61 protein-coding genes, 1 tRNA gene and 1 pseudogene (1 of these 63 only partly in view) are annotated in these 54,161 nt (G+C 64.6%); 26 read left to right on the plus strand and 37 right to left on the minus strand.

All coding sequences use genetic code 11. From position 1 onward, the window contains the following. Positions 1-71: 71 nt before the first annotated feature. Complete coding sequence (locus QRQ56_RS31190) at positions 72-1,805, minus strand: methyl-accepting chemotaxis protein (protein WP_438745159.1); 1,734 nt, start codon at positions 1,803-1,805, stop codon at positions 72-74. Positions 1,806-2,586: 781 nt separating this feature from the next. On the opposite strand from QRQ56_RS31190, the gene QRQ56_RS31195 reads away from it, so the two are divergent. Continuing rightward, on the plus strand, positions 2,587-2,808 hold the full coding sequence (locus tag QRQ56_RS31195) for a hypothetical protein (RefSeq protein ID WP_438745160.1): 222 nt from the start codon (positions 2,587-2,589) through the stop codon (positions 2,806-2,808). Between the two features lie 224 nt (positions 2,809-3,032). On the opposite strand, the gene QRQ56_RS31200 is transcribed toward QRQ56_RS31195, so the two are convergent. Beyond that, complete coding sequence (locus QRQ56_RS31200) at positions 3,033-3,308, minus strand: c-type cytochrome (RefSeq protein ID WP_438745402.1); 276 nt, start codon at positions 3,306-3,308, stop codon at positions 3,033-3,035. Positions 3,309-4,074: 766 nt separating this feature from the next. Between QRQ56_RS31200 and QRQ56_RS31205 the strand changes: the two genes are divergently transcribed. Continuing rightward, positions 4,075-4,248, plus strand: a complete 174-nt coding sequence (locus tag QRQ56_RS31205) for a hypothetical protein (protein ID WP_438745162.1) — start codon at positions 4,075-4,077, stop codon at positions 4,246-4,248. Between the two features lie 189 nt (positions 4,249-4,437). On the opposite strand, the gene QRQ56_RS31210 is transcribed toward QRQ56_RS31205, so the two are convergent. The 6 genes and pseudogenes from QRQ56_RS31210 to QRQ56_RS31235 form a co-directional block, all read right to left on the minus strand. Next, a complete protein-coding gene (locus tag QRQ56_RS31210; RefSeq protein ID WP_438745164.1) occupies positions 4,438-4,836 on the minus strand; it encodes a hypothetical protein in 399 nt (132 codons plus the stop codon). Between the two features lie 26 nt (positions 4,837-4,862). After that, a complete protein-coding gene (locus tag QRQ56_RS31215; RefSeq protein WP_438745165.1) occupies positions 4,863-5,105 on the minus strand; it encodes a hypothetical protein in 243 nt (80 codons plus the stop codon). 332 nt (positions 5,106-5,437) lie between these two features. Then, positions 5,438-5,677, minus strand: a complete 240-nt coding sequence (locus QRQ56_RS31220; RefSeq protein WP_438745166.1) for a hypothetical protein — start codon at positions 5,675-5,677, stop codon at positions 5,438-5,440. A gap of 386 nt (positions 5,678-6,063) precedes the next feature. Continuing rightward, positions 6,064-6,270, minus strand: coding sequence for a hypothetical protein (locus tag QRQ56_RS31225; protein WP_438745167.1), 207 nt, complete (start codon positions 6,268-6,270; stop codon positions 6,064-6,066). Continuing rightward, positions 6,267-6,505, minus strand: a pseudogene (locus QRQ56_RS31230) (hypothetical protein). Before QRQ56_RS31230 ends, QRQ56_RS31225 begins: the two are co-directional and overlap by 4 nt. Continuing rightward, positions 6,498-6,629, minus strand: a complete 132-nt coding sequence (locus QRQ56_RS31235; protein ID WP_438745169.1) for a hypothetical protein — start codon at positions 6,627-6,629, stop codon at positions 6,498-6,500. The pseudogene QRQ56_RS31230 and the gene QRQ56_RS31235 overlap by 8 nt, the downstream one beginning before the upstream one ends. A gap of 264 nt (positions 6,630-6,893) precedes the next feature. On the opposite strand from QRQ56_RS31235, the gene QRQ56_RS31240 reads away from it, so the two are divergent. The 4 genes from QRQ56_RS31240 to QRQ56_RS31255 all read left to right on the plus strand — a co-directional run bounded on the left by QRQ56_RS31240 (position 6,894) and on the right by QRQ56_RS31255 (position 9,635). Then, a complete protein-coding gene (locus tag QRQ56_RS31240) occupies positions 6,894-7,820 on the plus strand; it encodes a Ku protein (protein WP_438745171.1) in 927 nt (308 codons plus the stop codon). After that, entirely contained in the window at positions 7,817-8,152 is a 336-nt protein-coding gene (locus QRQ56_RS31245) for a hypothetical protein (RefSeq protein ID WP_438745173.1), read from the plus strand. Before QRQ56_RS31240 ends, QRQ56_RS31245 begins: the two co-directional genes overlap by 4 nt. Continuing rightward, the gene (locus QRQ56_RS31250; protein ID WP_438745403.1) at positions 8,152-8,814 is read left to right on the plus strand and encodes an HAD family hydrolase; all 663 of its coding nucleotides are present in this window, start codon (positions 8,152-8,154) and stop codon (positions 8,812-8,814) included. Before QRQ56_RS31245 ends, QRQ56_RS31250 begins: the two co-directional genes overlap by 1 nt. Before the next feature lie 119 nt (positions 8,815-8,933). Beyond that, positions 8,934-9,635: a GrlR family regulatory protein gene (locus QRQ56_RS31255; RefSeq protein ID WP_438745174.1), complete on the plus strand. Its 702-nt coding sequence runs from the start codon at positions 8,934-8,936 to the stop codon at positions 9,633-9,635. 68 nt (positions 9,636-9,703) lie between these two features. Here the strand turns inward: QRQ56_RS31255 and QRQ56_RS31260 are convergent, their stop codons facing one another. After that, complete coding sequence (locus QRQ56_RS31260) at positions 9,704-9,967, minus strand: hypothetical protein (RefSeq protein ID WP_438745175.1); 264 nt, start codon at positions 9,965-9,967, stop codon at positions 9,704-9,706. A 203-nt stretch (positions 9,968-10,170) separates the two neighbouring features. Between QRQ56_RS31260 and QRQ56_RS31265 the strand changes: the two genes are divergently transcribed. Continuing rightward, complete coding sequence (locus QRQ56_RS31265) at positions 10,171-10,824, plus strand: AMP-binding enzyme (RefSeq protein ID WP_438745176.1); 654 nt, start codon at positions 10,171-10,173, stop codon at positions 10,822-10,824. Between the two features lie 1,243 nt (positions 10,825-12,067). Here QRQ56_RS31265 and QRQ56_RS31270 read toward each other — a convergent pair. The 4 genes from QRQ56_RS31270 to QRQ56_RS31285 all read right to left on the minus strand — a co-directional run bounded on the left by QRQ56_RS31270 (position 12,068) and on the right by QRQ56_RS31285 (position 15,884). Next, positions 12,068-14,377 carry an AAA family ATPase gene (locus QRQ56_RS31270; protein ID WP_438745178.1) on the minus strand — a complete coding sequence of 770 codons (2,310 nt, stop codon included), beginning with the start codon at positions 14,375-14,377 and terminating at the stop codon, positions 12,068-12,070. Next, complete coding sequence (locus QRQ56_RS31275) at positions 14,374-14,817, minus strand: hypothetical protein (protein WP_438745179.1); 444 nt, start codon at positions 14,815-14,817, stop codon at positions 14,374-14,376. The genes QRQ56_RS31270 and QRQ56_RS31275 overlap by 4 nt, the downstream gene beginning before the upstream one ends. 177 nt (positions 14,818-14,994) lie before the next feature. Continuing rightward, entirely contained in the window at positions 14,995-15,570 is a 576-nt protein-coding gene (locus QRQ56_RS31280) for a hypothetical protein (protein WP_438745180.1), read from the minus strand. Between the two features lie 2 nt (positions 15,571-15,572). Beyond that, positions 15,573-15,884: an HNH endonuclease gene (locus tag QRQ56_RS31285; protein ID WP_438745181.1), complete on the minus strand. Its 312-nt coding sequence runs from the start codon at positions 15,882-15,884 to the stop codon at positions 15,573-15,575. Positions 15,885-16,097: 213 nt separating this feature from the next. On the opposite strand from QRQ56_RS31285, the gene QRQ56_RS31290 reads away from it, so the two are divergent. Both QRQ56_RS31290 and QRQ56_RS31295 read left to right on the plus strand, forming a co-directional pair. Continuing rightward, positions 16,098-16,367 (plus strand): helix-turn-helix domain-containing protein, encoded by a 270-nt coding sequence (locus QRQ56_RS31290; RefSeq protein WP_438745182.1) that lies wholly within the window; start codon positions 16,098-16,100, stop codon positions 16,365-16,367. 371 nt (positions 16,368-16,738) lie between these two features. Then, positions 16,739-17,284 (plus strand): hypothetical protein, encoded by a 546-nt coding sequence (locus QRQ56_RS31295; RefSeq protein ID WP_438745183.1) that lies wholly within the window; start codon positions 16,739-16,741, stop codon positions 17,282-17,284. Between the two features lie 274 nt (positions 17,285-17,558). On the opposite strand, the gene QRQ56_RS31300 is transcribed toward QRQ56_RS31295, so the two are convergent. The 4 genes from QRQ56_RS31300 to mnmA all read right to left on the minus strand — a co-directional run bounded on the left by QRQ56_RS31300 (position 17,559) and on the right by mnmA (position 20,376). Then, positions 17,559-17,635: transfer RNA gene (locus tag QRQ56_RS31300), tRNA-Met, on the minus strand. 295 nt (positions 17,636-17,930) lie between these two features. Beyond that, positions 17,931-18,287 carry a hypothetical protein gene (locus tag QRQ56_RS31305; protein ID WP_438745185.1) on the minus strand — a complete coding sequence of 119 codons (357 nt, stop codon included), beginning with the start codon at positions 18,285-18,287 and terminating at the stop codon, positions 17,931-17,933. A gap of 219 nt (positions 18,288-18,506) precedes the next feature. Beyond that, entirely contained in the window at positions 18,507-19,145 is a 639-nt protein-coding gene (locus QRQ56_RS31310) for a class I SAM-dependent methyltransferase (RefSeq protein WP_438745186.1), read from the minus strand. Positions 19,146-19,194: 49 nt separating this feature from the next. Then, entirely contained in the window at positions 19,195-20,376 is a 1,182-nt protein-coding gene (gene mnmA, locus QRQ56_RS31315) for a tRNA 2-thiouridine(34) synthase MnmA (RefSeq protein WP_438745188.1), read from the minus strand. 348 nt (positions 20,377-20,724) lie between these two features. Between mnmA and QRQ56_RS31320 the strand changes: the two genes are divergently transcribed. From QRQ56_RS31320 to QRQ56_RS31360, 9 genes are all read left to right on the plus strand, one after another. Then, entirely contained in the window at positions 20,725-22,356 is a 1,632-nt protein-coding gene (locus QRQ56_RS31320) for a flagellar hook-length control protein FliK (protein ID WP_438745189.1), read from the plus strand. Positions 22,357-22,369: 13 nt separating this feature from the next. Beyond that, positions 22,370-23,074 carry a flagellar hook assembly protein FlgD gene (locus tag QRQ56_RS31325; protein ID WP_438745190.1) on the plus strand — a complete coding sequence of 235 codons (705 nt, stop codon included), beginning with the start codon at positions 22,370-22,372 and terminating at the stop codon, positions 23,072-23,074. 344 nt (positions 23,075-23,418) lie between these two features. Next, complete coding sequence (sciP, locus tag QRQ56_RS31330; protein WP_002714638.1) at positions 23,419-23,694, plus strand: CtrA inhibitor SciP; 276 nt, start codon at positions 23,419-23,421, stop codon at positions 23,692-23,694. A 184-nt stretch (positions 23,695-23,878) separates the two neighbouring features. Then, positions 23,879-25,492, plus strand: a complete 1,614-nt coding sequence (fliF, locus tag QRQ56_RS31335) for a flagellar basal-body MS-ring/collar protein FliF (protein ID WP_438745191.1) — start codon at positions 23,879-23,881, stop codon at positions 25,490-25,492. A 33-nt stretch (positions 25,493-25,525) separates the two neighbouring features. After that, a complete protein-coding gene (fliG, locus tag QRQ56_RS31340; RefSeq protein WP_438745192.1) occupies positions 25,526-26,617 on the plus strand; it encodes a flagellar motor switch protein FliG in 1,092 nt (363 codons plus the stop codon). Further along, positions 26,617-27,240: a FliH/SctL family protein gene (locus tag QRQ56_RS31345; RefSeq protein WP_438745193.1), complete on the plus strand. Its 624-nt coding sequence runs from the start codon at positions 26,617-26,619 to the stop codon at positions 27,238-27,240. Before fliG ends, QRQ56_RS31345 begins: the two co-directional genes overlap by 1 nt. A gap of 3 nt (positions 27,241-27,243) precedes the next feature. Next, positions 27,244-27,594 carry a flagellar motor switch protein FliN gene (gene fliN, locus QRQ56_RS31350; protein ID WP_438745194.1) on the plus strand — a complete coding sequence of 117 codons (351 nt, stop codon included), beginning with the start codon at positions 27,244-27,246 and terminating at the stop codon, positions 27,592-27,594. A gap of 49 nt (positions 27,595-27,643) precedes the next feature. Further along, positions 27,644-29,029 (plus strand): sigma-54-dependent transcriptional regulator FlbD, encoded by a 1,386-nt coding sequence (flbD, locus tag QRQ56_RS31355; protein ID WP_438745195.1) that lies wholly within the window; start codon positions 27,644-27,646, stop codon positions 29,027-29,029. Between the two features lie 312 nt (positions 29,030-29,341). Next, positions 29,342-30,490 carry a M20 family metallopeptidase gene (locus QRQ56_RS31360; RefSeq protein ID WP_438745197.1) on the plus strand — a complete coding sequence of 383 codons (1,149 nt, stop codon included), beginning with the start codon at positions 29,342-29,344 and terminating at the stop codon, positions 30,488-30,490. A 94-nt stretch (positions 30,491-30,584) separates the two neighbouring features. On the opposite strand, the gene QRQ56_RS31365 is transcribed toward QRQ56_RS31360, so the two are convergent. The 10 genes from QRQ56_RS31365 to QRQ56_RS31410 all read right to left on the minus strand — a co-directional run bounded on the left by QRQ56_RS31365 (position 30,585) and on the right by QRQ56_RS31410 (position 39,794). Continuing rightward, positions 30,585-30,743 carry a hypothetical protein gene (locus tag QRQ56_RS31365; RefSeq protein ID WP_438745198.1) on the minus strand — a complete coding sequence of 53 codons (159 nt, stop codon included), beginning with the start codon at positions 30,741-30,743 and terminating at the stop codon, positions 30,585-30,587. 86 nt (positions 30,744-30,829) lie between these two features. After that, entirely contained in the window at positions 30,830-31,411 is a 582-nt protein-coding gene (locus QRQ56_RS31370) for a flavin reductase family protein (protein WP_438745199.1), read from the minus strand. A 32-nt stretch (positions 31,412-31,443) separates the two neighbouring features. Beyond that, the gene (locus QRQ56_RS31375) at positions 31,444-32,280 is read right to left on the minus strand and encodes an ATP-binding cassette domain-containing protein (protein WP_438745200.1); all 837 of its coding nucleotides are present in this window, start codon (positions 32,278-32,280) and stop codon (positions 31,444-31,446) included. A 7-nt stretch (positions 32,281-32,287) separates the two neighbouring features. Then, complete coding sequence (ssuC, locus tag QRQ56_RS31380) at positions 32,288-33,094, minus strand: aliphatic sulfonate ABC transporter permease SsuC (protein ID WP_438745201.1); 807 nt, start codon at positions 33,092-33,094, stop codon at positions 32,288-32,290. Beyond that, entirely contained in the window at positions 33,091-34,257 is a 1,167-nt protein-coding gene (gene ssuD, locus QRQ56_RS31385) for an FMNH2-dependent alkanesulfonate monooxygenase (RefSeq protein ID WP_438745202.1), read from the minus strand. Before ssuD ends, ssuC begins: the two co-directional genes overlap by 4 nt. Positions 34,258-34,277: 20 nt before the next feature. After that, positions 34,278-35,231: a sulfonate ABC transporter substrate-binding protein gene (locus tag QRQ56_RS31390; RefSeq protein ID WP_438745203.1), complete on the minus strand. Its 954-nt coding sequence runs from the start codon at positions 35,229-35,231 to the stop codon at positions 34,278-34,280. A 38-nt stretch (positions 35,232-35,269) separates the two neighbouring features. Then, entirely contained in the window at positions 35,270-36,220 is a 951-nt protein-coding gene (locus QRQ56_RS31395; protein WP_438745204.1) for an aliphatic sulfonate ABC transporter substrate-binding protein, read from the minus strand. Between the two features lie 396 nt (positions 36,221-36,616). Continuing rightward, entirely contained in the window at positions 36,617-37,783 is a 1,167-nt protein-coding gene (locus tag QRQ56_RS31400) for a cytochrome P450 (RefSeq protein ID WP_438745205.1), read from the minus strand. Between the two features lie 195 nt (positions 37,784-37,978). Next, the gene (locus tag QRQ56_RS31405; RefSeq protein WP_438745206.1) at positions 37,979-38,575 is read right to left on the minus strand and encodes a hypothetical protein; all 597 of its coding nucleotides are present in this window, start codon (positions 38,573-38,575) and stop codon (positions 37,979-37,981) included. A 340-nt stretch (positions 38,576-38,915) separates the two neighbouring features. Further along, positions 38,916-39,794 carry a L,D-transpeptidase gene (locus QRQ56_RS31410; RefSeq protein WP_438745207.1) on the minus strand — a complete coding sequence of 293 codons (879 nt, stop codon included), beginning with the start codon at positions 39,792-39,794 and terminating at the stop codon, positions 38,916-38,918. Between the two features lie 180 nt (positions 39,795-39,974). Here QRQ56_RS31410 and QRQ56_RS31415 point away from each other — a divergent pair, with 180 nt between their 5' ends. From QRQ56_RS31415 to QRQ56_RS31425, 3 genes are all read left to right on the plus strand, one after another. After that, positions 39,975-40,322: a response regulator gene (locus tag QRQ56_RS31415; RefSeq protein ID WP_438745208.1), complete on the plus strand. Its 348-nt coding sequence runs from the start codon at positions 39,975-39,977 to the stop codon at positions 40,320-40,322. Positions 40,323-40,442: 120 nt separating this feature from the next. Further along, on the plus strand, positions 40,443-40,610 hold the full coding sequence (locus tag QRQ56_RS31420; RefSeq protein WP_438745209.1) for an RNA-binding protein: 168 nt from the start codon (positions 40,443-40,445) through the stop codon (positions 40,608-40,610). A gap of 17 nt (positions 40,611-40,627) precedes the next feature. After that, positions 40,628-40,876 (plus strand): hypothetical protein, encoded by a 249-nt coding sequence (locus QRQ56_RS31425; protein ID WP_438745210.1) that lies wholly within the window; start codon positions 40,628-40,630, stop codon positions 40,874-40,876. Between the two features lie 243 nt (positions 40,877-41,119). On the opposite strand, the gene QRQ56_RS31430 is transcribed toward QRQ56_RS31425, so the two are convergent. The 8 genes from QRQ56_RS31430 to QRQ56_RS31465 all read right to left on the minus strand — a co-directional run bounded on the left by QRQ56_RS31430 (position 41,120) and on the right by QRQ56_RS31465 (position 48,492). Then, a complete protein-coding gene (locus QRQ56_RS31430; protein WP_438745211.1) occupies positions 41,120-42,133 on the minus strand; it encodes an alpha/beta fold hydrolase in 1,014 nt (337 codons plus the stop codon). Further along, positions 42,130-42,423: a hypothetical protein gene (locus QRQ56_RS31435; RefSeq protein ID WP_438745212.1), complete on the minus strand. Its 294-nt coding sequence runs from the start codon at positions 42,421-42,423 to the stop codon at positions 42,130-42,132. Before QRQ56_RS31435 ends, QRQ56_RS31430 begins: the two co-directional genes overlap by 4 nt. Beyond that, a complete protein-coding gene (locus QRQ56_RS31440; protein WP_438745213.1) occupies positions 42,407-43,501 on the minus strand; it encodes a hypothetical protein in 1,095 nt (364 codons plus the stop codon). The genes QRQ56_RS31435 and QRQ56_RS31440 overlap by 17 nt, the downstream gene beginning before the upstream one ends. Then, complete coding sequence (locus tag QRQ56_RS31445) at positions 43,498-43,905, minus strand: DUF4383 domain-containing protein (protein ID WP_438745214.1); 408 nt, start codon at positions 43,903-43,905, stop codon at positions 43,498-43,500. Before QRQ56_RS31445 ends, QRQ56_RS31440 begins: the two co-directional genes overlap by 4 nt. 13 nt (positions 43,906-43,918) lie before the next feature. Continuing rightward, entirely contained in the window at positions 43,919-45,361 is a 1,443-nt protein-coding gene (locus QRQ56_RS31450) for an FAD-binding oxidoreductase (RefSeq protein ID WP_438745215.1), read from the minus strand. A gap of 44 nt (positions 45,362-45,405) precedes the next feature. Next, complete coding sequence (locus QRQ56_RS31455; RefSeq protein ID WP_438745216.1) at positions 45,406-46,086, minus strand: hypothetical protein; 681 nt, start codon at positions 46,084-46,086, stop codon at positions 45,406-45,408. Between the two features lie 194 nt (positions 46,087-46,280). Beyond that, on the minus strand, positions 46,281-47,066 hold the full coding sequence (locus tag QRQ56_RS31460) for a helix-turn-helix transcriptional regulator (RefSeq protein WP_438745217.1): 786 nt from the start codon (positions 47,064-47,066) through the stop codon (positions 46,281-46,283). A 226-nt stretch (positions 47,067-47,292) separates the two neighbouring features. After that, positions 47,293-48,492, minus strand: a complete 1,200-nt coding sequence (locus QRQ56_RS31465) for an LLM class flavin-dependent oxidoreductase (RefSeq protein WP_438745218.1) — start codon at positions 48,490-48,492, stop codon at positions 47,293-47,295. Between the two features lie 263 nt (positions 48,493-48,755). On the opposite strand from QRQ56_RS31465, the gene napE reads away from it, so the two are divergent. The 5 genes from napE to QRQ56_RS31490 are packed head-to-tail and all read left to right on the plus strand — an operon-like array spanning position 48,756 to position 52,906. Continuing rightward, on the plus strand, positions 48,756-48,944 hold the full coding sequence (napE, locus tag QRQ56_RS31470; RefSeq protein WP_438745219.1) for a periplasmic nitrate reductase, NapE protein: 189 nt from the start codon (positions 48,756-48,758) through the stop codon (positions 48,942-48,944). Between the two features lie 19 nt (positions 48,945-48,963). Further along, positions 48,964-49,275: a chaperone NapD gene (locus tag QRQ56_RS31475; RefSeq protein WP_438745220.1), complete on the plus strand. Its 312-nt coding sequence runs from the start codon at positions 48,964-48,966 to the stop codon at positions 49,273-49,275. 14 nt (positions 49,276-49,289) lie between these two features. Next, entirely contained in the window at positions 49,290-51,794 is a 2,505-nt protein-coding gene (gene napA, locus QRQ56_RS31480) for a nitrate reductase catalytic subunit NapA (RefSeq protein ID WP_438745221.1), read from the plus strand. Between the two features lie 3 nt (positions 51,795-51,797). Further along, positions 51,798-52,268: a nitrate reductase cytochrome c-type subunit gene (locus tag QRQ56_RS31485; RefSeq protein WP_438745223.1), complete on the plus strand. Its 471-nt coding sequence runs from the start codon at positions 51,798-51,800 to the stop codon at positions 52,266-52,268. Continuing rightward, positions 52,265-52,906, plus strand: coding sequence for a NapC/NirT family cytochrome c (locus tag QRQ56_RS31490; protein WP_438745225.1), 642 nt, complete (start codon positions 52,265-52,267; stop codon positions 52,904-52,906). The genes QRQ56_RS31485 and QRQ56_RS31490 overlap by 4 nt, the downstream gene beginning before the upstream one ends. A 46-nt stretch (positions 52,907-52,952) precedes the next feature. On the opposite strand, the gene QRQ56_RS31495 is transcribed toward QRQ56_RS31490, so the two are convergent. Together QRQ56_RS31495 and QRQ56_RS31500 are read right to left on the minus strand one after the other, a co-directional pair. Further along, positions 52,953-53,549, minus strand: a complete 597-nt coding sequence (locus tag QRQ56_RS31495) for a DUF2478 domain-containing protein (protein ID WP_438745226.1) — start codon at positions 53,547-53,549, stop codon at positions 52,953-52,955. Between the two features lie 5 nt (positions 53,550-53,554). Continuing rightward, positions 53,555-54,161, minus strand: the 3' portion of a protein-coding gene (locus QRQ56_RS31500) for a NapC/NirT family cytochrome c (protein ID WP_438745228.1). The gene runs 110 nt beyond the window's last position; the window shows 607 of its 717 coding nt (coding positions 111-717); its start codon lies beyond the right edge, outside the window — the gene reads right to left on this strand; it ends in the stop codon at positions 53,555-53,557.

Below are 54,161 nucleotides of genomic sequence, written 5' to 3' on the forward strand. Positions count from 1 at the left end.
ACGCGACGAAAAATACCCGGCCTAGCTTAATCACGCGCGAATTAGTCTATCGGAAAATCGCAACCGTGCGATCATGCCGCCCGCACCTTCGCGAGGAAGCCGTCGACTTCCTGCTTGAGCTGCTGACCGTCGGTTGACAACGACTTGGCGGAAGCGAGCACCTGCGCGGAGGCGGCGCCGGTTTCGGTCGCCCCGGACTGGACCTCGACGATGCCGGACGAGACCTGCGTCGCGCCGACGGCGGCCTGCTGAACGTTCCGAGAGATCTCCCGCGTGGCGTTGCCCTGCTCTTCGGCCGCGGCGGCGATGGCGCCGGTGATCTCCGACATGTTGTCGATCGTGGCCATGATGCCCTTGATCGCGACGACGGCGCCGGACGCTGTGGACTGGATCTCCGAGACGTGCCCCGAGATCTCTTTGGTGGCGTTGGCGGTCTGGGCGGCAAGCTCCTTGACCTCGGATGCCACGACCGCGAACCCCCGCCCGGCTTCGCCGGCGCGTGCGGCTTCAATGGTGGCGTTGAGCGCCAGCAGATTGGTCTGCTCGGCAATGGCAGTGATCATGCCGACGATGTCGCCGACCTTGTCCGCCGCAGCCGAAAGCTTCACCATCGACTGGTCGGTTGTGCTTGCCTTGGAAACGGCCTCACGCGTTATTCTGGACGATTCTTCGATCTGCCGGCCGATTTCGGCAGCTGTCGCCGCCATCTCTTCCGTCGCCGCCGCCACGGATTGAACGCTGGCCGACGCCTCCTCCGACGCGGAGGCGACCGTCGTCGACAGTTCGCGGGTCGAGGATGCCGTATTCGACAGCGCGGACGCCGCCTGCTCGAGGCTTGCGGAATTGGAGGACACGCGCGAGATGATGCCGCCGACGGTATCTTCGAAGGACGTGGTGAACTGTTCCATGTCGCGCTTGCGCTGGGCGATGGACCTGGCTTCTGCTTCCGCCTGTTCTGCCCGCAGACGCTGCGTCTCGATCAGATTTTCCTTGAAGACCTGGGTCACGCGCGCCATGTCACCGACCTCGTCGCCGCGATCCAGACCGGTGATGGAGACCGACAATATTCCGCCTGCGAGCTCCTTCATGGCCGCGACCATCGACGCGATCGGACGGGAGACCGCGAAGACGCTCATTAGTCCCGCTCCGATCAGAACCAGTATCGCGGCTCCGCCGACCAGCGCGGAAGTCCTTCCAGAGGACGTTATGACTGAAATCACGTCGGCTTTATCCGCTTCCGCCCGCGCAGATGCGAACTCGACGATTTTATCCGTTACTTCGTCGATCTTGGCCGACACCGGGAGGGTGCCGTTGCGCGCGAGGTCGGCTACCTCCTCTTCGAGTGCACCGACTTCGGACATGCGTGCCGAGGCTTGTGCGGTGATCATCTTGTGACGGTTGACGGCCACGCGTCCTCCGACCGCGGCATACGCGTCGATTTGCCTCTGAAGTTCCTGGATCCTGCCTTTGTTTTCGGCGGATGCAGAACGTCTGTACATGTCTGCTGCGAGCTTCGAGGCAGCCTCGCGCGCGGCGGCCAATCGGTCCTCGCCCGCTTTGGTGTCGGCCTCGCTCTTGGCAAGGCGAAGGTCTCGGACGAACACCTGCATGCGGCGGGCCTCGCCTTTGGTCTCGAATGCAAGTCTGGCGATCTCCTGTTGGTCGATGGCATTTGAGATGCCTCGTTCGACGGTCGCGTTGCCGACGGTCTGATTGACGATCATCGCCGCGACGAAGAGTATCCCCAGGATGGAAGCGCCGACAAGTTTGGTGGAGATGCGGAGTCGGGAGAGGAAACGCGACATGGTTAGGTCCGATCGGTGCAGTTGACGATTTCCGTCAGCCTTTCACCGAGACGCGCTCCAGTCGTTGACTTGGCGCAACCTGGTGACTGTAAAGCGATGCAATACTACTTCTGATTTTAACGATTTCTTCACGATCGGTCGGACGGTCGCGAACCAAGTTTCGATTGAGCTATCTCAAAGCGAAGCAGTGTCGGAAGTCATACGCAGCAAGTCCAGTCGGATCGGCCTCCATGAGCGCATTCGTCTTCACCTGCCCAGTCGCCCGCACACCCGTCCAGCACTGGAATGCCCCCGGAAGCGGAATCCGGTCGCGGTGACGCGTACGTCGCCGTGCAGTGCCAAGTCTGCGCGAGGCTGCCCTCCTCAACACGACGACCGGAAAACTACTGGGCGGGAAGTGAGATGTCGGCCGATGCTTTCGGCGAGGATCCGCTTCCAGCAAAAGGCGGTCTGCCTATCCTTCAACCTCGCCCACGTCGGCACCCATCTCCATGGCGACATCGCCGGCGAAAGCGCGCCCGAAGACAAGTTGCCTCTTGGAACGATCCCGATTATTACCGGTACATCGATCCCTCCGGGTACCGCACCGAGGAACCGAAATAGGCGCGAAAGTTCCAGAAGCGGACGGCCTCGGCAACCTGTCCGATGACACCGCTTCGCTTGCTCAACGCGGCGGGGGCGTCATCTGTCCGACAACCCCGTGGGATCTGTAGTCCCGCGAGCTCAAGGATTCGCGCATTCTGGCGGCCGATGATACGCGGTAGGCTCGGGGGAGCCAGCGATGGCCATCTATCGCCTGTTGCAAGATCTGCCGCTTGGACCCGAGGAGACCGCCAATCTCGTTTGGGCCTATGAACACGCGTTGAAGATGCACGGTCTGGTCGACCGCAACGACCCCGTTACTGAGCTCGTCGCCATGAAGATCATCGAGATCGGCCGGCGCGGCGTGCGAGATCCGCAGCAAATTTCGGATGCTGCGATCATAGAGCTCGGTCCGAACTAATCGGCTCACGGCTGATCGCTGCTCGGGGAGCATCACCTTCCTCCGCTTCGCCCATCCTTCGATAGTCCCGCGCGATCTCCTCCAGCGCCCTGCGAGTCTCCGCATTGGACGCCAGCGCCGCTTGCGTTTCCACAAGCCTTTGTAGGCGGCGGTATTCGCTCATTGGTGTCCAACGAGACGCTCTTGCCGTCGTTCCTGCCTCCGGACAAAGCCGCCGTCCGGATTCACCTCAGGGAACGGATATAGTTGGCAAGGTCTGCGACTTCCGCGCGATTGAGCGCGACGGTCGGCATGTTGGGGTGGGGCATGAGCAGCAGAAACGCCAGCTTGTTCTGATTGAAGTCGGGCGTCCTCGCGATTTGGCCGAACGGCGGCGCCTGATAGGTCGCGCTCGTTTGGTTGCGATCGACAAGATGACAGCTTGCGCACCAGCGTGTGGCGATGTCCTTGCCGTTCTGAGGTTCGGCAGCCGCTGCAGGTGCGGCGCTCGCGAAAACCAGGCTCGCGACGGCCCCAAGTCTAAATGCTTTTCGGCATTCTAGGTCTCCATCGCTTCAGAGGGGGAGCGATCGGTCCTCCGCGGACCGAGCTCAGGAGGGGAAATCGGCCGGATCCACCTTCAGGCGGTCAGCATGAAGGGACCAGTCGTCCGTGCCGTGAATCTCGCAGAATCGGTCCTTGGCTTTTTGCTCCGCCTAGCGCTTGTCCCGCGTCCAGTTCGACGGAGGTCTGGCAGACTTCCTCGTTCTGCCCTTTTTCTCCGAGGACCTGCTTGATGAAGCGAAGGATGAAGCGGGACATTTCATCTCCAGAGAAAACCGTTTGCCGCGTCAGCTTCATCCAGCATCGTCGCTGCCCGTGCTCGAATGCAAATCAGCCCCGGCTTCCGAAAGGGAGCGCCGAGGCCGATGTTCGCTGCGTCTATCCTTTGTCTCTGGCCGTCAAACCCGCGGTGCTGGCTTTCGTTCCATCAAACGAATCGGCGGAGCCGCTCTCGAAGCCGACTCTTCGGTAGCGGTCGCTTGGCGCAGCAGCGGCCAAGAGGCGAAGCCGGAGTGCCTAGGAGTCCGGGCTTCGCCTCGTCGCGCAATCGGCGCCGTAGCGCCCGATGCGATTCAATCCTAGTTCCGGCCGTGCGGTTCGCCTTGACCCAGCTCAACTTCCGGCGAGGACCATAAGTAAACCTCCGCAATTTCGCGAAGCTCTGGGCGGGGGCATGTTGAGGCCATGCAGCGCCAGATCCTATTCAAATGCCCGCGCACGGAAATGAACGTTCAGGTCCGGCTGGACGAAGAGTATCTGGAAGCTCGCAAGCCCGAGGACACCCACGTCTCGGTGCCGTGCCCGGCCTGCACCTCGCTGCACTTCGTCAACACCACGACCGGCAAGGTTCTCGGCGCTCGGAACGGACGGCCGCTCGGCGATCAAGACCCCACCTGATCCGTCACGTCTTCGACATGGTGCAGCAGAAAGGCCAACCGCCCATCGTCATCGTGGATCGGCGAGTTGATCGGCTGCAATGACGCTCGACAAACGATCCGTCCGGATCGCGGATGTCGTAGCGCTGCACGGCCATGGCGTGGGCCCGACCGGTCTGCGCGACCCTGCGTAGGGAGACGAAGAGGTTGCTCACTCCGTCCGCGAGGGGCTCTCCGGGTTGTCGGGGAAGACCTCGAAGAGCGAACGACCAACCAAGCTGTCCCGGTCCGTGAGCGTGGCTTCTGCGTAAGCTGGGTTGATGTCGACGATCTGCAGGCCGGGACCCGGGTCCAGAAGCATGTAGGGATGCGGCGAGCGATCGAAGTCCGACGGCAATTGGTCCCGGAGTTCGGAGCCGTCGCCGACCTTTCGGCGCGCCTTTCCGACCGGCGAATTCTGAGCTCCATGCTGTTCGGCTTCAATCAGGGCAAGCTCGCGCCTGTTGCTGGCCAGCAGTCCTATGAGCGTGCGCTGCAGAGCGGCATCGCTGGTCTCGGCCAGCAGCCTCTCGAAGTTCGCGATGTTCTGTTCGCAGATGAATTTCTTCATGAAAACTTGAAGTCGGTACTTGGCCGCTAGTCCATTTTCGGTGAAAGCAATCCTTCGATGCATCTTCGGAGCTCTTCGGCTTCGAACGGCTTTTGAAGGACGGGGCGGTTTCTGAAGCGCTCCGGAATGCCTTCGGGACCATAGCCGCTGGCGAAGGTGAAGGGAATGTTCCGAGCCGCCAGCAGTTCGGCGAGCGGACGGCTGCTCCCATCGAGAAGCTGAACGTCGAGGATCGCAACGTCGAAGCTCGCATTCGCGGCGAACTCCATGGCCTGTTCACGTCGCCGGCTTCGGCCGCGACCGTATGCCCAAGATCGGTCGCCATGTCGGCGACCATCATCCGGATAAGATCCCCGACCAACAATATCGCTGGCATTGACGCTTGTTCCGATTTTGGAACAGCATACCGCTGACGATGGGCCGTGTCACCGGTCTTCGGCCGGGAGATCTCCCCGGGGCGCCGGCTTGCGCTGGAGACCTGACGAAGCCGCAGGCGTGCACGCAAGTGCGTTCGGCTGGAGGAGCGATCACGCGGTCAGCCTGCTCAAGTTGGGAGATGCCTCCCCCTGGCAGGAATAATTAGGGCCATGGCCGGGAAACCTCAGCCAGAGATCGCGTCGCCGTCGCTGCCTTTTGCGCGCCAATAGCGCTGTCGAAGCCGCGGCGCGATCAGCCACGCGATGGCTGCCGACGCCAGGAAGCTAACTGCGATCATCGCCGGGATTGCGGTCATTGCATTTGATTGCGCGGAGGTCAGCAGAATCGCGACCATTCCCGCTCCGAAGAGCACCGCTTGGACCATCATGAAGACCATCGCCGCGATCTGAAGTCTCACTGACATGCAAAGTCTCCCGAATTCATCTTCGGGGACAACGCCGATCGAATTTCGCGGGTTCCGCGGCACAGTCTGCCGGCGGGGCTTTTACTGGACGGCCGCTGCAAAACGAAGATCGGCCTCGGCAGCCATATTGCTGCCGAGGCCGATCGCGTTCTCGAAACTGTTCAATGCTTCGCCGTCCAACCCGCAGTCCCGGACTTCGTTCCGTCGAACCTGCCCGCCCGTCGCTCTCGGAGCCGACGTCGCATCTGCGGTCGCAAATAGAAGGCGGAGCCGGGATTGCCTAGGAGTCCGGGTCTCCGCAACCGTAACAGCACCGGAGCGCGCGCTCATGCCGCTCGGTACAATTTCAACTCTACGCCTGTCGGGGCGGTTCGCTTTGAGCCAGCTCAATTTCCCGTGGCTGCAGTGCCTCCGGGCCGGAGGGCGTCCAGCTCGCGACAGAGGTCATCGACCTTCGCCCGCATGCGCGTGAGCAGGAGTTCGGCCGACGCGGTCGCCACTCCGGCCCGCTGCAGCATCCGGATCTCTCGCTCCTGGGCGCGGATCTGTCCCCGCATGCGGGTGATCTCGTTACGAATCCAGTCCAGCTTCACAGCGCGCTCAAATCGTCGGGCACATCGCCGAACTTGCGGATCAGCCTGGCGTCGCTGAAGTCACCGCTGGACGGGTCGCCCGTCCGCGAGAACGCGATGGCGCCGGCGTGCCCCGGAGGGCTTCGGCCCGCATCACGGCCGCGTTGGCGCTCAGGCACTCGGCCGGCTCGCCGGCAGCCACCCCGTCGTCGGAGAAAACGAACGGCAGAGCGACGTAGTAAGTCACCTCAGACATCTGCTTCATCCTTGCGCTCGCCCGCCCCTGGAAGCCGCCCCCGGGCGTAGCCGGTGGAGACCTTCCTCCGGAGCCCGTCGAGCTGGGTCTCGAGAAAGTCGTTGGCGACGATCAGGGCCTTCACGGCCTCCCGGGCGTCGCCGCGGCAGGCCGCGATCGCCTGTTCGGCGGCGGTCTTGAGATCGTCGCGGGCGGGGCCGCTCTGCTTGGAGATCGCGCTAATGCGATTATGTTCCCGTTTCGTTCGCAGGAGTCAAGCCCGCTATCCTGATGCCCATCACGCGGCGGCGGCCTCCGGACGAATTCGGGGGATGGCGGTCCCGCATGTCGGAACTGGTCCTGCTCGTTCGTCTTGAATCAAAGCCTATCGAACCGGAGTTCTGCGTACATGGCCCCACGCGCCAATTGGAAAGGCTTCCTTCGGCTGTCCCTCGTCACCTGCCCGGTGGCGCTCTATCCTGCCACGTCCGAGAGCGAGAAGATCTCGTTCAACCAGCTCAACCGGCAGACCGGCCACCGCATCAAATACGTGAAAGTCGATGCGGACACCGGCGACGAGGTGTCGAACGAGGACATCGTCAAGGGCTACGAACTGGAGAAGGGCCAGTACATCGAGGTCTCCAAGGAAGAGCTCGAGGAGATCGCGCTGGAGTCCACGCGCACCATCGAGATCGACGAGTTCGTCGCGAGGTCCGACATCGATCCGCGCTATCTGATCCGCCCCTACTACATCCGTCCCGACGGGAAGGTCGGGCATGACGCCTTCGCGGTGATCCGGGAGACCATCCGCGAGATGAACAAGGTCGCCATCGGTCGCGTGGTGCTGACCAACCGTGAGCACATCATCGCGCTCGAGCCGATGGACAAGGGCTTGGTCGGCACGCTGTTGCGCTATCCTTATGAGGTGCGCAGCGAGCAGGAATATTTCGACGAGATACAAGACGTGAAGGTCACGAAAGACATGCTGGATCTCGCCAAGCACATCGTGAATCAGAAGGCGGGACGGTTCGATCCGGACAAGTTCGAGGACCACTACGAAACCGCGCTTATCGACCTTATCAACCAGAAGCGCGCCGGCAAGGCGATCACGCCGAAGGACAAGCCGGCGGCGACCAACGTGGTCAACCTGATGGAGGCGCTGCGTCGGAGCGTGGGTCAGGAAGCCGCGCCGGCGAAGGCGAGCAAGGCCGCCAAGAAGCCGCGGAAGGCGGCGGCCGGCCAGAAGGAGATGCTGATGCCGATCGCCGGCAAAAAGCCGGCCAAGGAGGCCACGGCCAAGAAGCCTGCCTCGGGGGCGCGGCGGAAATCGGCATGAAGCATCCGGTGACTCCGGATGGACGGTACTTCGTCGTCCGCGGTCGGCTGTGGCGGATGTCCAATCCGGACCTGGATGAGGCCGAGAGATCGAAGCTGACGAAGCGGTTGATGACCGCCAGGCGAGGGGTTCGGGACGCGAAGGCCAGCGAAGATCCGGAAGCTGAGGCGGCGGCCCATCGCGCCGTGGATGAAGCCAAGAGAACCCTCGGAGAACGCGGTCCCGTCTGGTGGACTGATGGATCGCCGGATCTCAACCGCCACATGGCGAAGAACACGCTGTACGCTGAATGGTACGCGAAGCTAGGGCAGGCGCGCCCAGGAGAGACATGATGCCAAAGGCAGCCATCTTCGACATCGACGGGACCCTGATAGATTCGGTCGATCTGCATGCGCTTGCCTGGCACGAAGCAATGGTCAAGTTCGGCCATGACGTGAGCTTCGAGCAGGCCCGGGGCCAGATCGGCAAAGGCGGCGACAAACTAATTCCGCACTTTTTGACCGACGACGCGCAGCGGGACCACGGCAAGGATCTGGAGGAATGGCGCGGCCGACGGTTCAAGAGCGAATATCTGCCGTTGGTGCGCCCGTTCACCGCGGTCCCGGACCTCCTCAGGCGCGTTCGCGACACCGGCGTTCGGATCGCCGTCGGTTCGTCGGCCAAGAAGGACGAGGTCGCCGAGTACCTCGACATCGCGCGCGTCACCGATCTGATCGAGGTCACCGCCTCGTCGGAAGACGCCGAGGAGTCCAAGCCGGCGCCGGACATCTTCGAGGTCGTGCTCCGGAAACTAAGACTCGAAGGTGCCGACGCTGTCGCCATCGGAGACACGCCGTACGATGCGGAAGCGGCAGGGAAAGCCGGTATCCGTACGATCGGCGTTCTCTGTGGCGGGTTCACGGAGCAGTCGCTGCGACAAGCCGGATGCGTCGAGATGTATCCCGGGCCGGCCGGCCTGCTTGCCTGCTTCGAGGATTCGCTCCTAGCAAGATGAGTCCCACCCGAAAAGGCATGATCAACGCGAGCCTCGAAGCGGCGATTTGCTCTTGAGTTACCAGCCGCCTTTTCGCGTACCATCTGACTGGCTATATACGTACGCACAGCGGGGTTAGGATGTTGTTTGACGGTTTGTACAAGTGCGAGTATCGCGCTGGCCCCGTGCTGAACCGTAGCGTCATGCATGTGCGCGGCGGCCGCATGCTGGGGGGAAATTCAGCTTTCGCCCACGTCGGAAGCTACGAAGAGATCGACGGCGTGATCGTCGGTCGCGTAGCCGGACAGCGCCATGCCCTGAATTCCGAGGTGCGGCAGCTTTATGGTGCGGACGATGATGAGCTGATCCTGCGCGGCCGTGCGGTTGGCACTTCCTATCATTTCGACGCCTCTCCGGTCCGGCTCCCTGATCAAGTGATGCATGCGGTGATGACCAACTTGGATGAGGAGTCGTTGCCGCCCCCTGGAAAGGTCGGCAACGGCGGCATCCCGAATGGCCTTTACGGGCTTCGCATCCGCGCGCTTGATGGTATTGAAGGCGGACTGACGGGTGTGATGCTGCTCGAGGACGGCCGTATGCTGGGCGGCGACGCCTTCTTCTACTATCTGGGCTCTTACTCCTCTGCGAATAACCGCTGGCGCGGTGAAATCGTCAACCAGGAACACACGGCGGCTCGGGACGCGATCTTCGGCGGGTACGAAGTGGGCATTGGCTTTTCGGGCCGCTGCGAGGCCAACGGCGCGAATTGGGAGGCGACGGCGCTGGCCGGAAAACGAAGCTTCCAACTGGCGGCCGAGATGACGCTCCTGCACAGGATCTGATCGAGAGTTAAGGCCCTGCAGGTGAGTCCCCGAGAGCCGCAAAGCTACCAGTCGAGCTGTCGGTTCGGTCAATCCGGCCGGCACTCAGGGCAGATATCGCCGATCGAATCCAGCACTTCGCGGACTTCGGCGACCGCCTGATCCGGAGACAAGCCCTCCGGTGGCTCCTGCCTGGCAATATCCATTGCGTGCTCGCGCGCATGAGGGTCGGCCTGGTCTTTAGCCCAGCCGTGCTCCTCGCATTCATGGATGGCGCCCGCCTCCTGCAGCACATGGATCGCCCAGCCGAGACGCGTCCGGATCGCCGGTCGTCTTTCCTTCGTCATGAACATCGACATCGCTCCTGCCAGGAGGAAATCCTGTCGCCCGCCTGCCCGTTCCTGGCGGTTAGCACGGGTCAGGGATTCGCAAACAGTGAGGCTGAGGCTTGTTCCCCTGTTCCGCGGCTGTGAACAAACCATCGCTGGCCGGATTGACTTGGCCACCTCAAGTTTGATCGGCATTGCCAGGCGAATCCCGACGGCGGCGATGCCGTGTGCCTTGGCACGCCGGATGGCCTCTTGCGCGGCGCGCGCGGTCAGCAGCGCAGACCAGCGTCGATGACCCTAAGAAAGAACTCGTCCACACTGTCGCAAAGCCGCTCTGGAATGTCGAGGTGCGGATCGCCGATCCGGCTGATCTGAAAGTACGACCGGTCGGCAGGGAGGGCGAGATTCAGGTCCGCGGTTATCAGACGATGATCGGCTACTTTGACGCGCCCGAAGACACAGGCCAGGCCATCACAACTGACGGATGGCTCCGCACAGGCGATCTTGGCACACTCGACGAGCAGGGGAACCTGCGGGTTACCGGCCGGCTGAACGACATGATCATCCGCGGCGGAGAGAACATCCATCCGGTCGAGGTTGAAGCCTGCCTGCTGCGGCATCCTGACGTCGCGGATGTCGCCGTGTTCGGGGCACCAGATGAAAAGTGGGGAGAGGTCGTAGCGGCCGTCGTCCGCCTGTCACCGAACGCGACCGGGTGCGTGGAAAACCTGATAGAGCACTGCCGTGGCGCAATGGCGCATCACAAATCACCGACGCTCTGGTTCGCCTGCACCGAGTTTCCGCTGACGGCTTCGGGCAAGGTCCAGAAAATTATGCTCCGAGAGGCCTTGGCTGCCGGCGCGCTCGACAAATTGGGATAGCCAACGACGCTTAGCAGAAGCGCCATGCCCAATATGCAATGCCCCGATCCCGCCGCTCGGTGACGTCGATTCTATGAAACGGTCGTGCGCCAATGCGGCGCCGACCCAGAGTTCGTTCCAGGCGTCAAACACCGAGGGCGAGAGACTCTCCCGTTCCGACATCAGACGCCACGAAGTCTGACGGACGGTGAAGGCGTTTCCGTCCTCGCTTAGTTCGGCATCGTCGCCCTGCCCGCGCGCGATCCGCGCGAACGCCTTCGCGAAGCCGGGAGCGCCCGGCTCGACGCCGCCGAGGTGGGGCGGCGACTTCGTCGAAAGTATGCATACCGACCAGCCTGGCCGCTGCACCCGCTAGATGCCCGCCCTCGTCCGGACCGAGAGCGGCGACGGTCTCCGGGACGATCGAAGTAATATACTCCATCGAGTAGTTGCGAAGCACCTTGAGCAGGCGTTCTTCGGGCCAAGTATTTTCGGGAAGTTTCGGCGCACGCTCCGGATCGAAGGCCGGACAACGCTCTCCCGGCGAGAACTGGAGCCGCTCCTCGGGAGTGAGGTCGTGGTCCCACTCCTTGTAGTATCCCTTCAACCCGGGCTGCCCGTCGACGGTCTGGCCGGTGCAGACGAAGCCCAGTCGCGGATTGCCGAGAACGACGCCGTTGTTGGCGTGCTACCCCGTAGCATCGCGCGCGATACGTCGGAAGCATCCCGCAGATCGTCGTACCCGACCAGATCCACCGCGGCGGCGGATACCGGACCCGAGCCATTCTGCCGTTTGCGTAGACGTACTCGACCTTGACGCCGCCGACCTGATTGGACAGGTAGTGGTACTGCGCGCAGGCCACCGCGTTCGGCAGATCGTCGAGCCCGAGTTTCTTCAGACCGGGAAGGAAGCGGGCCAGTTGTTGACGGCGGAAGGTGCGGAATACGATTTCTGCTGCGCGCTGCGGCCCCGCTTGCGACGACACCTTGAGAATGAGGCCAGTCAGGTAGGAGTGATAAATCAAGTCTATGGCGCGATACGTTGCGACATCAGCGGCTGTTTCGTGGCTCTTTGTCTTCACTTCTTCGCCTCGAGGCCAGCCGTGAAGAAATCCGCGATCGAGCGCGGCGATCGGCAATCTCGTTGAGCGCTGATAGGAAAGACGGCCGCAATATGCGTTCGGCCCAGGGGCCTTCCCGATCTATTCCTTTTGACCGCCGTCAGTCCGTCGGGTATGGGACTTCACATCCGCTGTTCACAAGTTCAATCAGTACGGAGCTGCGGAAACGTGATCACGGTCCCGCCCTGCTCGCCCAACGACGACCCATCGTGTTCGCCCCGAGGTGCCTCCACGTTTGCAGCCGCGGATCGCTCGGCCTCAAGCAACGCGGCGATCTCGGCTCCGGCGAGGCTTCCCCGCTCGAAGAGCCGGCGCGCGGCCGCGATCAACACGGCCCGGTTGGCCTCCAGCAGTTCGCGGCAGGTGCGATCCGCCTCGGCGAGCTCGATGCCGACCGCTGCACGAATGTCGGTATAGCGGAGAAACTCCTCGGCCCGACGCAGGTCGCCGAGATGCGTCAAGGGCGACGGGCCCGACAGTCCCAGTCCGCCCAACATCGCGCAGCTCAACCTGGTAGCCTCAGCAAGGTCATCCTGAGCCCCGTGGGATGCCGCGCCAAGCAGGACTTCCTCGGCGGCGCGGCCGGCAAGCACGACCTCGAGTCTGAAGCGATAAGCGGTCGCAGTGCCGTCGAACACAGGCATCCCGGTACGCATCGACATCCCAAGTCGCCCGCCCGTGCGCGTCGTGTTGGCTACGACGCCGTCGGCGCCGAAGCGCAGCACATCTATGAGAGCATGCCCCGCTTCGTGGGCCGAGGTCCGCCAACGTTGCTCGTCGGAGATGCCGCCGTCGCCGACGACGGCACGGTGGAGGTCGTCGAGCTGCAGCTGGCGGTGCTCGTGGCGCGCGATCCGGCGCGCGTCCTTGACCACACGCTCCGCGTCAGCGCCGGTCATGCTGGCCGCCGACATCACCACGGCCGAGATGTCGGCACCCGCGAGATCGCCGTTCAGCCGCACCCGGAAGATCCTCTCGAGTTCTTCGGCACTGGGCGGACCGATGCGGACGACGTTCTCGAAGCGGCCCGCGCGGAGCAGCGCGGGGTCGCAGGCCTCGACCTCGTTGGTGCAGCCGATCAAGAACACGCCCTCGCGCCGGCGTACCCCATCGACCTCTTCAAGCAGGGCGTTGATGCAGTTCCTGACATAGTCGGAGTGCGCGTGCTTGACGCCGCGACGGTCGACGAAGCTGTCGCACTCCTCAAGCAGCATCACGCACGGGGCCAGCGCCCGGGCGGAGGCGAAATCGCGCCGCATTGCGGCCAGGAAGTCGCCGAGGTGCCCCTCCGCCTGCCAGGAATAGTACGAGCAGACGATCAGCGGCAGGCCGGATTTCGAATCCTCGCCCGACGCGCTACGTGCAAAGGCCTCCGCGAACAGCGTCTTGCCGACGCCGGGCGGTCCGGCGAGCATCACGGCACTCGATACCGCATCCCATGGGATCTCGCCGCGGCGCCAGGCGGCGAGATCGGCGATGGCATCGTCGGCCCATGCGCGCGCGCCAGCCATGCCGTGGATCTCGGAGAGCACCAGCCCGCGTGAAGGCCGCTCGGCGGTCTTCGAGGCAGCGAGCCGGCGCAGTTCGCCGATGCACTCTTCCGGTGTCCTATCAAAGCGGATCGCCGCCGCGAGGTCGCCGACACTGAGGTCGCGCAACGTCGCCGCCGGCGCGTGGACCGCAGTCCTCACGCCGGTGACGGCTCGGATGGTGCGCGCCACCGTCGCCGGATCGAGCTTGGGCAACACGATGCGGTGCCGGGCCGCCTCGTTCAAGACTTTGGGCAGGCAGGTGCGGCCGTCGGGCGAGAACGCCACGAACGGCAGCGCGTAACCGCACATGTCGGCGGCGACGCGCTCGAGCCGCTGTTTAGCGGACGCCTTGAGCGGCTCTTTCAACACGACGTAGGCCCCGTCGAGGCCCCTGCGACGTCCGGGAGCGGTCCTGACCAGGTCGATCATCCGCGCCGCGTCGTCGAAGAACACGCCGCTCCACAAGCCCTTAAGTGCTTCGAGCATCGTGCCGTCGGCGACATCAACGACCACGGGAGCGCAACCGGAGACCAAGTCGCGCGCTGCGTCCGGCGCGGCGTCGAAGGCTCGCGCGAGCAACAACGCCGCAGCAATTCGAACCGGGCTGGGGGGGCATCCCTCGCGGCTCGTATTATCTTCGAAGCCCGTCTCGTCGTCGTCGGCCGACGACCGCATCAGGCCAGCGAATCCGCTCGCTTGGGCGGGACGCAGTCGATTGGCGCCGTCACCGAGGTCCCGCCTGAACTGTCGGGCATCGCGCCAAGCCTCGCCGTAAGCGCGCAGTTCGATGGGGCCAATGCCATTGCCACCAAAAGACGGCGTCTCGCCGTTGCCGGCCCCGATAGCACGCGGGATGCTCGTCGCCTTCTGAATGTCTAGACCACGGCCGGCATCCAAGTCGCTCATGGGATGCAGGATCACGACGCGTCTCCCTTCCGCCGCTGCGGCGCCCTCTTGACCCGCGGTCCCGCGCGGCGGCTGCCCAGCCAGATCCGATGCATAGACCAGGACGCCGAGAGGCGCGCTCGTTCGCGCTGCTCGATCGGCATGCGCGCGATCGTGTGCGACAACACCAGCGCGGCCGCGGGGTCGAAGAAAGCACGCGCCAGGAGGACCGTCATGCTGAGGTCAACGCGCAGGCCAATGTGCTGGGGGATGCGCCGACCGACGACGAGACCGACGGCCGCAGCCGCATCACCACGGATCGCCGCACGCCACTCGGGCATCGTGGCGGAGATGCCGGCCACGAAGCTTGCGACCTCGGCCCGCGCGCATTCGTCGAAGGACTCGGCGGTCTTCGTCCGCCAGTAGACGAGCACCGGGGGCAACGCCTCGCCGCTCGAATGTTCGCGGTTGTTCATCGGGCAAAGCTCCGTCGTTCGCGCGAAGGGCCGCGCGTGATGCCGAAGGAAAGATTTGAGAAAGTTAGGCGAGGGAGGGTCCTTGGCGGACCCTGCCCTGCCTCGGCGGGACACGACCCGTCACGTCACGCCGTGCCGGACCACGCCTAGCCTCGGGGTGTCGAGCCAAGCCAAGAATTATTCGAGCTGCGACTCCTCGATCAGGAAGCGACCGAAATCGGGACGGTGGTCGCCGATGCCGAAGGGACCCGCCATGCGGAAGTAGCCGACGACGTCCTCGCGGTTGAGCATGGTGGTGATGAAGGACCCGCGGATGGTCGCGCTCCAGCCGTCGAAGCACGGGCGAGTGCGCGCAACCCGCGATTCGCCGATGCGCACGATCTCGCGATGGCGGAAGCGCGGGTCCTTCCAGAGCTCCTCGACCGTCTTGGGGCCGTCGTACTCCAGCACCGCGGGACCTTCGGCGACGAAGGCAGCCTTGGTCGCCTTGCCCTTGCGGGCCGTCTTGGCGCCGTTGACGAGCGCGCCCTTGATCGCGGCCGGCGGCAGGCACGGCCGGCCCTCGTGAAGCCACAGCGATCCGAAGAATTCGAGCTCCGCGATCCGGTGATGGTCGGCGTCGGTCTTGTGCTGCTTCCCCGTGAGCTTTTTGAGCGCCCTCGCCCCGGGGTCGAACGGGTCGGCGAGCCTGCTGGAGTGCATCAGCATGGGGCCGACGCCGACCAGACGCAGCGTGATCGTCTCCACCGCCATGATCAGACCTCGCCGTCGCTGGGATCGAAGAGCGGCGCCGCCTCGGCGATGCTGCGGACGATGTCGGCGTACGAGGCAGGCTTGTTAGCGTACTTGCGCGCGCGCAGCATGCTCGTCACCACCTCGTGGCATTCGCGGCACAGCACGGTCAGGTCGCCCTCGCGCTCGTTGCCGAGGTTTTCGTAGGTGCGGTGATGCGCCTCGAGTTCCTCGGTTGCCGGGCAGAGCAGGCAGCGATGGCCCGCGGCCGCGAGCGCACGGCGACGATTCTCCCGCCAGGCGGCGCTACGAAGATGCTTCTGGTAGTCCACCATCAGTCGTTGTCCCGGTTGGTGCGTGGGGGATGAATAGCACAGATTTTTGAGTTTGGGGACAAATTGTCACCGAAATCTCAAAAAGATTTTGCTAACCTTAACGTCTGGTTAACAGGAGACGGAGGATTCTACGCGTCGGTCATGGTTGTCCGACCCGCCTCGGCAGCCTGAAGAGGAAAACGATACATTCTGCCTCGTAGAAACAACGGCTCGATGGACGACCACCTGCTGACTCCTTCCTTGCTTCGAGCTGCGCGCGCGCTGCTCGGACTGAGCCAGACCGAGCTGGGGCAGCAGGCAGGCGTGTCGCGCAAGGCAATCGCAACCTTCGAGACCGCCGCGCCCTCCGACCGGCTCGACCCGCGCCGCAAAGCCGTGCTGAAGACCCTGCGGCAATATCTCGAAGTCGAATGCGACATCGAGTTCACGTTCGCGAGCGACAGCACGGGCGAAGGCGTGAGGCTTCGTTCTAAGCCGCGATGAGTGAGCTTGAGCAGGATCGGTTGGAGCGGACTCATCGTCTTCGCTCGAAGCCGAGGCTGGCCGTTAGCGAACAGAACCGCGCGCTTGCCAGAGTGGCAGGAGAGTTCCGGCGGGACATTGCACACAGCTGGGTCACAAGGCACCGACCATACCTGTACAAGCCCTTATCGAAGCTTTGGGCTGCTCCATGAGCAAGCGCTCAAGCGGCCGCTATCTCGCTTCCGATCCTCGCCGCCAACAGGATCCGGTTGGGCCGAACACGAAAATCAGACCGAGCCCGAGAACGAGTGTCGTCACGGTCCTGTAGATCAGCTTCGCCACCGCGATCCGCCGCAGTAACCGCGGCGATCAAAGGATTAGTCACAAATAGAGTGACGCTGCGAGTCGAGCCACGCGTTCCGCTCCAACTCAGCTACGCTGTCTTGGGGCGACCGTCGAACATCGCCTATGACACGGAACGCAACGAGGCCGTTTTGTTTCAGTTGAAATGGCAGCACAACGCGGTCGTCGATACGCGCGCACGGCGCAGCGCCGCGAGGAACCTGATCACCGAAGGTGCTCGTTGGATCAGATCGGTCGGAGACTGGCTCGACCGCCACGGCGTGCACGAACTCGGTCAGCGGGCAGGCCTGGCTTTCAGACCCGGAATTCATGTCGAAATGTTCGTCCTTGCGCGTTATGAAGCGGGCTTTCCAGGGGTCCTGGAAAAGGACGAACGGGCCACGTGGGCTGATTGGGCGCACCTCTTGAGGACATTGTGGGACGTTCGCCGAAGCTCACCCAAGGAGATCGCTCAGCGGCTAAGAGCCGATGCCTCGCGCGCTCAAACTTCCCACGAAGACGAGAGCTTCTTCATGCCGCTCGGCGACCTTACTATCGCTTTCAATCCACCGGTCGAGCCATGGGAGCGGTGCTGACGTTCCGCTGCCGGGCCGGAGCGCATCGGACTTGTTCCGCGCGATTGGTTTCCACGCCGTGCAACCGAGGATTGCGGCTCGACCGAGGTCGATTGAACTACTAATTCCGCAGGATAAGCAGGACTGCTAACCACCCGTCGCAGCCACGTCGTCCGTTGCAGTCAGGTCGACCGTGAGAATTGATCAGCGACCCGCTCGGATGTATCAATGAGACATCCCTCGTGTCGAAACAACGATCGGCTAGGTCTGGGAAATCAACGGGTTATGCTGGAAGTGGTAGCGGGAGAGGGACTCGAACCCCCGACCCCAGGATTATGATTCCCGTGCTCTAACCAGCTGAGCTACCCCGCCACAGGGTCGCGAACGGCGGAAGGCCGATCTCGCGAACGCGCGGCATATAAAGAAGGGGGCGGCGGGAAGTCAAGCAAAGTGGTCCGCCTTTTTCCGCGTTGGCCAAGGCCATGGCGGATAGGCCGCCCAGGGAATCCGGACCATTTTTCAATGCGTTCGTCATGGCCGGGCTTGTCCCGGCCATCCACGCCTCGATTTGTTGGTCTGAGAACGTGGATGCCCGGGACAAGCCCGGGCATGACGGGATCTGGGGAGAATCAGGCACCGCCGACGCCAGGGATTCGGCGCGACGAGCCTATTTCGGCCGCACGGTCGGATCGCCGCCGGGGCTGCCGGGGGGCGGGATGACCGGGGTGTTGCCGCCGGTGTCGGGGGCCGGGGCGTGCATGTCGGGATCGACGCCCGAGGGCGGGCAGAGCACGCCGTCGGTTTTGGCCAGCTTGTCGCCGAGCGGTTCCCGGGACTGGCCGGTGGTGGCACCGTTCGGGGTCGTGGTCAGCCTGTCGGATGGGGCACAGCCGGCGGCGCGTTGCGGAGATGGCGGCGCGGTCGCTTGCGGCGGCGTCGCCGGGGCGGGCGGAGCCTGCGCGATCGAACTGCCGGAGGCGGCGATCAGGAGGCTGGCCAGAATGATGCTCGATGTTGTGCGCATGAGAGGGAAACGCGCCGGGCGGGGGCGATGTTCCCGGGTCGAATGCGATGTGATCGGGGTTTGATCCCCCATTTCTCGTCCGTCATTGCGAGGAGCGCAGCGACGAAGCAATCCAGAATCCCTCCGTGGAGGCAGTCTGGATTGCTTCGCTGCGCTCGCAATGACGGGGAGAGAACTGTGTCCTCTCGCAGGGGCTGGCGCGAGCCCGGCCGCGCGCGCTTACGCCTTGCGGTAGCGGATCAGCGAGAAGTGACCCATCGGCGGCATCGGGCGGCGCTCGGTGAGCGTGATGCCGCCGTGTTTGGCGGCCCAGTCGACGAGACGGGCCCAGGGGAATTCCGGGCGCCAGCCGAGGCGGCGGGCGATCGGCGCGAAGCCGAGCTCGAACAGTTTGCGCGGACCGCTCTCGGCGCCGATGTGGTTGACCAGGATCAGCTCGCCGCCGGGCTTGAGCACGCGCACGAACTCGTCGAGCGTGCCTTCGGGATCGGGCACGGCGGTGATGACGTATTGCGCGACCACCGCGTCGAAGAAGTTTTCGGGGAAGGCGAGGTTCTTGGCGTCCATCACCGAGAGCACTTCGACATTGGAGAGGCGAAGCGTGCGCACGCGCTGCTGCGCCTTGCGCAGCATCGGCTCGGAAATGTCGACGCCGCAGATCTTCGTAGTGCGCGAATAATCGGAGAGCGACAGCCCGGTGCCGACGCCGACGTCGAGGATGCGCCCGCCGATGCGGTCGGCCTCCGCGATGGTCGACTGCCGGCCGGCGTCGAACACCTTGCCGAACACGAGATCATAGACCGGTGCCCAGCGGCCATAGGCCTTCTCGACCCCGGCCCGCGAGATGTCTGCTGCCATGCCCCCTGCCCTTACGCAAAACTCGAGAGTGTGATGACTGTGGGTGAAATCAGCCGCGCACGGCTTCCGCGAGCGGACGCGCTGTCGCGTCGGCCTGCTTCGCGGCGGCGCTCTGGATGAAGCCGCCGCCGAGCACGCGCGCCTGTCCCGAAGGCGCATCGTAGAACACGCAGGCCTGGCCGGGCGAGACGCCCTCCTCGCCGGCGACGAGCTCGACCTCGTAATGGCCGTCGCTGCCGCGCAGCCATGCCGGCTGCGGCGCGCGCGTCGAGCGGACGCGCACGAACAATTCGAGGCCGGAGCCGATGGCGCGGTCGATGTCGCCGCCGCCGATCCAGTTGACGTCGCGAAGTCCGATGCGGTGCATCTTCAGGGCCTCGCGCGGGCCGACGACGACGCGGCGGTGAGCTGCTTCCAGCCGCACCACGAACAGCGGCGCGTGAGCGGCGATGCCGAGACCGCGGCGCTGGCCGACGGTGAAATTGGCGATGCCGTTGTGCCGGCCGAGCACGCGTCCCTCGAGATCGACGATCTCGCCGGGGTCCATCGCGTTCGGGCGCAGGCGGGTGATGATGTCGGTGTAGCGCCCGGTCGGCACGAAGCAGATGTCCTGGCTGTCGTGCTTGTCGGCAACGCTGAGGCCGAAACGGCGCGCGAGCTCGCGCGTCTCGGGCTTGGTCATGTCGCCGAGCGGGAAGCGCAGGAAATCGAGCTGCTCCTGCGTGGTCGCGAACAGGAAGTAGCTCTGGTCGCGGTCGGCATCGGCCGCGCAGACCAGCGCGCGCGAGCCGTCCTCGCGGCGGCGCGAGGCGACGTAATGGCCGGTGGCGAGCGCCTGCGCACCGAGTTCGCGCGCGGTCTTCAGCAGGTCGCGGAATTTGACGCTGCGGTTGCACTCGATGCACGGCACCGGGGTCTCGCCGAGCGCGTAGGAATCGGCAAAATTGTCGATGACGGACTCGCGAAAGCGATCCTCGTAATCGAGCACGTAATGGGGAATGCCGAGCTTGGCGGCGACGTCGCGGGCGTCGTGGATGTCCTGGCCGGCGCAGCAGGCGCCCTTGCGGTGGGTCGCCGCGCCATGATCGTAGAGCTGCAGCGTGATGCCGACGACGTCGTAGCCTTCCGCCTTCAGCAGCGCAGCCGTCGTCGAGGAATCGACGCCGCCCGACATGGCGACGACGACCCTGGTGTCCTCAGGACGGCCTTCGAGATCCAGACTGTTGAGCATGGGCCTTTGAGGGTTGTGACGGCGGCGTGCGGCGATCCGCGATTTCATGCTTCTGGCGGGACATCGGCGATCCCCGGGAACTTTAGTTCCCGAAAGGCACGACTGCCCGGTCGAAAGCGGCTGAGAGTAACTTCTTTAATATAGGCGGCATTCCGGTGAAGCAATCATGCACGCCGCCAGCTTAGGGCAATTCTTGCCGGGGCGGCAGAAATGGCGGGGCTCCAGCGGGCCACCGGGCAATGGGCGCCAATCAACAAGGCATTGATTTTATTACATAAAAAGACGAGGCGCGGCACTGGCCCGCTCCTTGCTCCCTTGATTGCCGAAGTTGTTTCCAAGGGGTCGCCTGTGGTCGGTCGTACGTCAGATGTCGCTGCCAGCGTGCAAGTTTCCAGCACGCAGCAAAAGCCTGCCCGTTCGCAGAGCGCCAAGGAGGCGCAGGTGCCCGACTCCTTCGGGTCGCTGGTCGACAGCAACACCCAGGCGAATGCCGCCGCGCAGGCCCAAGCTCAGGACAGCGCGCCGCGGCGGAGCGATTCGTCTGCCGCAGACAAGAGCCCGCGCGACAGCGCAGTCACGGACCAGCCCTCGCAGAGCAAGGCGAGCGACGACACCGACACATCCGTCCCATCAAGGGACGACAAGACCAGCGATACCAGCGCCGATCCGTCCAAGGATGCCGGCAACGACAAGATCAAAGCCAAGGATAAGGCCAAGGACAAGTCCGAGACCTCGGACGCCAAGTCGGCTGACTCCTCCAAGGAGACCGAGGGCGACAAGGCCGGGTCCACCGACGGTCTCGCCGCCTCCGTCGATGCGTCGGCAGCCGCGCAGATCGATGCGGCGACGGCCGCCCTGCCCGATCCGAACGCCATCGTGGTTGCCGCGCCAGTCGTTCCGGCCGATCCGAACCCGGCGGCCAACCAGGCTGCCGCCACCTCGCCGCTGACGATCGCCGCCGCGGGCATTGCCGCCAGCGCCTCGATCGCGGCACAGATCACAGGCGGCAAGACCGACACCGCAACATCGGGCGACAAGAGCGCCAAGGCCGCCGGCGCCAAGGTCGACGCCGACACCACGGCGACGCTGGCCGATGCCACCGACGCAACGGGCGCGACCGCGACCGACGTCAAGCCGGCGAGCGGGCTGGTCCCCGCCGCGCAGACCACGCCGAAGACCTCGTTCCAGGCGGTCGCCGCCGCGCAGGGTCAGGCCGACGTCTCCAATATCGGCCAGGACACCGGCAAGGCGGACTCCGCGGCGGCGCAGGCGCCGACTGCCCCGACCGCCAATCCGGCCGCGCATCCTCAGAACGCAAAGCCGCAGGCCGATGCCGGCGCGACCGACGGCAAGCCCGGCACCGCCGATCGCAACGCCGACGCGACCCCGGCCGCACCGGCGCCGCAGGCCCATGCCGGCGTGCAGGCCGCGATCAGCAGCACCGATTCCAGCGCGCAGGCCGCCTCCGCCGTGCAGGCGCCGCTGACCAACACGACCTCGACCGCGTCCGCATCGACCGCGACGCTGACCGCAACGGCCGCCAACGCCGCGGCGGTGCCGGTCAGCGGCGTGCCGATCGAGATCGCGGCCGCGATCCGCTCCGGCAGGTCCCGCTTCGACATCAGCCTCGATCCGGCCGAGCTTGGCCGCATCGACGTCCGCATCAATGTCGACCGCAACGGCAACGTCACCTCGCATCTGACGGTGGAGAAGCCGGAGACACTGCAGATGCTGCGCCAGGACGCGCCGCAATTGCAGCGCGCGCTCGACGATGCCGGCCTCAAGAGCAACAGCAACGGACTGTCCTTCAGCCTGCGCGACCAGAACTCGTCAGGCCAGAATTCCGGCCAGAACAACGACAATGGCGGCAACGCCCGCCGGCTGATCATCAGCGAGGACGACAGCGTTTCCGCGGCGCCCGTCGGGCGCGGCTATGGCCGCATGCTCGGATCGAGCAGCGGCGTCGACATCAGAGTGTGAGGAGTATTCGATCATGACCACCACGAATGCCGCCACCGCGCCCGGCGTCGTCTCCGGGACGACCGACCTGCCGAAATCCTCCTCGTCGAACTCGCTGAGCTCGACCACGGGCTCGACGCTCGCCGGCAATTTCCAGACCTTCCTGACGCTGCTGACGACGCAGCTGCAGAATCAGAACCCGCTGGATCCGCTCGATACCAACCAGTTCACCCAGCAGCTGGTGCAGTTCGCCGGCGTCGAGCAGCAGCTCAAGACCAACGATGCGCTGTCCCAGCTCGTCACCCTGCAGCAGACCACGCAGGCGACCCAGGCGCTCGGCTTCGTCGGCAAGACCGCGCTGGTCGACGGCTCGACCGCGACGATGAAGAACTCGTCGGCCACCTGGCATCTCAACGTTCCCACCGATTCCACCGTCGACATCACCGTCGCCAATGCCGCCGGCCAGACCGTGTTCACCGGCAAATACACCGCCGGCGCCGGCACCGACGTTCCCTTCACCTGGAACGGCCAGGGCAATGACGGCACGCAATGGCCCGACGGCAAGTACACGATCTCGGCCACGGGCAAGGACGTTGCGAACAACAATGTCGGCATCGCCGCGCAGGTGCAGGGCACCGTGTCGTCCGTCGACCTGACCCAGTCGCCGCCGCTGCTCACCATCGACGGCGCCAGCTATACGCTCAGCCAGGTGAAGAGCATCATCGCGACGAGCAATTAAAGGAGCGCGCCGCGCTCGCCACATAGGAAGCAATTTGACGAAGACTCGTAGTTAGAAAATTTCTTGGTACCACTGCCCGCGTCTCATCGAGAGATCACGCGGTATGGGTCCCTGCCTTCGCAGGGACGACGGCTGAGAGAGCCCTTGCAGGCTCCATTCGTTAGTAAAGTATTTAAGAAGACCCCCTCGACCGGCCCGGACACCCCGTTCCGCCGGCCGAGACGACGGCGCTACCGCCATTTTCAACGAGAATTGTATTGAAGCCTTAGGCTTAGCGGATTTTTAAGCCGCCGGGCGTAGGGTTACGGGCGTGAGTTCAGTGGTTGAGAGTTTGTGAGTACGCCATGACAGAACCCCATCGCCCGAGGGTAAAATACGTCATCGGGCCGGACGGCAGTCCGTTGACGATCGCGGACCTGCCAGCACCCGGCACTAAACGCTGGGTCATCCGCCGCAAGGCCGAAGTCGTTGCCGCTGTTCGCGGTGGACTTCTCTCCCTCGAGGAGGCCTGTAGCCGTTATACCCTGACGGTCGACGAATTCCTCTCCTGGCAGTTTTCCATCGACCAGCATGGTCTGGCGGGTCTTCGAACCACCCGCATTCAGCAATATCGCCAGTAAGCGATCCGGAAATCTGCGGTCTTTGACGAAAATCGGCTTCGCCCCGCGAAGCCGATTTTTTTCCATGTTCGCGACTTTTGTCCGACCTCTTAACCTTCGTTAACCATATCGAAACCATCACCTAGGCAATAATTGCCCAGTCGGCCTTTCCGGTGAAAGCGGCCGAATCTGTTGGGGCGGTTGCTTGCAAGGTCTTGCGGACTTTCTGAAGAGTATCGGCGCCGCCCGGTTCGGGGCGATGATCGCGGTCACCGCCGCGCTCATCGGCTTTTTCGCGTTCGTCATCATGCGGGTCACCACGCCGCAGATGACGACGCTGTTCACCGACCTCAGCGTCGAGGATTCTTCGAGCATTATCAAGGACCTGGAACGCCAGGGCATCCAGTTCGAGATCCGCAATGAGGGCAGCATCATCATGGTGCCCAAGGACAAGGTCACGCGCCTGCGGATGAAGCTCGCCGAGGGCGGCCTGCCCAAGGGCGGCGGCATCGGCTACGAGGTGTTCGACAAGTCCGACGCGCTCGGCACCACCTCTTTCGTCCAGAATATCAATCATTTGCGCGCGCTGGAGGGCGAGCTCGCCCGCACCATCCGCGCCATCGACCGGATCCAGGCCGCCCGCGTCCATCTGGTGCTGCCCGAGCGCCCGTTGTTTTCGCGCGAGGCGCCCGAGCCGTCGGCCTCGATCGTGGTGCGCGTCCGCGGCGCGCTGGACGCCCCGCAGATTCGCGCCATCCGCCACCTCGTCGCTTCCGCCGTCAACGGGCTGAAGCCGCAGCGGGTCTCGATCGTCGACGAAGCCGGCCAGTTGCTCGCCGACGGCGCGGCGACCGATCCGGAGCAGGCGGTCGGCGACGAGCGCCGCATCTCCTTCGAGAAGCGGATGCGCAAGCAGGTCGAGGACATCGTCTCCTCCGTGGTCGGCTCGGGACGCGCCCGCGTTCAGCTCTCGGCCGATTTCGACTTCAACAAGGTCACCCAGACCTCGGACAAGTTCGATCCCGAAGGCCGCGTGCTGCGCTCGAGCCAGACCCGCGAAGAGCAGAGCATGACCGCCGACAACAACGGCCAGGTCACCGTCAACAACGAGCTCCCGGGCAACCAGCAGAACAGCGGCGCCACGGCCAAGGACCAGAGCAAGAAGACCGAAGAGACCAACAATTACGAGATCTCCCGCACCACCAAGACCGAGGTGACCGAGGCCGGCCGGGTCAACCGCATCTCGGTCGCAGTGCTGGTGGACGGCATCTACACCAAGAACGACAAGGGCGAGCTGGCCTACACCGACCGCACCAAGGAGCAGCTCGACCGCATCTCCGCGCTGGTGCGCTCGGCGATCGGCTTCGACCAGAAGCGCGGCGACCAGGTCGAGGTCGTCAATCTGCGCTTTGCCGACGCCCCCTCCACCGCCCCGATCAGCGAGCCCGGCGGCTTCCTCGGCATGCTGCAGTTCACCAAGGACGACGTCATGTACTTCGTCGAGCTCGGCGTGATGATGCTGCTCGGCCTCGTCGTGCTGTTCCTGGTGATCCGCCCGCTGGTCAAGCGCATCCTCGCCTCCGACGAAGTCGCCGCCGCCATCAGCGGCGTGCTCGCCGGCCCCGCCGCCTCCGAAGAGGCCGCACCGGCCAGCGGCCAGCCGCTCCTGCCGGGCGCCGCCGCCAGCGCGATCGACGTCGCCACCATTCAGGGCCAGGTCCACGCCCAGTCCGTTCACCGTGTCGGCGAGCTCGCCGAGCGCAACCCCAACGAAACCGTCGCCATCATCCGCCAGTGGCTCACCGAGCCCACCAAGTAACCCAACGCCAAGTGAATCAAGAAGTGATCTGACATGGCCGCCAACCTGCAAAACGCCAACTCGAACGACATCACCAGCGTGATCTCCACGCTCGGTCAGCGCGCCGGCAGCCGCGCCGGCGGCGCGAGCACAGCCGTGGCGGGGCCGAAGCGTGCCGCGATCCTGATGCTGGCGCTCGGCGAGCAATATGGCGGCAAGATCTGGCAGTTGCTCGACGACGAAGAAGTCCGCCAGCTCTCGCTGGAGATGTCGACGCTCGGCACCGTCGAGGTCGACACGGTGGAGGACATGCTGCTCGAATTCGTCTCGCGCATGTCGGCCTCGGGCGCGCTGATGGGCAATTTCGACGCCACCGAGCGGCTGCTGCAGCAATATCTGGCGCCCGAGCGCGTCAACGGCATCATGGACGAAATCCGCGGCCCCGCCGGACGCAACATGTGGGAGAAGCTTTCCAACGTGCAGGAAGAGGTTCTCGCCAACTATCTCAAGAACGAATATCCGCAGACCATCGCGGTCGTGCTGTCGAAGCTGAAGTCGGAGCACGCCGCGCGCGTGCTCGGCATCTTCCCCGAGGAGCTCGCGCTCGACGTCGTCAACCGCATGCTGAAGATGGAGGCGGTGCAGAAGGAGGTGATCGAGAGCGTGGAGAAGACCCTGCGCACCGAGTTCATGTCCAATCTGTCGCAGACCCGCCGCCGTGACGCCCACGAGGTGATGGCGGAAATCTTCAACAATTTCGACCGCCAGACCGAAACCCGCTTCATCACCTCGCTGGAAGAGGAGAACCGGGAATCGGCCGAGCGCATCAAGGCGCTGATGTTCACCTTCGACGACCTCGTGAAGCTGGATTCCGGCTCGGCCCAGACGCTGATGCGCAACGTCGACAAGGACAAGCTCGGCGTCGCGCTCAAGAGCGCCAACGAGGACGTCCGCAACTTCTTCTTCGGCAACATGTCCTCGCGCGCGGCCAAGATGCTGCAGGACGACATGGCGGCGATGGGCCCGGTGCGCCTGCGCGACGTCGACGAGGCCCAGGCGCTGCTGGTCAACCTCGCCAAGGACCTCGCCGCCAAGGGCGAGATCATGCTGACCAAGAACCGCGCCGACGACGAGCTGGTGTATTGATGGGCGCTCCGGCCAAATTCCTGTTCGATACCGATTTCGCGACGCCCGAGCGGTCGCCGCGCGAGAAGGCTGCGACCGCGGCCGAGATCGCCCAGAAGGTCGCGGAAGCCGAGGCGCGCGCCTACCAGGAAGGCTTTGCCGCAGGCCAGCACGAGGCCAAGGCCGAAAGCGACCGCCGCGTCGCGCTCGCCATGGAGGAGATCAACATCGGCATCCGCGGCGTCGCGGGCGGCATCGGCAACATCGAGACCAGGATGGAGACCGAAGCGGTCGAGGTCGCGATCGCGGTGGCGCGCAAGCTGTGCGCCGACCTCGTCGCCGCCGAGCCGCTCGGCGAGATCATGGCGCTGGTCAAGGACTGCTTCTCGCACCTGGTCGCGACGCCGCATCTCGTGGTCCGCATCAACGACGCGCTCTACGACAGCGCGCGCGAGAAGATCGAGCGGCTCGCCAAGCAGAGCGGCTTCGAGGGCCGGCTGGTGATCCTGGCCGAGCCGGAGATCGCCACCGGCGACTGCCGGATCGAATGGGCCGATGGCGGCGTCGTGCTCGAGCGCGGCGCCATCGCGGCCAAGATCGACGAAATGGTCGGACGCTATATCGCGTCCCGCAGGGGGAGCTAAGCCATGAGCGACACCGACGGACAGGTCCCGCTGCCCGATCTCAACGGCCCGATGCCACCCACCGGCTCTGACGTCGGCTACAACGAGGACGAATATGCGGCGCGTGCCGCAGCCGACCTCGAAGCCGTGTTCGACGTGCCCGTGCAGGTCTCGGCCGTGCTCGGCCGTTCCAAGATGGACGTCAGCGAGCTCCTGAAGCTCGGACCCGGCACCGTGCTGGAGCTCGACCGCCGCGTCGGCGAGGCCATCGACATCTACGTCAACAACAAGCTGGTCGCGCGCGGCGAAGTCGTCCTGGTCGAGGACAAGCTCGGCGTGACCATGACCGAAATCATCAAGACTGAACGCGCTTAACAGCAGGGAATGACGCGCGAAGGCGCGACCAGACGGACAGGAGACTGACATGCGGCTTCTCATCGTTGGCACATTGAAGGGCCAGCTCACCACCGCCACCAAGATCGCGATGGACAACGGCGCCACCGTGACCCATGCCGAGGATCACGAGCAGGCGATGCGCGTGCTGCGCGGCGGCAAGGGCGCCGACCTCCTGCTGGTCGACGTCGCCCTCGACATCCGCGACCTCGTGATGCGGCTCGAGGCCGAGCACATCCACGCCCCGATCGTCGCCTGCGGCATCACCAACGACGCCCGCGCCGCGGTCGCCGCGATCCACGCCGGCGCCAAGGAATACATCCCGCTGCCGCCGGATCCGGAGTTGATCGCAGCGGTGCTGGCCGCCGTCGCCAATGATTCCCGCGAGCTGGTCTATCGCGACGAGGCAATGGCGAAAGTCATCAAGCTGGCGCAGCAGATCGCAGGCTCCGACGCCTCGGTGATGATCACCGGCGAGTCCGGCACCGGCAAGGAAGTGCTGGCGCGCTACGTCCACACCCGTTCGGCCCGTGCCAAGCGTCCCTTCATCTCGATCAACTGCGCGGCGATCCCCGAGCATCTCCTGGAGTCCGAGCTGTTCGGCCACGAGAAGGGCGCCTTCACGGGCGCGATCGCCCGCCGCATCGGCAAGTTCGAGGAAGCCACCGGCGGCACGCTGCTGCTGGACGAAATCTCGGAAATGGACGTCCGCCTGCAATCCAAATTGCTCCGCGCCATCCAGGAGCGCGTGATCGACCGCGTCGGCGGCACCAAGCCTGTCCCCGTGGACATTCGCATCATCGCGACCTCGAACCGCAATCTGGTGGAAGCCGTGCGCGAAGGCACGTTCCGCGAGGATCTGCTGTTCCGCCTCAACGTCGTCAATTTGAAGATTCCGCCGCTGCGCGAGCGTCCCCTCGACATCCTCGAGCTCGCCCAGCATTTCGTGAAGAAATACGCCGAAGCCAATGGCGTGCCGCTGCGCCCGATCTCGGCGGAAGCGCGCCGCGTGCTCTCGGCCAATCGCTGGCAGGGCAACGTCCGCGAGCTCGAGAACACCATGCATCGCTCGGTGCTGATGGCGCAGGGCGACGAGATCGGCCCCGACGCGATCCTCACCCCGGACGGCGACCGCCTCGACCTCGCCAAGACCGCGCCGGCGGTGGCGCACGCCACCATGGCCGCCGAGCAGGTGACGCGCGCTCTGGTCGGCCGCACCGTTGCCGATGTCGAGCGCGACCTGATCCTGGAGACGCTGAAGCACTGCCTCGGCAACCGGACCCATGCCGCCAACATCCTCGGCATCTCGATCCGCACGCTGCGCAACAAGCTCAACGAATATTCCGACGGCGGAATTCCGATTACGCCGGCGGGCACGCCGGGTGAGTATCCGCGGATGCCGATGGTGGGGGCGTAAGTCGCGCCCACGCAGGTTGAGACGACGAATGCCCGGGCCGGTCCCGGGCATTTTTGTTTTTGATGGTGAAGCCAATGCCGCCGCTACACCCTCGCCGTCGTCCCTGCGAACGCAGGGACCCATAACCCCAGGAGTAGTTTGGCGAAGACGCGTCGCTTGGTACTCCTACCGCCCAACACCGATAGATTCCGCGGTATGGGTCCCTGCGTTCGCAGGGACGACGGCGGTGGGCATGGCGGCACCGCATTCCGCGACTAGGTCGCCCGCACACAAGGCCTTATAACCCCACGCGACAATCACGCGAGGGACCACATGTCTGAAACTCAAATCACGGACTGGCTGGCGTCGCAGAAGCAGGCAATGATCGATCTGCTCCGCGACGTCGTGAACATCGATTCCGGCTCCTACGACAAGGAGGGCGTCGATGCGGTCGGTGCGCGGTTCGAGCGGCATTTTGCCGAGCATGGCATTCCCTCCCGCCGCGAGGCCAATGCCACCTTCGGCGACGCGATCCATGCCGAGGTGGCAAAGCCCGGCAGCAACGAGAAACCGGTGTTGCTGATGGGACATCGCGACACCGTGTTCGGCAAGGGCGAGGCCGGGCGGCGCCCGTTCACCATCAAGGACGGGCGCGCCTACGGTCCCGGCGTCTCCGACATGAAATCCGGCCTCGTCATGAACGTGTTCGTGGCGACCGCCTTTCACAAGTTCGGCGGCGCGCCGCACCCGATCAAGGTGCTGATCACCTCCGACGAGGAGATCGGCTCGCCCTCCTGCCGCCCGGTGATCGAGCGCGAGGGACGCGCCGCGCGCGCCGTGTTCAACTCCGAGCCGGGCCGCCCTACCGGCAATGTCGTGACGGGACGCAAGGGCGGCATCTTCATGCACATGACCATCACCGGCAAGGCCGCGCATTCCGGCGCCAACTTTGCCGCGGGCGTCAGCGCAATCGGCGAGCTCGCGCACAAGATCGTGCATATCCACGCGCTGACCGATCTCGACAAAGGCATCACGCTCAATGTCGGCCTGGTCTCGGGCGGTCAGTCCGTCAACACCACGGCGCCGCACGCCGAGGGTCAGATCGATTTGCGCTATGTCGATCCGGCGGATCGCGCGCGGGTCATGAGCGCGATCGAGACGATCGTCGCGACCTCCTACGTGCCGGGCACCGCCGCGACGCTGACGATCAAGGGCGAGTTCGTGCCGGTGGTGCAGAGCGCGGATTCCAAGGCGCTGTTCGAGAAGTACCAGGCGGGCGCACGGGAGGTCGGCCTCACCACGCTGCAGGGCGAGTTCTCCGGCGGCTGCGCCGATTCCGGCTTCACCGCCGCCGTGGGCACGCCGACCATTTGCGGCCTCGGCCCGGTCGGCGGCCTCGCGCACACGCCGGAGGAATATCTCGAGGTCGACAGCATCGTGCCGCGCGCGCAGGCGCTGGCGCTGGCGATTTTAAGGGGCTGACGTCGAGCGTCATTCCGGGGCGATGCGAAGCATCGAACCCGGAATCTCGAGATTCCGGGTTCGCGCTTACGCGCGCCCCGGAATGACGAAGAGGTCACGAATAACTCGGCGCATCCGGCTTGCGGAAGATGTGGATGGGATCGCCGGGGATGATCACGGGCTGGCCTGAGAACATCGCATAGGCATAGAGCGCCAGATAGGCAATCGCGAGCGCGCCGACGGCGTAGAAGGCGATAGTCGCGATGCGCTTCATTGGTCCGCTCCGTTGCCGTCCCCGCGGGACGGCTTCAGGGCGCTTCTAGAGCGATGAGGTGGAAAAGGCCAGCCTCGGCTCGACCATCAAACGCCGCGGTGGCTGCGCGCGGGAACGCTGACGTCGGCGAGCCGCGCCGCATCCTCGTCCTGGTCGACCGCCACATACTGGCCGTGCCAATAGGCCAGCGCCGCGTTGCGGGTCGAATTCCTGACCGACCTGACACGGCCGATGACGATGCCATGCGAGTGGCGCTCGATGATCTCCTCGACCTCGCAATCGACGGCGGACAAGGCGCCGACCAGCAGCGGAACGCCGGAGACCGCCGTCACCCACTGGCTGCCCGGAAAACGATCGGCGCCCTTCAGCCCGCCCTTGCCGGCAAAGCGCTCGGCGACGTCGAGTTGGTCGGCCGCGAGCATGTTCACGCCGAAGGCGCCGTGGCGCTTGATCAGGGGAAAGGACGAGGCATCGCGGTTGATGCTGACGATCAGCGTCGGCGGATCGACCGACAGCGAGGCGACCGACGTCACCGTCATGCCGGTGATGTCCTTGCCCCGCCCGGCGGTGATGATGCTGACGCCACCGGTGAGATGGCGCATGGCGCCGCGAAAATCGGCGGACGAGACGGCGGTTTCGGTCATGAGATCGCGGGGCACTACATTCATGGCATGGTCCCCGAAGCGGGGTTCCCTTGTATCTAGGTACGATCTTCCGCCGACAAAAGGTGGCTCAAAATTGAGGCTTCGAGGCTTGCCAATTCGGCAGAGCCGCGTTCGCGGGGCCGGCCGGCGTTAACCACGACGTCGTGGGCGATGCGGCCCTCCTCGATCACCAGCACCCGATCCGCCAGCGCCGCCGCCTCGGCGACGTCGTGGGTGACGAGGATCGCCGTAAAACCCTGGTCGCGCCAGACCCGCTCCAGCAGGCGCTGCATCGAGATGCGGGTCAACGCATCCAGCGCGCCGAGCGGCTCGTCGAAGGCGAGCACGCGCGGACGCGAGACCAGCGCCCGGGCGAGCGCGACGCGCTGCTTCTGGCCGCCCGAGAGCACCGATGGCCATTGGTCGCGCTTGTCGGTGAGGCCGACCTCGGTCAGCGCCTTCGCGGCGCGCGTATCCGCATCGACGGAGGCCCGATCGCGGCCGAGGCCGACTTCGACGTTCGAGAGCACGCGGGCCCAGGGCAGCAGCCGCGGCTCCTGGAACATGACGCGGATATCCTCGGGCTGGGTGTCCTGGCCGAAGCTGATGCTGCCGGCGTCGATCTTCTCCAGGCCGGCGATCAGGCGCAGCAGCGTGCTCTTGCCGCAACCGCTCTTGCCGACGATGGCCACGAACTGGCCGGCGGGGATGTGCAGGTCGATGCCGCGCAGCACCTCGTTGTTGCCGAAGGATTTGCGCAAGCCCCGAATGTTCAGCGGCGGGCCGCTGGTTCGGACAGGACGTTCCTCGCGCACCACGCGGGCGTGGGGCGCGAAATTGGCGCGGCTGGCGAGTTCGGTTTCGGGAAGGGAGGTACGAAGCGCTGTCTGCATGTGACTCTCAACGTTTCTGGAAGGCGGGGTGCCAGGAGAGCGTCGCCCGCTCCAGCACGCGGGAGGCGCTGTCGGCGAGCTTGCCGAGCAGGGCGTAGATCAGGATCGAGAGCACGACGACGTCGATCAGCATGAACTCGCGCGCCTGCATCGCCATGTAGCCGAGGCCGGAGGACGCCGCGATGGTTTCGGCGACGATCAGCGTCAGCCACATGATGCCGAGCGCAAAGCGGATGCCGACGAAGATCGAGGGCAGCGCGCCTGGGAAGATCACGCGGCGGAACAATTCGCCGTCGGTCATGCCGTAGATGCGGCCCATCTCGATCAGCTGCGGATCGACGGTGCGGATGCCGTGCAGCGTGTTGAGGTAGATCGGGAAGAACACCCCGAGCGCGACCAGGAACAGCTTTGCGCTCTCGTCGATGCCGAACCACAGGATGACCAGCGGGATCAGCGCCAGATGCGGCACGTTGCGCACCATCTGCAGCGTGGTGTCGGTGAGCTTGGCCGAGAGCTGCGACAGGCCGTTGGCAAGCCCGAAGGCGAAGCCGATGCTGCCGCCGATCAAAAAACCGATCGAGGCGCGCCAGAACGACACCCAGATGTTGCGGACGAGCTCGCCGGAGAGCAGCAGCTTCCAGCCCGAGAGCACGACGTCGCTCGGGGCCGGCAGCACCCGCGTCGGCACGAAGCCGGTGACGCTGGCGACCTGCCAGATCGCGATGATGGCGAGCGGCACGATCCACTGGACCAGACCGTCGAGGCGCGGCAGGCGGACGCTGCGCGGGAGTGAGATGCTGTCGATCAGGCTCATGATTGCGACACCCGGTGCTGCGGACGAAAATCGCTGCCGACCGTCTCGCCGAACGGACCACCGTTGAAGTGAAGCCTGGTCACGTTGCTCGGCTGCTCCAGCGAGAGCAGCGGGAACACCAGCTCGGCGAAGCGATAGGCTTCCTCCAGATGCGGGTAGCCCGACATGATGAAAGTATCGATGCCGATGTCCTGATACTCCTTGATCCGGGCCGCCACCGTCCGGGCGTCGCCGACCAGCGCCGTGCCGGCGCCGCCGCGGACGAGGCCCACTCCGGCCCACAGGTTCGGGGCGATCTCGAGCTTGTCGCGCTTGCCACCATGGAGCTGCGCCATGCGCTGCTGGCCGACGGAGTCCATCCGCGAAAAGTTCCTCTGCGCCTTGGCGATGGTGTCGTCGTCGACATGCCTGATCAGCTCGTCGGCCGCGCGCCAAGCCTCCTCGTTGGTCTCGCGAACGATGACATGGAGCCGGATGCCGAAAGAGAGCTTGCGGCCGCGCGCGCTCGCGACCTCCCTCACCTTCGCGATCTTCTCGGCGACCAGCGCCGGCGGCTCGCCCCAGGTGAGATATTTATCGACGGTGTCGACCGCGACGTCGATGCCGGCATCGGAGGAGCCGCCGAAATAGAGCGGCGGACGCGGCGACTGCACCGGCGGAAACAGCAGCTTGCCGTCCTCGATGTGGATGTGCTTGCCCTCGACATTCACGGTCTTGCCGGCAAGCAGGTCGCTATAGACGTTGAGGAACTCGCGGGTGACCTCGTAGCGTTCGTCATGGCCGAGGAAGATGCCGTCGCCCTTGTTCTCGACGGGATCGCCGCCGGTGACGACGTTGACCAGCAGGCGCCCGTTGGTGACGCGGTCGAGCGTCGCAGTCATGCGCGCGGCGACGCTCGGCGATTGCAGGCCGGGGCGCACCGCCACGAGATAGCGCAGCCGCTCGGTGAAGGGCGCAACGCTCGAGGCCACGATCCAGGAATCTTCGCAGGACCGCCCGGTCGGCAGCAGCACACCGAAATAGCCGAGCTGGTCGGCGGCCTGCGCGATCTGGCGCAGATAGTTGAAGTTGACCTCGCGGCCGCCGATGCCGGTGCCGAGATAGCGGCCGTCACCGTGGGTCGGCAGGAACCAGAGGATGTTGGCGTTGGGTTGCTTGCTCATGACTGTACTCTCGATCCTGATCAGCTGCCGGATTTCCGAGCGACGTCGGAGATCCTGATGGATTTGGGAATGAGGCCCAGCGCGAAGAACGCATCGGCCACCTGTTGCTGGTCGGCGATCACAGCATCCGTGATCGGCTTGATGCCGTAGGACTGCCGCCTCAGAGCGACCTCGACCACCGGAACGGACAGGCCGATCGCCGGCGCCAGTTGCTCGGCGACCGCGTGGATGTCGCCCTTGGCCCAGCCGTCGACCGAGCTCAGCTCGGCGAGCACGGCGTCGACGATCTCAGGATTGGCGTCCAGGAATTTCTTCGAAGAGAAATAGAACTGGTAGTTGGCGACGATGCCGGTGCCGTCGGCGAGCGTGCGCGCGCCGGTGGCGGCTTCCGCTGCGGCCTGGAACGGATCCCAGATCACCCAGGCATCGACGGCGCCGCGCTCGAAGGCGGCGCGCGCATCGGCGGGCGCCAGGAACACCGGCTCGATCTCGGAATATTTAACGCCCGCCTTCTCCAGCGCCTTCACGAGCAGGTAGTGGACGTTGGAGCCCTTGTTGAGTGCGACCTTCTTGCCCTTGAGATCGGCGATCGATTTCAGCGGGCTGTCCTTCGGCACCAGGATTGCCTCGCCCTTCGGCGCCGGCGGCTCGTAGGCGACGTACTGGATCGGCGCGCCCGCGGCCTGCGCGAAGATCGGCGGGGCTTCGCCGGTGTTGCCGAAATCGATCGCACCGACATTGAGCGCTTCGAGCAGCGGCGGGCCGGAGGGGAATTCGGTCCACACCACCTTGTAGCCGTTGGCGGCGAGCTTCGGCTCCAGCGTGCCCTTGCTCTTGAGCAGCACCAGCTTGCCGTATTTCTGGTAGCCGATGCGGACCACCTTGTCTTGGCCATACGATGTGCCGACAGCGGCGGCGACGATACCGATCGACAGCGTGATGGCTGCGATCAGACGCTGGACGATACGTCTCATGTTCAAACCCTTGTGCGTGGGGAGAGTGGTCGGCACAGTCAGGCCGCCGGGTTGCGCCAGACGATGTCGCGGATCTGAATCGGCTTCGGGATCAGGCCGAGCTTGTGGAAGCGATCGGCGACGCCCTGCTGGGTCGCGACGATCTCGTCGGTGACGGGGCCGACCACGAAGTTGGCGCGGTTGGCGGCGACGGTCTGGATGTCCAGCGGAACGCCGGTAATGGCGGCCAGTGATCTGGCGACCTCGTCGCGATGCTGCTCGGCCCATTTGCCCGCCGCGGTCGTCACATCGACGATCTGTTGCAGGACGGCGCCGTGGTTCTTCGCGAAGTCGCGATTGGCGATGTAGAAGGAATTGGTCTTGGTGACCTCGCGCGCATTGATCAGGATGCGGCCATTCTGCTTGGCCTCGCCGATCGCAAAGTAGGGATCCCAGATCGCCCAGGCTTCGATGCTGCCATTGGCGAAGGCCGGCCCAGCGTCCGGCGGCGTCAGATTGACCGGCGTAATGTCGGCATAGGTGAGGCCGGCCTTCTCCAGCGTCTGCACCACGATGTTGTGGGCGCTGGAGCCCTTGGTGAAGCCGACGCGCTTGCCCTTGAGGCCGGCGATGTCGCGGATCGGCGAGTTCTTCGGCACCAGGATGCCCTGCCCGTTGGTGATGGGCTGGCCGGCGGCATAGACGATCGCGGCGCCCGCGGCCTGAGCGAACACCGGCGGGGAATCGCCGACGGCGCCGAAATCGACGCTGCCGACGTTCATCGCCTCCATCATCGGCGGACCCGAGGAGAACTCGATCCATTTCACATCGATGCCTTGCGGCGTGAAATGTTTTTCCAGAGCGGCCTGCTGGCGCGCGATCACCAGCACGCCGGTCTTCTGGTAGCCGATACGAATCTCCTTCACCGCGCCTTGCGCGATAACAGGCGAGGCGAACGCAGTGGCGACTGCGGTTCCGGCAGACAGTTTCAGGAAGTCACGACGCTGCATCAAGAACTCCCGGCCTCGCGGCCGCATTTTCATTGCGTTGCGAGAATGATGGTGCGGGTGATGAAAGCTGTCGAGACGTTTAGGAAAATAGCGATGCGCGCACTGCGCGTGCGGCGGCGCGCATGATTAATCTTTCAAGCGCGCGCGATCAGGCAGACGGAATTTTTTCGCACGCGAATGTGAGCGATGCACGGATCCGGCGCGACACAGCAAAGACGCTGAAACTCAAAAGTCGAAAACAACCCCATGCACAGTAGCCGGCAATAGCGGGATCAATGACTTAGCTGGAGGCGATCTGCGCGGCATGCGACTCGCGCGGCAGGCAAAACCTTTGCTGCGTCGGGCAAAACAGGTGCATGATGAAATGATCGGCACGGCGCGCGCACGTCTGCGGGCCTAATGCCCCCATCTCACCGGCAGATTCTGCAAGCCGCGAAAAGCCCAGCCGCCGATCCGCACCTGCTCGTCGTCGGCGAGCTCCAACGTCTTCGCCCGCGCGAACACGGTCGGCAGCGCGACGTCGGCGATCATGGCGCGGGAGGCGAAGGCGCCGGCGCAGAAATGCGGGCCTGCGCCGAACGCGACGCTCTTGGTCACGTCACGCCGTACATCGAATTCGTCGGCTCGGTCAAAATGCTTCTCGTCGCGATTGGCGGAGCCGAACATCAGGAACACGCGTTCGTCGGCTTCGAAGGCGACGTCGCGAATGCTCCAGGGCTTTGCGATGCGGCGCGGCGACATGCCGATCGGCGAGATCCAGCGGGCGTATTCCTCGAAGGCCTGCAGCCACGTCACTTCGCCGCGAAGGACCAGGTCGAGCTGGTCGGGATGAGTGAGGAGCGCCCACACCGTGCCGGCGATGGCCTTGCGTGGCTCGTTCTGCCCGCCCGAGATCGCGAGCTTGACGTTGGCGCGCACGCTCTCCATCGCCATGCCCGAGGCGAGCAGCACGCCCAGAATGCTCTGGTCGGGATTCTTGCGCATCACCGGCAGGATGTCGTCGATCGCCGCATCGATGCCCGATGTCGCGGCGTGACAGCGCGCCTCGACCGCGGGGTCGCCGGCGTAATTGGCGATGCCCTCGATCATGCCCTGCGACCACGCATCCATGTCCTCATAGCCGATATTGGTGAGACCGGTGATCGACTTCAGGCATTCACCGGAGAACGGCAGCGCGAAGTCGCGCATGAAGTCGATCCGCCCTGGCGAGATGCGATCGATGAGGCGGTCGGCATGCGCTTGGAACTGCGCCGTCCAATGCGCCTTCACCGTCCTCGGCGACACCGTGGGGAACATCGCGCGGCGCTCGACTTGATGCGCCTCGCCGTCCTTGCGCATCATGTTGTGGCCCATCAGCCGGTTCATGAGGCCTGCGGGCTGGTGCGAGGAGAACACGTCGATCTGCTTCTCGGAGATCGAGATGTCGTCGCGGCAGGTCAGCAGCGTCGAGCCGAGCTGCGGCACGAAGGCAATCGGCGCCTCCTTCCGCATCGTCGCGAGCATCGGATAGGGATCGGCCCAGAACGCGGCGGGGTCGATGTCGATGCGCGGCGCGGTGCTCAAGACGGCCTCCCCTGATGTCGTATGCTTCAGGGCAGACTAGCGAACTCCGCGGCCGGCGTCTGTCCCTAGCGATAGGGACAATTCGTTTGCGGGAATGGTGGACGCCTGCCGTCGAGGGCAAGCGTGCCGGAGAGAAGGTCTAACGCGGCAACAATCCTTGCCGCGTTAGAAATCATCGATTGCGACCACTGGAGATTACTGGGTCGGCGGCAGCACGGCCTGCGAGGTCTGCTGCGGCAGGTTGGTGTAGGTCGCACTCTCCTTGGTGCAGATATCCCTGAACACCACGACGCCGGCCTGGGGATATTCCTTCACGAGGCAGTTGCAATTGTTGTTGACGACCGGAGCGGGGGCCGCCGCGACGACCGGCGCCGGTGTGCTCGCGACCACGGTCGCGGGCCGCTGAACGACGACCGTCTCCTTCACGATCGGCGCGGTCGGGACATACACCGGCCGGTTGACGACGACCGGAACCGGGACCGGCCTGACCACGACCTGCGGCGGCACGTAGACCGGGGGCGGCGCGGGCCGCGGATAGACGACGACCTGCGGGGGCATCGGCCGCGGACCGGGAACCAGGACGGCCGGGCGCTGGCCGCCGTTGCCGCCGTAGCCGCTGTTGCCGCCGTTGCCGCCGAAATGGGGACCGATCTGAGGCCGGCCCTGGGGCGCGTTGCCGTACTGTCCTTCCGAACCCCAGCCGGCCTGCGCGGAATTGCTCGTGATACCTGCCGCCACGCTCGCCAACACCATCGCGGCCGCCATCTTCGTGATCATCGCCGTCTTCGTCATGGTCCACCTGTTTGTTTGATTTGCAGCAGATCGTCGCCGTGGGATGAGTGATAGCCCGGCATGGCGCGCCCATCCGTGACGTCGCGCACACAGCCTCCTCCGATGGAATGACGCCAGGCGGACATGCCGCGGCGGCGCCTTGGCGGGCGTTCGCTCGTGCGGTGGGCGGGTGAGAGAGGCTTTTCGCGGCCCCCGTTAAGGGCGTCGGATCCCGCGCTGGACCAGCCCGAATCATCGCGGGCGCTGTCACGAGTGGTGCGGAAGGAATGGCCGCTGCGGCCGACTTTGCGGACAGGTCAGCCGATTCAGCAGATCGATTTCTGCTGGACGGAGGACTGAGCTACCGGGCTTCGGCGACCTTCGGTCCGGATGGCGGCATCTGCGCATTGGCCGCCAGGGGCCGCTTCGATGGCGATGCCGTGTCGGGGAATCGGAAAGCCGCATCGGCCGGCGCGACGGATGGACGACGCACGGTTGCCGGAAGCACGATCACTTTCGCTCCGACTTTCACGCGGTCATAGAGGTCCGTGACGTCGTCATTGGTGAGCCGGATGCAGCCGGACGAAACCCGCTTGCCGATCGTATCGGGCTTGTTGGTGCCGTGAATGCGATATTCGGTCTCGCCGAGATACATCGCGCGGGCTCCGAGCGGATTTCCGGGACCGCCCGCCATGAAGCGCGGCAGATAAGGCTGACGCGAGACCATCTCCACGGGCGGATGCCAGTCGGGCCATTCCGCTTTGCGGGCCACGGTCTGCTCGCCCGACCATGTGAAACCTTCGCGGCCGACACCGATGCCGTAGCGCATCGCCTGCCTGTCGTTCAGGACGAGATAGAGGAATGTGTTTCCGGTATCGATGATGACGGTGCCCGGCGTCTGCCGGCTGGCGTAGTCGACCACCTGCCGCACCAATGCTCCGGGACTCTCGGCGTCGGCTTTTGGCGGCTCGGCCAGCGGCGCCGGGGCCGGCGCTGGAACCGGAACTGCAGCCGGGGCCGGAACTGCCGCTGCTGCATGAACCGGAGGCGCCACGTAGACCGGACTTGACGATGCCTTGGCTTCCTGCGCAGAGGGCTTCCGGACCTGCTGCACGCTCGCCGGGGGAGACAGCACGGCATAGCCCACGACGGCGACGGCCGCGACGCCGATCGCAACGCGCGCGGCCATCGGGAGCGCGAGCGTATCCGCCTTCTTGCCGCGTTTGGCCCGCTTAGCCATGTCTTTCTCCAGGCGTCACTGTCCGAAAGAGGTACCGAGCAAAATTTAAGAAACATCGAAGCGATTCCGCGCAGGCTGGAACTGTCAGTGATGGTTAACGCTTTTGATCCTGATGCTTCACAATGTGCGCGACAGCGAGGCAAGCCCGGAGCAACAGGGCGGGCCGACCGGGAGAACGATTTGCAAATTCTGGTCGTTGAAGACGAAGACCTGATCCGCGACGTGGTCGTGGACATATTGGAGGGTCACGGACACGACGTTCTTCAAGCCGAGAGCGGAGAGCATGCGCTGCAGCTCTGCGCCGAGGTCACTCCGGACCTCATTTTCACGGACGTCAAGCTGCCGGGGGAGCTTTCCGGATGGGACGTCGCAATTCGGTGCAGGGAGAATCATCCCGCCATTCCCGTCATCTACGCCACCGGACACACGCAATCGGATCCGCGCCCGGTTTCGGGGAGCATCATGCTTCACAAGCCCTACCGGCTCGAGCGTCTCCTGGAATCCATCCGCACCCTGACGCGTCAGTGACGCGGCAAGAAAACATGGCGCCGCGGGTCGCACCGGTAAGGTTGACCGGTGAGGTTAACGCGAGCCGGCGTTTGTGCAGCGACGCCGCCCTCGATAGCGTTGCGTGCAGGCAGGGACGAGATGCTCGAGCGGACCGATCAGCACACGCTTCTAAAGGCCAAGCGCCGCGAGACCAACGACACCGCCGTCGGGCTCGCCTTCCTCAGCACTGTCGGCATTGCCATGATCGCGTGGATCGCGGCCATCGTCTGGGTCAGCTGGCGCCTGATCGAGTGGATTTTCTTCTAGCGAGTACGCGTTTCATCATGAGCGAGTTTGCGGGGCTTTCCGATCATTTCATCACGCGAATGCACGAGTTCATTCGCAACGAGGTGCAAGCCGACGCGTTGGCCGGCACGCGGCTGATCGGCTTGCCCGCGAAGCAGCGTGCCGATCGCCTGTTCCGGGAGATCGAGCGGCGCGGCCTGTTCTGCAAGCCGATCGAATGGCCGGCGCATCTGGTCGATCCCTCGAGCGACGTCGCCGATTGGCCGCTTCGAACGACCGCAAGCTGATTGCACGCGGCTGACGCCCGGCGACGGGACCGGGAGCCGCAACCTGCCATTCACGAGCTGTAAAGCATCGGGCAGAACAACCCCGCACGAGCGTTCACATGTGAACATCGCGCGACGTGCCGGGCAGCCTAGCCTGACCCGGCCTCGGCTGGATTCGCCTCCGTGCCAAAGCGTCGGCGGCCTCAGCTTATTACCCTTCCCAGGCTGAGGCCGCCGGCTTTCCAGGAGCATGCGCTCCCGCGCTCAATGTCCTCGCCGCACATCGTCACGTGACGTGACTTTATCCGCCGACGTCACCTCGCGGATCGCCGCGAGCAGAACGGCATTGAACGCGTCCGGATCCTCGATCTGTGGAATGTGGCCGACGTTCTGCATGACGTGAAGCGAAGCGGATGGAATCAGCGAGCGCAGGTCGTTTGCCTGGGCGAGCGGCGTGACGTCGTCGCGATTGCCCCAGATCATCGAAACCGGAAGCTTGATCCGGGAAACCTCGTCACGCGATGCACTGAGGGCGGCTCGGTCGGAGCCCGCGAAATAAAGCAGCCAGTCGGCAATGTGGGACGTCGTGCCTTCGACTCGCATCGGGGCTTTCAGAATGTCGAGAACCTGATCGGTGGCGGCGTCCTGCCGGTAGATCAGCTTGGACAGCAGAAAGCGCGTCGCCAACGGATTGGTCGCGGTCGCCGAAACCAGCAGTTGACGCACCGTGCCGTAATTTAGAATGGCCGGTGCGTCCGCCGGCGTCTGCGTCAGCCCGAGCGCAGCATCGACGAGCACCAGCCCGATCACGCGATCAGGATGCCGCATGACATATTCGAGCGCCGCACCGGCACCAAAGGAATGCCCCACCACAATTGCGCGTCCGGTGCCGAGCGCCGTCATCATGCCGTCGATGCGGGCCGCCTGCTCGGGGCGGCTGTATCCGCCCTGCCTCTCGGAGTAACCGAAGGGCGGAAGGTCCGGAGCGATCGGCCGGTAGCCTTCGTTCTTCAACGCGGCTGTCGTGCGCCACCAAAGCTTGCTCCAGGCGGCTGTCCCGTGAAACAGAATGACGGGAACGCCGTCCTTCGGACCCGGGTCCATGACGAACATGCGCCCGTGGCCACTCGCGACGAATTTGCCGTCGGTTGGGGCCGCGGCAGCGGCGCTTTCGTTTTCCCGCAGATACGCCGCCAATCGCAACGCAGCGAGGCTCGCTATCACGCAGGCGACGAGAAGGACGACAACAAGCGCAACGCGGCGGGTCCAGCGCATCATCGGCGGCCGCATCCGGCAGTGAGCACCGGCCACACCAACCAGGCTCCGTGTTCGTAGAGCGATTTGACCGTGTCCGTGCTGCCGGTTCGCATCGCCAGGAAGCCGCGGCCGGATGCGAGCAGATCGCCATCGGCCCCTGCAAGCCGGGCCGGATCGCCGAACGCGACAACGACGGTCGGCGTGACCACGACGGCGGCAGCAGCCATGCCGGCGAACCAAACCGCGAGGACGGCAGCAACACCTCCGACCAGGGGGAGCAGACGACGGCGCGCCTTAATAATCATAGGCATGTTCGAACCTGGCTCCGCGCGCCTCGACGGCCGCAGGAAGCGCAGCCAATGCGGAAACCTGCGTATCATAGCCCACCCTGCGCCATCCGGGCATCGACTGCACGCTGGTTTCGAAAATCTGCCTGGCTCCGCCCGGAGGCGGCATATCTCCCGGAGGAAGGAGCACCGTCGTCAATATCCGCGTGTTGCCGGCGATCTCCGCAAACGACAGGCCCTTTGCGCCGACCTCCCGGATCACGCTGCTGAATTCACGATAACGGGGTGTAATCATCAGCACGCCCTGACGGCCGTCGGCCGCCCGCACCTCGCGCAATGGCCTGATCCGGTTGTCGGCGGGCAGCGCCTGTGCCGACGGAACCAGCACGATACTCGATATCTCGAGGTCGGCCGGAGACAGGCCGGCGAGCGCTTCGATGCCCTTCGCATAGATCGACTTGACGCCATACTGCAGCGACAACGAAAAGCGGCGCTCGATCGCGCGCAGCGACGGCTCGAAGGGCACGTCGTGCCACAGCGACGACAGCTTGTCGGCGAACGGAAAACGGTACCACGGCGTCTGTTCGAGGAATTTCGCGTACTCGTCCAGCAGCGCCAGATTGAACTCATCCTCCTTGGTGCGAGCCGAACCGCGCAATGCGACGGTCAACGCACCGACCGTGCGCTCGTAGATTCCTTGCACCGCCATCTCGGCGGTGAAGCTCGATCCGATGATATAGTCGGTGATCATCTGATCCTGCGTCGGCGGCCGCTGCAATGATGTCGAGCGCCGCGCGCCGCAAAGGCTGGACCAGAACCCGCCAATGCTGCCGAAATAGTCGAAGGACGATTCCGACGATGCTCGCGTCACGCCGGCGAGATCGGAATAGGCGTAGACGATGTACCATTCCGGATAGGTCAGGAAGCTGTCACCTTCCGCCCGCGGATATTTGGGGTCGTCGATACCAAATACCGCGGCACCTGTCGCCGAGCCTTCCGGCTTGCAGCCGTACTGGATATTGAGGATCTCCCAGGTGCACGTCACGGCGAACACGAGCAGGCAGAGGCCGAAGATGGCCGCGATCCGTCGAAGCCACTTCATGCCGGACGTCTCTGCGCGGTGAAGCCGGTCGCGATCCCGAAGGCGCCGAGCGCGAGGTGCGGCACGCTGGATGCGATCTTCACGTAAGTCGACGTCGAGCGGATGCCGTCGATGAAGATGCTGAGATCGAGATATCCGGATCCCGTGAACACGCCCATGACGCCATCGAGGAAATAGAGCGTCCCGAACACCCTCAGGAAGAAGATCGCCGCCGATCGCGAGATCAGGGCCGCGGCGATGGCCCACGCCGCGGAGGCCAGGTGCAATGCATCCTTGTAGATGTCGAGCTGGAACAGCCCGAACACCCGCCCTTCCGAGTCGATGAAGGCCGGAATGTAGTCGGTCGCGGCCGCGAACAGCAGCGCTACACCGAGCAGACAGGCGGCCAGACGAGATCGATCCATGATCCTGGTATCCTCAAGCGAAATAGGCGTCCCACATCATATTGCGGAACAGGAGCGACGGATCGAGCCTGCGCTTGGCTGCGATGAATTCCTCCGTCCGCGGATAGATCGATCGCACCTGGTCGCGCCGGGCATGCAGACGATAAGGAAGATAGAATGCACCGCCCAGGTCCTTGATGCCTTCGATCAAGGCTTCCGTCATCGTCATCATGTCGACTTCGCCTTCGGGGCTGATCTCCTGCGAGAACGACATCACGGCCGCGATGCGCTTCTGCGGCGCATAGGCCAGCACCGCGACAGGATCGGCATCGACGTAGCGCAGCGTGACATTGAGAAATTCCGCCTTGGCCTTCGGGATGACGGCCCGGCAGAGATCGACAAAGCCTGCGAAGCGATCCGGTGGCACGAAATATTCGTGCAGGATGTCGGTGCGCGTCTGGTCTCCGGACGCCAGATTGACGACCGGCTCCACCATCAGCGTATTACGGGTGGCGGCACCCGCGATCGACGGACTGACGGACGCTTCCATGAACCAGCGGAAATTCTTGGCCCATTCATGCCCGGTCTGCGCCCGGTAGACGTTGCGGGCAAATCCGCTCAACGCGGAATGATCGACTACGGCCGGTAGCGGGGACGGTTGTGTCGCTGCGGGACGGTAGGTGATCAACAGCGCTTCGTCGAACAGACTCTCGCGCGCAACCGAAAGCCGTCCATATGCCATACGAACCGCCGGATCGGTCTCGACCACCTTGATGAAGGCGTCGGCGAAACGCGACGGAGCCAAACGGACATAGGACGGCTCGAGCGACAAATTCGGCACCATATCGAGCTCGGCTTCGACGATCGCGCCGAACAGACCGTAGCCGCCCATCGCGAGCGCAAACAGCTCGGCATTTTCCGTGCGCGAGCATTTCACGAGCTGGCCGTCGGCCATCACGATCTGCACCGAGCGGACCGTAGCGCCGAACGGACCGAAGCGTGTCGGCCAACCATGAGAATTGACCGAGAATGTCGACCCGACGCCGAAATCGCTGTTGGACTGCATCACGGCCGGTGAGAACCCTTGCGCGTCGAGGGCACGGATGACCTCGAACCAGCGCATGCCGGCACTGACGCGATACGTCATCTGCTTCTTGTCGAGCTCGATGTGCCCGCCGGTCAGGGTGACGGCAACGCCGTCTTTCGGGATCGACTGGCCGCCCATGGAGTGACGCGCCGTGCCGATGGCAAAGGGACGTCCCTCGGCGGCGGCGGCGGCGATCTCCTTTCGGATGCGTCCAACGATGTCGTCATTGGGCGCTGCCTTGAACGCGATATGCCGTGCAACCGCCGTGGGGTTCAGGCGGCTGGCATCGTTGATGATAGCCCGGGGCGTGAAATCAGCACGGGCCGGCACCGCGCCGGACACCGCCAGGGCGAGTCCTCCCTTGAGGACGTTGCGTCGCGAAATGGCCAATCAGAATCCCCCGGACATGGTTCAGCAATCATACGATAAATCGGTTACACGCGGCCTGCATATCGACCTCGTTCGACCGTCGCGGCGCGAGGTGCCAGACGCATCAGAATGAAATGCGTCGGGACGAAAGCAAGCAGCGGAAGACCGATCATGAGACCGGCAAGCCAGACCACCGGCGGCACGAAAGCCTGGGGAGCGGTATCGCTCGGCCCGAAGATGATGTTGACCGGCGTCATACCGGGATTGGGCGTCGGCGATGGCATGAAGAAATAGCAGACGAGCAGGAGCACCCACGCCAGCGCGCTCCACCTGAACAACGCACGCGGGTCGTAGCCGAGCCGCCAGATCAGGAAGACAAGCAGCAGCGGCAACCACCCGTGGAAGCCGGACAGAAAGCGCAGGAAGAACGAGTGCTCCGAGACGAACATGTAGTCGGTCATGCCGACCAGCGAGTAGCCGCTGAAACGGGCGACGAAGTCCAGCACCCAAAAGGCTTGCGGCAGCAGGAGACCCACACCGCACATCGAGATCAGCAACGCACTTTCCGTCCAAATGCCGATCAGGGTCAGGATCAGGCTGACATCGCAGAAATAGAGAAAATTGGTCGGGCCGTACCAATAGACATAGACCGGCACCAGGACAGCCATGAAGGCGCTGAACGCGATCTTGACCCACAGCGGAACGCCTGGGCGCGACTGTTCCGCAGCGATGGCGGCAAGGGACATTGCGGCAAGCCTCTTCAAATCACCGGAGCCGCATCGCTAAATCGTGTTCGGTAAACAGAGGCTGCATATCACAACTCGAAATTGAACTGCGCGCGGGACTTCGCAAAGATTTGGTTAATGCCGATCTTGTGCGGCCGCGATTCGTCAGGCCTGTCCGGAGGCTGGCAAAGCAATCGCGAGCTCCGAGCCTCTCCTCAATTCAGGCCATGAGGCCCCGCAAGCAGACGCAGCACGATCCCGAACAATTCATTCTGCGCGGAGATGCCGAGCCGCTGATAGGCGCGCTTGCGATAGGTCAGCGTCGAATGCAGGCTGATGCCGAGCTCCTGCGAGATCGCCTCGGAGCTGAGGCCGAGCAAGATGCGGCGGCAGACCTCCTGCTCGCGCGGGGTCAGCGCCGAAAGCGGCGCGCGCGTTGCGAACAATGCGGCGAGGTTCTGGTCGGGCGGCGTTGCCGCCTGCTGGAAGTGACGGGCGACACTGGCGCCGATCGCGGGCCCGATCGCCTGCAGCCGATGACGCTCGGCATCGCCGAAGCGGCCCTGGGACGTGATGCGGTAGAAATTGACGTAGAAGCAGGTGTCGCCGGTCCAGATCGCGGTGGCGCATTTGTCGACGATGTCGGAATCCTTGAAGAATATCTTGCGGTAGCGCGCGCCATACATGCGCGGCGCAAACGACGGCAGCATGATCGGCGCTTCGCTCTCGGCCTCGAACAGCGCATCGCGATTGGGATCGGATTCGTGGAACTGGCCGGCATAGGCGGCGCCGAGATCGCTGCCGGTCGGGATGTTGCCGGCATCGAGCAGGCACCTTGCGGCGCCCGTGCGCGTCAGCGCGAACACCATGCAATGGCCGACGCCGGCCTGACGGCGCAGCGTGTCGATCAGGACGTTCGGGAAGTCGGGACGGCCGATGGCGAGCACCGCCGGCGTGATGTCGCCTGCTGCCGGATGTGGGGCCATCGCATGGGGCCGCATGGGATTCCTCCGCCTGAGTTCTTGAGGCGGAGAATAGCAGCGGCGGCGAGTTGCTGAAAGCGGCGAGGACGGTTTGTGCCGTCTCTGGGTCCCGGCTCTGCGAAGCAGCACTCCGTGCTGCATCGCGTCCGGGACACGGGCTTCACGATCGGTCTCGTGCCCCGGACGCAGCGCAGCGTGAAACGGTGCGCTGCTGAGCCGGGGCCTATGCTGGATTCGAGCCCCCCTACCCCGCCGCCTTCGCCGGAACGTTGATCGCGAGCTTGCCATAGCGGTCCGTAAACGCCTGCGTGTCGATCTCCTCCAGCTTGATCTCGCCGCTCATGACGCCCTGCTTCCATTCGGCCTGCGCCGGATCGTTCTGGAATTCGGGCATCACCTCGCGGCCGAACAGCTCGAGCGACTCGCAGATATGCTCGTGGCTGTTCTTGCCTGCTTGATTCAGCAGGATGACCTGGTCGATATGCGAGGACTGGAAGCGCCTCAGCTTCTTGCGGATCGTCTCCGGCGAGCCGATCAGGCCGCCGCGCAAGGCGGCCTCCTGCGCCTCGGGATTGTCGCGCTTCCACTTGTTGTACTCGTCCCACATGTTGACGGTGTAGGGTGCCGGGCGCTGGCGGTTCTGCGAAGCGCCGTAGAAGCGCAGCGCAAACTGGAAGAAGGTGGCGCCATCGGCGCGCGCACGCGCTTCCTCGTCCGTCTTGGCGCACATGAAGAACGACACCAGCGCCATGTTCGGGTTGATCTGATAGTCGGCGAGCTTGGAGAGCCGCTTGGTCATCGCGTTGTAATAGGCGTGCACCCAGGCATGCGCGGCATCGGCGCTCACGAACTGGAAGCCGAGCGCGCCAAAGCCGTGGCGGCCGGCCCGCTCGATGGTCGGCAGCTGCGAGCAGGCCATCCACAGCGGCGGATGCGGCTTCTGCACCGGCTTCGGCACCACGTTGCGCAAGGGGATGTCGAAATACTTGCCGTGATGCTCGCTGCCGGCATCCCTGAACATCGGGAAGATCGCGGCAACGGCCTCCTCGAACACCTCCTTCTTGGTCTCCATGTCGCGGCCGAACGGCGTCAGCTCGGTGATGGAGGCGCTCTCGCCCATGCCGAACTCGCAGCGGCCGTTGGAGAGCAGATCGAGCACCGCGACACGCTCGGCGACGCGCGCCGGATGATTGGTGGTGAGCTGGAGGATGCCGTGGCCGAGGCGGATGTTTTTGGTGCGCTGGCTGGCGGCGGCGAGGAAGGATTCCGGCGAGGGCGAGTGCGAATATTCCTCGAGGAAGTGATGTTCGACGACCCAGGCGTGGTCGTAACCGAGCTTGTCGGCGAGCTCCATCTGCGTCAGCGCGTTCTGGTAGAGGGCGAGCTCGTCGCCCGCCACCCAGGGCCGCGGCAGCTGCAGCTCATAGAAGATGCCGAACTTCATGACGCCTCTCCCAAATCCCTGAAATTGTTTTTATTCCTTTCATCTTAACGGCCGACGCCGCACTGTCCATCGCACTGCAATTTCCGCGACGCGAGACAAGCCAGATTTACTCAGCGCGAACTTGAGTTTACGATGCGAATCGCTGCGACAAAATGTTTCGCCATGCGCCTTGATTCATATCAAGCGCCCCGTGATAGGCCTGGTTCACGTAAGCGGCCCGCAAGGTAGCGTTTCGATTCCAACGAGATTCAGTGAGACCGAATATGTCGGCCCCTGGCGACGATACGACTGAACATATGCGCCGACGGCGCATGGAGATCTTCGCATTCCTGTTCCTGACGGCGGTCGTGATGCCCGCCCTCGCGATCGGGACCGTCGGCAGCTACGGGCTTGCCGTGTGGATCTACCAGATGTTCGCGGGCCCGCCCGGTCCGCCTCCCACCCCGCATTGATATCTGGAAAGGCAGGCATATGGCCCAAGCCAAACTCGACCGCCGCGCATTGATCACCGGACGGGTGCTCAGTGCCGACCGCATCGTGCCTCCCCCGGGAGGCGAGATCGCCAGCATCCTTGTGCAGGCGCGCCCAGAACATCTTGGAGACCTCGAAGCCGAGATCACCGCGCTTGAAGGCTGCGAGATCTACGGCCGCGATGCGCGCGGCAAGCTCGTCGTCGTGGTCGACGCGCCCGACGCCGGCTCGCTCGGCTCGACGCTCAACGCCATCCAATGCCTGCCGCATGTCTATTCGGCGGCCCTCGTATTTCACGCCATCGAGACCTAGGCGGGAGAATCAAGATGACTTCACCGAAGATCGACCGCCGCCAGATGTTGAAGCTGGAAGCCGCCGCGATCGCGGCGGCGGCCGCCGGCATGCCGGCTCCCGCGCTCGCCGCCAATCTCGCCGCCGAGCGCGAGGCGAGCGAGCTGAAATGGGACAAGGCTGCCTGCCGCTTCTGCGGCACCGGCTGCTCCGTCATGGTCGCCACCAAGGACAACCGCGTCGTCGCCACCCACGGCGACATCAAGGCCGAGGTCAATCGCGGCCTCAACTGCGTCAAGGGCTATTTCCTCTCCAAGATCATGTACGGCCATGACCGGCTGACGCAGCCGATGCTGCGCAAGACGAACGGCAAGTACGACAAGAACGGCGAGTTCACCCCGGTGTCCTGGACCGAAGCCTTCGACATCATGGAGGTGAAGTGGAAGGAGGCGATCAAGAAGCGCGGGCCGAACGGCGTCGCCATGTTCGGCTCCGGCCAGTGGACGATCTGGGAAGGCTATGCGGCGGTGAAGCTGTTCAAGGCCGGCTTCCGCACCAACAACATCGATCCCAATGCGCGGCACTGCATGGCCTCGGCCGTCGCCGGCATGATGCGCACCTTCGGCATCGACGAGCCGGCCGGCTGCTATGACGACATCGAGGCAGCCGATGCCTTCGTGCTGTGGGGCTCCAACATGGCGGAGATGCACCCCATCCTGTGGACGCGCCTCGCCGACCGCCGGCTGTCGGCGCCGCATGTCCGCGTCGCCGTGCTCTCGACCTTCGAGCATCGTTCGTTCGACCTTGCCGACATCGGCATGGTGTTCACGCCGCAGACCGACCTCTATATCCTCAACGCCATCGCCAACCACATCATCAAGACCGGCCGGGTCAACAAGGACTTCGTCGCCGCGCATACCGTGTTCAAGCGCGGCCAGACCGACATCGGCTACGGCCTGCGGCCCGAGCATCCCTTGCAGAAGAAGGCGACGGGCGCCGCCAAGGCCAACGACTCCACCGACATGAGCTATGACGAATTCGTCAAGTTCGTCTCGGAGTACACGCTGGAGAAGGCCGCGCAGATGTCCGGCGTGCCGCTCAATCGCCTGGAGGCGCTGGCCGAACTCTACGCCGATCCGAAGACGAAAGTGGTCTCGTTCTGGACCATGGGCTTCAACCAGCACACCCGCGGCGTCTGGTGCAACAACCTCGTCTACAACATCCATCTGCTCACCGGAAAGATCTCCTCGCCCGGCAACAGCCCGTTCTCGCTGACCGGCCAGCCCTCGGCCTGCGGCACCGCGCGCGAGGTCGGCACCTTCTCGCACCGCCTGCCCGCCGACATGGTCGTGACGAACAAGGCGCATCGCGATCACGCCGAGCACATCTGGCAGCTGCCGGAAGGCACCATTCCCGACAAGAACGGCGCCCACGCCGTGCTGCAGAGCCGGATGCTGAAGGACGGCCTGATCAACGCCTATTGGGTGCAGGTCAACAACAACCTCCAGGCCGGCGCCAACGTCAACGAGGAGACCTATCCCGGCTTCCGCAACCCCGACAATTTCATCGTGGTCTCGGATGCCTATCCAACCGTGACGGCGCTCGCGGCCGACCTCATTCTGCCGACCGCGATGTGGGTGGAGAAGGAAGGCGCCTACGGCAATGCCGAGCGGCGCACGCAGTTCTGGCACCAGCTCGTCACCGCACCGGGCGAAGCCAGATCCGATCTCTGGCAGCTGATGGAGTTCTCCAAGCGCTTCAAGATCGAGGAGGTCTGGCCCGAGGAGCTGCTCGCCAAGAAGCCGGAGGTTCGCGGCAAGACGCTGTTCGACGTGCTCTACAAGAACGGCCAGGTCGACAAGTTTCCGACCGCGGAGATCGAGGAAGGCTATTCCAACGAGGAATCAAAGGCGTTCGGCTTCTACGTGCAGAAGGGCCTGTTCGAGGAATATGCCCAATTCGGGCGCGGCCACGGCCACGACCTCGCGCCGTTCGAGACCTATCACCGGGAGCGCGGCCTGCGCTGGCCGGTCGTCAACGGCCAGGAGACCAAGTGGCGCTTCCGCGAGGGCAGCGACCCCTATGTGAAGCAGGGCGCCGACGTACAGTTCTACGGCTTCCCTGACGGCAAGGCGCGCATCTTCGCGCTGCCGTTCGAGCCGGCGGCGGAATCGCCCGACAAGGACTATCCGTACTGGCTCTCGACCGGCCGCGTGCTGGAGCACTGGCACTCCGGCACCATGACGCGCCGCGTGCCTGAGCTCTACAAGGCTTTCCCCGAAGCCGTATGCTTCATGCATCCGGACGACGCGGCGGAAGCCAAGCTCCGTCGCGGGGACGAGGTGAAGGTGGTCTCCCGTCGCGGCTTCATCCGGGCCCGGGTCGAGACGCGCGGCCGCGACCGGCCGCCGAAGGGCCTCGTCTTCGTGCCGTGGTTCGACGAGTCCAAGCTGATCAACAAGGTGACGCTGGATGCGACCGATCCGATTTCGCTGCAGACCGACTTCAAGAAGTGCGCCGTGCGCATCGAGCGGGTGTGAGCCATGATGAAGCGATTTGGCATTGCCATGCTGGCGCTCGCGATTGCCGCGGCGACCGGCTCGCTGACCGCGCAGACGCTGAATTCGGGCCTGCGCGGTCCGACCCCGCTCAACGACGAAGGGCCGGCGCCGACGATGCTGCCGAACCGCAACACCGCCGAAAAGGAGACGCGCAACTATCCGGAGCAGCCGCCGGTGATTCCGCACACCATCGACGGCTACCAGATCGACCTCAACGGCAACAAATGCCTGTCCTGCCACGCCCGCGCGCGCACGGCGGAGTCGCAGGCGCCGATGGTCTCGATCACCCACTTCATGGACCGTGACGGCCAGTTCCTGGCCTCGATCTCGCCGCGGCGCTTCTTCTGCACGGAATGCCACGTACCGCAGAACACCGCCAATCCGCCCGTGAGTAACGACTTCGTCGACATCGACACGCTGCTCTCGCGTGCAAGCCCCGGTGGCCGCCGATGAGCGCGACCGCCGAGGAGTCCAAGCCCAGGCGCGGCTTCATCGCGCGAACCTGGAGCTTCGTGCTCGAGCTCTGGGGCGTGTTGAGGCGCCCGAGCTCGGTGTTCGCGCTCGGCACGCTGGTGCTCGCGGGCTTCGTGGCAGGAATCATCTTCTGGGGCGGCTTCAACACCGCGCTGGAGTTGACCAACACCGAGAAGTTCTGCACCGGCTGTCACGAGATGAAGGACAACGTCTATGCGGAGCTGAAGTCGACCATCCACTTCTCCAACCGCTCCGGCGTCCGCGCCACCTGTCCGGACTGCCACGTCCCGCACAACTGGACCGACAAGATCGCGCGCAAGATGCAGGCCTCAAAGGAGGTCTGGGGCAAGATCTTCGGCACCATCGACACCCGCGAGAAATTCCAGGACCACCGGCTCGAACTGGCGGCCCATGAATGGGCGCGCTTCAAAGCCAACGATTCACTGGAATGCCGCAACTGCCACAGTGCCGATTCCATGGACATCACGAAGCAGTCGCCGCGGGCCTCGGTGGCGCACCAGCGCTATCTCTTCAGCGGCGAGAAGACCTGCATCGACTGCCACAAGGGCATTGCCCACAAGCTGCCCGACATGCGCGGGGTTCCCGGCTGGCAATAGCAACAACCTAAAGCGCGATGACGATTGATCCCAATCTCATCGCGCCTTAGACGGCGTGCAGATGCTCGCTGACGGTGCTGGGCTCACCGAGCAGAGCCGCGACAGCTGCGATCGCATCCTGGCGCGGCTCGGGCGTCACCGCGACCGTCCTGAAATATTCGCCGCAGAACTCGGTCCAGGCCTTGAGGTTGCCGGCGGGAACGCCGATCACGAGGCTCTTGCCGGACTCGATGCAATGGGCAATCAGGTCGCGCAAGCCCCCGCCTTCCGCCTCGGCCTTGCCGAACTTGTTGAGAAAGACGATTTCGGCGTCGGCGAGCTGGGCCTCGACCAATTGTGCCGCCTCGAGCAGGCGGGGCGTCGACAGACGGCACGAGGTGGCGCCTGCACCGAGATCCTCGGAGATCGACATGGCCCGGCCGGTGGCGAGCTCGTGCAGAACCATGTCGCAGCGGGTGCGGCCGGGCTGGGGCACGTCTTCCTGGATCAGCCCGGCGAGGCTCTTGCCGGAGCTGCGAAGCTCGGCGACGAGACCGGCGAACCACTTGTTCACCGCGGGACCTGAATCATAGACCAGCGCGACGCTGATCGCGGCGGAAGGCCTGGCTGCGCTCTCCGCCGCATCTCGGGATTGCTCAAGCATGTCCATCACCTCGCCGCCTTCGCCTTGGCGACGTCGGCATCCTGCAGGAAGTCGATCAGGCGCTGCACGGGGCTGACCTCGTCGATATGGTCGAGCATGTCGCGATATCCCTCCTGCGCCTTGGGCGGCAGCTTGTGCGCGATGCCCTGATGGCAATCGACGCAGGTCTTGCCTTGCGCGAACGCGGTCTGGTGCAGCTTGGACGCACGCGGCTCCTGCACCGCGTATTCCATGTGGTCGAACTTGTGGCAGTTGCGGCACTCACGCGAATCCGTCGTCTTCATGCCGCGCCACACGCTCTTGGCAAGCTCGATGCGGTGCTCGTTGAACTTCTCGGGCGTGCCGATGGTGCCGAGGATCTTGTGCAGCACCTCGTTCGAGGCCTGGATCTTGCGAACGACCTTGTGGCTCCATTCCTTCGGCACGTGGCAGTCCGGGCAGCTCGCGCGCACGCCGGTGCGGTTCGAATAGTGCACCGTGTTGCGATATTCGAGATAGACGTTTTCCTTCATCTCGTGACAGGAGATGCAGAACTGCTCGTTGTTCGTCATCTCCATCGCCCAGTTGAAGCCGCCCCAGAACAGGACGCCGCCGGCGAATGCGACGATGGCG

Source organism: Bradyrhizobium sp. U531, assembly GCF_051710265.1.
Lineage (GTDB): Bacteria > Pseudomonadota > Alphaproteobacteria > Rhizobiales > Xanthobacteraceae > Bradyrhizobium.

Bases quoted from the DNA above. Each gene is read 5' to 3' on its own strand.
- QRQ56_RS31190 (WP_438745159.1), bottom strand. From the start codon at position 1,805: ATGTCGCGTTTCCTCTCCCGACTCCGCATCTCCACCAAACTTGTCGGC.
- QRQ56_RS31195 (WP_438745160.1), top strand. From the start codon at position 2,587: ATGGCCATCTATCGCCTGTTGCAAGATCTGCCGCTTGGACCCGAGGAG.
- QRQ56_RS31205 (WP_438745162.1), top strand. From the start codon at position 4,075: ATGAACGTTCAGGTCCGGCTGGACGAAGAGTATCTGGAAGCTCGCAAG.
- QRQ56_RS31210 (WP_438745164.1), bottom strand. From the start codon at position 4,836: ATGAAGAAATTCATCTGCGAACAGAACATCGCGAACTTCGAGAGGCTG.
- QRQ56_RS31215 (WP_438745165.1), bottom strand. From the start codon at position 5,105: ATGGAGTTCGCCGCGAATGCGAGCTTCGACGTTGCGATCCTCGACGTT.
- QRQ56_RS31220 (WP_438745166.1), bottom strand. From the start codon at position 5,677: ATGTCAGTGAGACTTCAGATCGCGGCGATGGTCTTCATGATGGTCCAA.
- QRQ56_RS31240 (WP_438745171.1), top strand. From the start codon at position 6,894: ATGGCCCCACGCGCCAATTGGAAAGGCTTCCTTCGGCTGTCCCTCGTC.
- QRQ56_RS31245 (WP_438745173.1), top strand. From the start codon at position 7,817: ATGAAGCATCCGGTGACTCCGGATGGACGGTACTTCGTCGTCCGCGGT.
- QRQ56_RS31250 (WP_438745403.1), top strand. From the start codon at position 8,152: ATGCCAAAGGCAGCCATCTTCGACATCGACGGGACCCTGATAGATTCG.
- QRQ56_RS31255 (WP_438745174.1), top strand. From the start codon at position 8,934: ATGTTGTTTGACGGTTTGTACAAGTGCGAGTATCGCGCTGGCCCCGTG.
- QRQ56_RS31260 (WP_438745175.1), bottom strand. From the start codon at position 9,967: ATGTTCATGACGAAGGAAAGACGACCGGCGATCCGGACGCGTCTCGGC.
- QRQ56_RS31275 (WP_438745179.1), bottom strand. From the start codon at position 14,817: ATGAACAACCGCGAACATTCGAGCGGCGAGGCGTTGCCCCCGGTGCTC.
- QRQ56_RS31280 (WP_438745180.1), bottom strand. From the start codon at position 15,570: ATGGCGGTGGAGACGATCACGCTGCGTCTGGTCGGCGTCGGCCCCATG.
- QRQ56_RS31285 (WP_438745181.1), bottom strand. From the start codon at position 15,884: ATGGTGGACTACCAGAAGCATCTTCGTAGCGCCGCCTGGCGGGAGAAT.
- QRQ56_RS31290 (WP_438745182.1), top strand. From the start codon at position 16,098: ATGGACGACCACCTGCTGACTCCTTCCTTGCTTCGAGCTGCGCGCGCG.
- QRQ56_RS31305 (WP_438745185.1), bottom strand. From the start codon at position 18,287: ATGCGCACAACATCGAGCATCATTCTGGCCAGCCTCCTGATCGCCGCC.
- QRQ56_RS31310 (WP_438745186.1), bottom strand. From the start codon at position 19,145: ATGGCAGCAGACATCTCGCGGGCCGGGGTCGAGAAGGCCTATGGCCGC.
- mnmA (WP_438745188.1), bottom strand. From the start codon at position 20,376: ATGCTCAACAGTCTGGATCTCGAAGGCCGTCCTGAGGACACCAGGGTC.
- QRQ56_RS31325 (WP_438745190.1), top strand. From the start codon at position 22,370: ATGACCACCACGAATGCCGCCACCGCGCCCGGCGTCGTCTCCGGGACG.
- sciP (WP_002714638.1), top strand. From the start codon at position 23,419: ATGACAGAACCCCATCGCCCGAGGGTAAAATACGTCATCGGGCCGGAC.
- fliG (WP_438745192.1), top strand. From the start codon at position 25,526: ATGGCCGCCAACCTGCAAAACGCCAACTCGAACGACATCACCAGCGTG.
- QRQ56_RS31345 (WP_438745193.1), top strand. From the start codon at position 26,617: ATGGGCGCTCCGGCCAAATTCCTGTTCGATACCGATTTCGCGACGCCC.
- fliN (WP_438745194.1), top strand. From the start codon at position 27,244: ATGAGCGACACCGACGGACAGGTCCCGCTGCCCGATCTCAACGGCCCG.
- flbD (WP_438745195.1), top strand. From the start codon at position 27,644: ATGCGGCTTCTCATCGTTGGCACATTGAAGGGCCAGCTCACCACCGCC.
- QRQ56_RS31360 (WP_438745197.1), top strand. From the start codon at position 29,342: ATGTCTGAAACTCAAATCACGGACTGGCTGGCGTCGCAGAAGCAGGCA.
- QRQ56_RS31365 (WP_438745198.1), bottom strand. From the start codon at position 30,743: ATGAAGCGCATCGCGACTATCGCCTTCTACGCCGTCGGCGCGCTCGCG.
- QRQ56_RS31370 (WP_438745199.1), bottom strand. From the start codon at position 31,411: ATGAATGTAGTGCCCCGCGATCTCATGACCGAAACCGCCGTCTCGTCC.
- QRQ56_RS31375 (WP_438745200.1), bottom strand. From the start codon at position 32,280: ATGCAGACAGCGCTTCGTACCTCCCTTCCCGAAACCGAACTCGCCAGC.
- ssuC (WP_438745201.1), bottom strand. From the start codon at position 33,094: ATGAGCCTGATCGACAGCATCTCACTCCCGCGCAGCGTCCGCCTGCCG.
- ssuD (WP_438745202.1), bottom strand. From the start codon at position 34,257: ATGAGCAAGCAACCCAACGCCAACATCCTCTGGTTCCTGCCGACCCAC.
- QRQ56_RS31390 (WP_438745203.1), bottom strand. From the start codon at position 35,231: ATGAGACGTATCGTCCAGCGTCTGATCGCAGCCATCACGCTGTCGATC.
- QRQ56_RS31395 (WP_438745204.1), bottom strand. From the start codon at position 36,220: ATGCAGCGTCGTGACTTCCTGAAACTGTCTGCCGGAACCGCAGTCGCC.
- QRQ56_RS31405 (WP_438745206.1), bottom strand. From the start codon at position 38,575: ATGACGAAGACGGCGATGATCACGAAGATGGCGGCCGCGATGGTGTTG.
- QRQ56_RS31410 (WP_438745207.1), bottom strand. From the start codon at position 39,794: ATGGCTAAGCGGGCCAAACGCGGCAAGAAGGCGGATACGCTCGCGCTC.
- QRQ56_RS31420 (WP_438745209.1), top strand. From the start codon at position 40,443: ATGCTCGAGCGGACCGATCAGCACACGCTTCTAAAGGCCAAGCGCCGC.
- QRQ56_RS31425 (WP_438745210.1), top strand. From the start codon at position 40,628: ATGAGCGAGTTTGCGGGGCTTTCCGATCATTTCATCACGCGAATGCAC.
- QRQ56_RS31430 (WP_438745211.1), bottom strand. From the start codon at position 42,133: ATGATGCGCTGGACCCGCCGCGTTGCGCTTGTTGTCGTCCTTCTCGTC.
- QRQ56_RS31435 (WP_438745212.1), bottom strand. From the start codon at position 42,423: ATGCCTATGATTATTAAGGCGCGCCGTCGTCTGCTCCCCCTGGTCGGA.
- QRQ56_RS31440 (WP_438745213.1), bottom strand. From the start codon at position 43,501: ATGAAGTGGCTTCGACGGATCGCGGCCATCTTCGGCCTCTGCCTGCTC.
- QRQ56_RS31445 (WP_438745214.1), bottom strand. From the start codon at position 43,905: ATGGATCGATCTCGTCTGGCCGCCTGTCTGCTCGGTGTAGCGCTGCTG.
- QRQ56_RS31455 (WP_438745216.1), bottom strand. From the start codon at position 46,086: ATGTCCCTTGCCGCCATCGCTGCGGAACAGTCGCGCCCAGGCGTTCCG.
- QRQ56_RS31460 (WP_438745217.1), bottom strand. From the start codon at position 47,066: ATGCGGCCCCATGCGATGGCCCCACATCCGGCAGCAGGCGACATCACG.
- QRQ56_RS31465 (WP_438745218.1), bottom strand. From the start codon at position 48,492: ATGAAGTTCGGCATCTTCTATGAGCTGCAGCTGCCGCGGCCCTGGGTG.
- napE (WP_438745219.1), top strand. From the start codon at position 48,756: ATGTCGGCCCCTGGCGACGATACGACTGAACATATGCGCCGACGGCGC.
- QRQ56_RS31475 (WP_438745220.1), top strand. From the start codon at position 48,964: ATGGCCCAAGCCAAACTCGACCGCCGCGCATTGATCACCGGACGGGTG.
- napA (WP_438745221.1), top strand. From the start codon at position 49,290: ATGACTTCACCGAAGATCGACCGCCGCCAGATGTTGAAGCTGGAAGCC.
- QRQ56_RS31485 (WP_438745223.1), top strand. From the start codon at position 51,798: ATGATGAAGCGATTTGGCATTGCCATGCTGGCGCTCGCGATTGCCGCG.
- QRQ56_RS31490 (WP_438745225.1), top strand. From the start codon at position 52,265: ATGAGCGCGACCGCCGAGGAGTCCAAGCCCAGGCGCGGCTTCATCGCG.
- QRQ56_RS31495 (WP_438745226.1), bottom strand. From the start codon at position 53,549: ATGCTTGAGCAATCCCGAGATGCGGCGGAGAGCGCAGCCAGGCCTTCC.